Here is a 56,793-nt window from a genome sequence, read left to right as displayed (position 1 = left end):
CATATTCGTGTCGGGTTCCTCGGAAGCCGGGCTCGCGGCCGCCAAGACGCTGGGCGCGACGCCTGTAAAGTATCCCAAGCCGGCAGCAGAGTACGGGCAGGCGGACGCTGACTGCATCGGCTCGGGCGTGCGCGTCGGCATCATCGCCCGCGCGAGCGCCGAGGAGGCCTGGCGGGTCGCGCATGAACGCTTCCCGACCGACAAGAAGGGGCAACTGGCGCACAAGCTGGCCATGAAGGTCTCGGATTCGGCGTGGCACAAGCAGATGTCCGATCTCTCGGCCGAGACGGCCGCGACCCAGAACACGCCCTATTGGCTGGTGCCGTTCGAAAACTATAAAACTTTCTGCCCGTATCTGGTTGGCGACTACGGGGTCGTCTCCGACGAACTCGCGCGCTACGCCGCGGCCGGCTACGGGACGTTCATCCTGGACATTCCACCCAGCCGCGACGAACTGGCCCATACGGGCGAGGTCTTCGGACAGGCGCTGACGAAGGCCCGGCGACTGAAGTCATCAGCGCTTCGCGATCCCGGCGCGTAACGGCCCTCGCAGGCTAGATTGGGCAATTGTTCGATGGAGTTGCGCGCGGACGAATCACGGCGGGGATTGTGGACGGGCTTCCTGCGCTCGGCGAAGCTGTTTCCCGGCCGTCCTGCCGTCGTCACACAGGACACGTCGCTGTCGTATCGACAGCTGCGCGAGGTCGCCGTTCGCATCGCAGCCTGCATCCAGGCGCATCGCGAAGGGTTGTCGACGCGGCTGACCGCCGTATTCGCGCATCGCAGCGCGACGGCGTTCGCCGGCGTGCTCGGATCGCTTCTGGCCGGGAACGGCTACGTGCCGCTGAACCGCACCTTCCCGATCGCGCGCACCAGATCGATGCTTGTCCGTTCGGAATGCCGATCGATCATCGTCGATGCGGACTCCTTGCCGCAGATGGACGCGCTCATGGCGGGCGTGGACGAGCCGCTGCTCGTGATCGCGCCCGGTCTCGAGGACCCGCGCCCCTATCGCGAACGATGGCCGTTGCACATCATCGTCGGAGCTGCCGATCTCGAAGGATACGCCGGCTGGCGCGAGCCGGACGCGCGCGCGGACGCGATCGCCTATCTGCTGTTCACCTCCGGCAGCACCGGCGTGCCGAAGGGCGTGATGGTCGCGCACCGCAACGTCGCGGCCTATGTCGATCATGTCGCGGAGCGCTTCGCCATCACGGAGCTGGATGTCGTCTCGCAAACGTTCGACATGACGTTCGACCTGTCGGCTTCCGACATGTTCGTGGCGTGGGAAAGCGGCGCCTGCGTGTGCTGCCCCTCGCAGAAGACGCTGATCAATCCGGGGCGGTTCATCCGCGAGCAGGGATTGACCGTCTGGTTCTCGGTGCCCTCGATGGTCGCATTGATGAAGCAGTCCGGGCTGCTGAAGCCGGGAGGGTTTCCCTCGCTCAGATTGAGCCTGTTCTGCGGCGAGCCGCTGCCCGTCGCTAGCGTCGCGGCCTGGGCGATGGCGGCGCCGAACAGCGTCGTGGAGAACCTCTACGGACCGACCGAGTTGACCATCGCGTGCACCGGCTATCGCTGGGATCCGAAGCGCACGCCGGCCGAAGCGGAGATGGGCATCGTGCCGATCGGCGCGCCGTTCCCGGGAATGGAGGTGCTCATCGTCGACGAGCACTTGAACGAGGTCGCGCCGGGCGCGGACGGCGAACTGCTGATGAGCGGTCCGCAGATGTCGCTCGGCTACTGGAAAGATCCCGAGAAGACCGCCGCAGCCTTCGTCGTCCCGCCCAGACGGCGGGAAATGTTCTACCGCACCGGCGACCGCGTGCGCCGGCCCGCCGGCGACGGTCCCTTGACCCATCTCGGCCGCATGGACTCGCAGATAAAGATCCTCGGCCACAGGGTGGAGCTCGGCGAGGTCGAAGCCGTGGTGCGCGGGGCCTCGGGCGTCGACGGCGTCGTGGCGATCGGCTGGCCCATCACGTCGAGCGGCTACGGCGGCATCGAAGTGCTCATCGAAGGCGGGCCGGTTGATCTCGACGGGCTTCGCGCGGCGGTCGCCGCCCTGCTGCCGGACTACATGGTCCCGAGACGATGGCACGTCCGCAGCCGGCTGCCGCGCAACGCCAACGGCAAATACGACCGCAAGGCCATGCCGGCGGTTTTGGGAGACAGCCAATGAGCGGTCCGACCACGGATGACGTCCGCGCATTCTTCGGAGCCTTCCTCAACCAGAAGCTCCAGGACCGCGGACAGCGTCCGCTGCGCGATCTCCCCGATGATTACGACCTGCTGCTGTCGGGCGCGCTCGATTCGCTCGCCTTCGTCGAGATGATGATGGCGGCGGGTGAGCACTTCGACAGGGAGATCGATTTCGAGAACCTCGATCCAGAACAGATGACGCTGATCGGGCCGCTCTGCCGGTTCGTGTCGGAGCAATTGACGCAGCGTCGATTGCGAAACGGGCCGACCGGGTCGTCGCCGCCATTCGGCTAGGGAGGGATTGATGGCGGGGATCCGTGCGCCGGCGCAAATTCAGACACGCTCCAAGTATCACGCCGCCGATATGCTGCTCCGACTCCTGAAAAGCCGGCGGCGTCCTGCGTCCGCTCAAGCCGAAGCGGCAACGTGCTCCGGGAGCGCGTTGGCGCCGGCGAAGCAGCGGGAGGTCCGGTTCGCAGATTTCGAAAGCGTCGCGAGGCTGAAGGAACGCGGAGGCCTTGCGAAAGACAGCCTGGAGAACTGGGATCGGCTCTGGCGACAAAATCCGGCGATGGCCGCCGTCAAATCGCAGCCAAGCATGGGGTGGGTGCTGGAAACCGAGCAGGGGATTGTCGGGTACCAGGGAAACATTCCCGTGCTCTACCAGCTCGAAAGCCGAACGATATTCGCCGCGACCGCCGCTGGCTTGGTGATCGACCCGGCGTACCGCACCCGCTGCATCGGCCTGCTGGCTTCGTTCTTTCGGCAGCGAGACGTCGATCTCCTTGTCATCACGAATTCGACAGCATCGGTGGTCAATCAATCAAAAGCCCTTCATGCGAAGTCGTTGCCTGACCCCGACTACGACAAGATCCTGTTCTGGATCCTGGATGTCCATCGCTTCGCGCGGGTGCTCGCAGCGAAGTTCGACGTCGGGAGCGGAATGGAGTCTGTCGGAGCTTTCCTTGCCTCGTCGGCAATGCGTTTGGATTCGCTCCGCCGCGGACCACGGGGCCGTTCGACCAGCAAGGTGACGGAAATCGATGTGAGGGATATCGGGGACGAATTCGAAGCGCTGTGGCGACGCAAATTGGGCGAGGCCCCTCGGTTGCTGGCCGACCGAAGTCCCGCCTCTCTCAGGTGGCACTTCACGCTCCCTGGGAGCTCTTCGACGGTTGCCGTGCTTTGCTGCCATCGATTCCAGCGCTTGGCGGGGTATGCCGTCGTGCTGCATGCGGTCGACCGCGAGACAGGTTTGCGACGGTCGACGCTCGCCGACATCCTGGTGGAGCAGGATGACACAGACGTGACCGAGGCGCTGCTCGAGGCGGCCTATGCCAACGCGGTCGCGTCGGGCGGTCAACTCTTCGAGCTGGTCGGAGTGCCCGGACATATCCGGGAGATCCTGATGAGATGGAATCCCTACGTCAGGACTTACCCGACCGATCCGCTCGTCTACAGGACGACGGACGAGGGCCTGGCTCGCGCCCTCGAAGACGAGAACGCCTGGTACGCCGGCCCGTTCGACGGCGACGCAACGCTGCTGCCGTGACGGCTCCGCTGAGCCGGCGCGGCGTCGGCCCCCTCACCCTTGCGTTAAAGCGCCGCCAGCACGGCCTTCGCGACATCTGCGGTGCCGTTGCTGCCGCCGAACTCGAACGGCTTGATGCCGGCGGCATAGACCTTGTCGACGGCGCGCTCGATGCTCTCGGCGGCTTCAGCGGCGCTCTCCAGACCGTGCCTGTCGGCGAGCCAGTCCAGCATCATCGCAGCCGACAGGATCATCGCAGTCGGGTTGGCCTTGCCCTGCCCCATGATGTCGGGCGCCGTGCCATGACACGGCTGAAACACCGCGTAGCGGTCACCGATATCGGCCGACGGCGCCATGCCCATGCCGCCGATCAGGCCGGCGGTGAGGTCGGACAGGATGTCGCCGAACATGTTCTCGGTCACCATGACGTCGAAGTCCCAAGGGCGCTTCACCAGCGCGGCCGCAGCCGCGTCGATGTAGAGGTGATCGGCCCGGACTTCGGAATGACGCTTCGCGGTCTCGTCGAAGATGCTCCGGAAGAACGCGAACGCCTTGAACACGTTCGCCTTGTCGACGCAAGTCAGCCCGCCGCCGACGCGGCCGCGCGCCTTGCGGCGTTCGGCAAGCCGGAACGAGAACTCGAACAGCCGCTCCGAGGTTCGGCGCGTGATCACCATGGTCTCGCGCGCCTCGCTGTCGGTGACGACGCCCTTGCCCATCGAGGCGAACAGGCCCTCGGTGGATTCGCGGATCACGACGAGGTCGATGCCCTTCTGATCGGCGCCGACGATCGTGCTCGGCACGCCCGGGATCAATCGCGCGGGCCGCACGCCGGCATAGAGATCGAAGATCATGCGCAACTCGATCTGCGGCGCGATCTCGGTGTTGTCAGGGTAGCGCACCGACGGCAGCCCGCAGGCGCCGAGCAGGATCGCGTCGGCCTCCTCGCACAGCCGCACCGTGCTCTCCGGCATCGACTTGCCGGTTTGCTGGTAATGGCCAGCACCGGCCGGCGCCTCGGTGAAGCGGAATTTGAGACCGGACGACGCCTCGATCTTGCGCAGTACCTCGAGCGCCGGCGCCATCACCTCGGGACCGATGCCGTCGCCACCGAGAACTGCGATGTGAAGTGCTTCGTTGGCGGACATGGGAAGCTCCGAAAGATGACCGTCATTCCGGGGCGACGCGGAGCATCGAACCCGGAATCTCGAGATTCCGGGTTCACGCTTCGCGTGCCCCGGAATGACGGAAGTGAGATTACGGCGTCAGCACCGCACGCCCGACGAGCTGACCCTTGTGCAGATTCGTCAGCGCCTCGTTCGCCTTCGCCAGCGGCATCGGCGTGACCGGGATCGCCGGGATCTTCTTCGTCCGCACCAACTCGAGCAGCTCCTGTGTCTCGCGCAGATTGCCGACATAGCTGCCCTGGATGGTAACCGCCTTGATCGGGATCAGCGGCAGCGCCCAGGTCGCGCCGCCGCCGAACAGGCCGACGATCACGAGCTTGCCGCCCTTGGTCAGGCAGTCGAAGCCGAGTTGCGAGGTCTGGGCGTTGCCGACCAGGTCGATCGCGGCGCGGATCGGCTGCCCCGCTTTCTTGATGAGCTGCTCCAGCGCGTCGGGCGCCTTGCCGTCGACGGTCGCGAGCGCACCGGCAGCTTCCGCCGCCTCGCGCTTCCTGGCGTCGATATCGACCACGATCGCGCCCTTGCCGCCCATCGCCTTCAACAGCGAGAGCGCCATCAGGCCGAGACCGCCGGCGCCGAAGATTACGATCGGCGTGTCGAGATCCTTCTCGACCTTCTTCAGCGCGCTGTAGGTCGTGACGCCAGAGCAGGCGTAAGGCGCGGCCGTGACGGGATCGAGCCCCTTGAGGTCGAGCAGATATTTCGGATGCGGCACCGTCATGTGGTCGGCATAACCGCCGTCGCAATAGACGCCGAGCGCATTCGGCTTGATCGCGCACATGTTCTCGTCGCCGCCGAGGCAGGTCGGGCATTTGCCGCAGCCGAGCCACGGATAGGCCAGCGTGACATCGCCGACCTTGAGGCCGCCCTTGTCGGCGTCCTTCACATCCGGCCCGAAGGCGACGATTTCGCCGACCGTCTCATGGCCCATCGTGCGCGGCAGCGAGACGCCGCGGTCCTTCAGCGACAGCGGCTTGCGGCCATGGCCGAGATCATAACCGCCCTCCCAGATGTGCAGGTCGCTGTGGCAGACGCCGGCGGCCTTGACCTTGATTAGCACCTGCGTGCCCGACGGCTGCGGCGTCGGCTGATCGACCTCTTTCAAGGGGGCATTGAAATCGACGACCTGGAAACTCTTCATCGCTGTTCTCCCGAAGCTTGTTCTTGGCCCGGACCTTGCCACGCCTGCCCGCCCGGGACAAACGCTCAAGACCCCAATTTCGAGCAAGCCGCCATGCAGCTCGCTCGAAGGCCAACGCACCGCTATTCAGAGGCGTGACTAGTCAGATCAACGGATGATGGCAAGCCGCGAACTGGCCGGGCGCAACCACGCGCAGTTCCGGCACCTCGGCAGCACAGCGCGCATCGGCCCGCGGGCAGCGGGTGCGGAAGCGACAGCCCGACGGGGGCGCGATCGGCGACGGCGGCTCGCCGACCGGCACGCTCGTGGTCGGCCGGACGTCCGGATCGGGCACCGGGATCGCTTCGATGAGCAGCGCGGTATAAGGATGCGCCGGCCGCGCAAACAACTGCTCCGACGGACCGACCTCGCAGAGCCGGCCGAGATACATCACCGCGACGCGATCCGAGACCGCCTTTACCACGGCGAGGTCGTGGGCGATGAACAGCAGGGTCAGGCCGTAGCGCGCCTTCATCTCCTCCAGCAGATTGAGGATCTGCGCACGGATCGAGACGTCGAGCGCGGACACCGGCTCGTCGCAGATCACGAATTCCGGATTGAGCACCAGCGAGCGGGCGATGCAGATGCGCTGGCATTGTCCGCCGGAGAATTCGTGCGGCAGGCGTCCGCTCACCAGCGCGGGGTCGAGCCCGACCGCCGACAGCACCTCGCTGACGCGCCGCCGGCGTTCCTCGGGATCCTTGACGCCGGCGATCACCAGCGGCTCGGCGACGATATCGCCGATCCGCCGCCGCGGATTGAGCGAGGCAATCGGGTCCTGGAAGATCAACTGCACGCGGCGGCGCATCTTGCGCAGCGCCTCGCCCTTCAGCGTGGTGAGATCGTGCCCGTCGAACACCACCTTGCCGGAGACCGCCTGGCGCAATTGCAGCACGGCGCGGCCGAGCGTGGACTTGCCGCAGCCGGATTCGCCGACCAGCCCCAGCGTCTCGCCACGCGCGATCTCGAGGCTGACATCGGAGACGGCATGGATGGTCTTGCCCCCCACCGAATACTCGACGACGAGGTTTTCCACTTTCATCAGTGGATTGGAGGCAGCCTGCAACATCATGCGCGGCCTCCCGCCGCGATCGGATGGAAGCAGGCATAGAGATGCTCTAACGTCTCTGCCGGACTGAGCCGCGGCTTCTCCGTACTGCAGCGCCCGGCGGAATAGCGGCAACGCGGCGAGAACGAGCAGCCTTTCAGCGGCCGGGTCGGATCCGGCGGCCGTCCCGAAATCGCCGGCAGCGGCGTATGCGGCGGCACGTCGAGCTTCGGCAGCGCGGCGAGCAGCGCCTCGGTGTAGGGCATCCGCATCTGCTTGAACAACGCAGGCGTCGGCGCACGCTCGACCACGCGCCCCGCATACATCACCGCGACCTCGTCGGTGCGGCCGGCGACCACGCCGAGATCATGCGTGATGATGATCATCGCCATATGGCGGCGCTGCTGCTCGCGTGCCAAGAGATCCAGGATCTGCGCCTGGATCGTGACGTCGAGCGCGGTGGTCGGCTCGTCGGCGATCAGGAGTTTTGGTTCGCAGGACAACGCCACCGCGATCGCGACGCGCTGGCGCATGCCGCCGGACAGCTGATGCGGATATTGCGTCAGCCGCTGCTCGGGTGCGGGAATGCCGACCGCCGTCAGCAGCTCGATGCTGCGCTGCCTGGCCTGGGCCAGATCGAGCTCGAGATGTTCCTGGATGGTCTCGATCAGCTGGGTGCCGATGGTCAGCACCGGATTGAGCGAGGTCATGGGATCCTGGAACACGACCGCGAGCGAGCGGCCGCGCAGCTTGCGCAATTTCTCCGCCGGCAGCGTCGTAAGATCCTGCCCGTCGAACATCACGCGGCCGGACAGCTTGGCCTTCTTAGGCAGAAGCTGCAGGACGGCCCGCGACAGCATGGTCTTGCCGCAGCCGGATTCGCCGACAATGCCGAGCGTCTTGCCGGCGCCGACGGTGAGATCGACATGATCGACCGCCCGCAGGTTGCCGCGCGGTGTCGGCAGGTCGACCACCGCGTTCTCGACCGAAAGCAGCGCACCGCTCATAGCGCACCCTGCCTCGGGTCGGTCAGCGCACGCATCGTGTCGCCGATCAGGTTGAATGAAAGCACGGTCAGGAACATCGCAATCGCCGGAATGAAGGCCAGCCGCGGCGCCACGTCGAGGCTTTCACGCCCCTCCCCGATCATGCTGCCCCAGCTCGAGATCGGCGGCGGCACGCCGAGGCCGAGGAAGGAGAGCGAGCCCTCGACCACGATGGTGACGGCGACGCCGAGCAGGAAGAAGGCGAGCAGCGGCAGCAGCACGTTGGGCAGCAGCTCGCGCAGCAGAATGCGCGCATGGGTGGCGCCCAGCGCCTGTGCCGCGATGACGAATTCGCGCCGTGCCAGCGTCAGCGTCGCGGCCCGCGCCACCCGCATGAAGGCGGGAATGCCGAGCACACCGAGGATGCAGGTCAGGTTGAAGATCGACTGGCCGAGATAGGCGGTGACCGCAAGCGCGAGGATCAGCGGCGGGAATGCCAGCAGCACATCCATGCCGCCGACCACGAAGGATTCGAACCGGCCGCGGAAATAGCCGGCGAGCATGCCGAGCGCACAGCCGATGGTGACGCCGATCATGGGTGCGCAAAGGCCGACGATCAGCGAGATGCGTGCGCCATAGATCAGCCGCGACAGCTCATCCCGGCCGAGGCCGTCGGTGCCGAGCCAATGCTCGGCCGAGAACGGCGCCCGCCGCTCCAGCATGTCCATGTCGGTCGGGCTCGGCAGCGGCAGCAAATCGGCGAAGATCGCGACCGCGAACACCAGCACCATCCAGCCGATCGCGCACCAGAACAGCATGCCGAGCCGACGCCTGCGCCGCACCGGCGTCGCTTCGGTCTCGTCGAGGCTGAGCTCAAGCGTGGCCATGGCGGATCCTCGGGTCGAGCACGGCGTAAAGCAAGTCGACGATAAAGTTCATGATCACGAAGCCCGCCGCGACCAGCAGCACCACGCCCTGCAGGATGATGAGGTCGCGGGTGTAGATCGCCCCAACCAGCAGACGGCCGATCCCCGGCAATGCGAAGATCGATTCGACGATCACGGCGCCGCCGATCAGGCGGCCGATATTGATGCCGGTGATGGTGACGAGCGTCAGCGACGACGGCTTCAGCGCGTGCACGAACAGGATGCGCGACGGCTTCAGGCCCTTCGCCTTGGCGAGCGCGATGTAGTCCTCCTGAAGCGCTGCGATCATGTCGGAGCGCAGCACGCGCATGATACCCGGCCATTCCGCAAGCCCGAGCGTCAGCGCCGGCAGCACCATGAAGCGCAGGTTGGCGACCGGGTCCTCGGTGAACGGCACGTAGCCCGTCGCCGGCAACATGCGCAGCTCGACCGCAAACAGATAGATCAGGAGGATCGCGGACAGGAAGGTCGGCACCGACAGCATGCCGAAGGCCGAGCCGGTCATGAAGCGGTCGAACGCGGAGCCCGCCTTGGCGGCGCATGCGATCGCGAGCGGCACGCCGATCGCAAGCCCGATCAGCTCGGCGAGGATCATCAGCTCGAACGAGACCGGGACGCGCTCGCTGACCGCCTGCCACACGGTCTGCCCGGTGCGGAACGAGCGTCCGAAATCACCCTGCAGGATGTGCCACAGCCAGCTGAGATAGCGCAGCCAGATCGGCTGATCGAGCCCCAAGTCGTGACGCAGGGCCGCGACATTCTCAGGCGTCGCCTGGTCGCCGAGGATCACGTAGGCCAGATCGCCCGGCAACAGCGAGGCGATCACGAAGGTGAGAACCGAAACCGCGATCAGCACCGGTACCAGGTACAGGAGCCTGCGCGCGACGAAGAACAGCATGAAACGCTATTCCTTCCAGGCGTAGGAGACGTCGAGCACTCCGTTGAACATCTTCGGCACGCCCTTCACCTTCACGCTCGAGATAGCGTAGTAGGTGTTCTGGAAGGTCCAGAACCAGATCGCCTCCTTGTTGATCAGGCGGCTGATCGCGCAATAGTCCTCGGTACGCTGGGCGACGTCGGCGGTGGTTCGCGCATGCTCCAGCAGCCGGTCGAGCTCCGGATTGGAGTAGTTCGCCAGCGCGACCGGGCTGCCGGTGTGGAAATTGGCGTACATCTGCGGATCGGGATCGGCGAGATCGACGATGCGCCACGGCGTCAGCTGGAATTGGCGCATGAAGGCGCGCGGCGGAATGGTCGCCTGATCGACCTGCTCGATCTCCATGTTGGCGCCGATGCGCTTCCAGAATTGCTGCAACACCTGACCGCCGGTGCGGCCGCGCGGCGTCGCCGTGACCAGCATCTTGAACTCGACCGGCTTGCCGTAGTCCTTGAGCAGCGCCTTGGCCTTTTCGACATCGAAGGGCAACGCGCCGTCATCCTTGCACTTCACCCAGGACCCGTCGCCGTAGGGATTGCTGGCCGGCCGCGCCAGGCCATTGGTAATCGCTTGCGACATCTTGTTGCGGTCGAGCGCCATCACCAGCGCCTGGCGCACGCGCACGTCGTCGAACGGCGGGACCTTGGTGTTGAAGGCAGCGACTGCCGCCCCCGAGCCTTCATAGGTATGCACGGTTAGACTGGTGTCCTTGCGCGCCTTGATGATGTTGTCGGCGTCGGCCTCGTCGTCCCAGACGATGTCGGCCTCGCCCGATTGCAGCGAGGCAAAGCGCGACTGCGCGTCCGGCAGCGGCTTCAGGATGATGCGGTCGAGATAGGGCTTGCCCTTGTCCCAATAGTCCGGGTTCTTCTCCAGCACCATGCGGTCGCCGGCGGCCCAGGATTTCAGGATGTAGGGACCGGTGCCGACCGGGTTGCGATTGTAATCATCGCCCTTGGTCTTCCACGCGGTCGGCGACTGGATCACGTTGTTGGAGCTCTGGATCGACTGCGTCGCCGGAAAGTTCACCGCCGGGTCGCTGAAATTGTAGCGCACCGTGAGGTCATCAATGACATCCACGCTCTTGATGCTGGTGATGTAGAAGGCGCAGCGGCACTTGTTGGCCGGATCCTTCTGGCGGTCGAAATTCTCCTTCACCGCCTGCGCATTGAACGGCGTGCCGTCGTGGAATTTGACGCCGGGCCGCAGCTTGATGGTCCAGGTCTTGAAGTCCTCAGCATGCTCCCAGGACAGCGCGAGCTTCGGCTTCGGCTCGCCCTTCTCGTCGAGCGTCATCAGCGTGTCGAAGATCGCGGCTGCCGCGGTGTTGGCCGACGTATCGTAAACGCCGACCTTGAGCGGGTCGAAGCCCGCGATGTCCAACTCCTGGCCGACGGTGAGCGTACCGCCCTGCTTCTGCGCATAAGCCGGTGCAGCGAACGCCGCAGCACCTAATCCCGCCACAAGAAATATGCGCGCAACTGTGTGCGCGCGCCCGGCCAGCTTCATCGATGGTCCCTCCCAAGTGCGCGACGTCCGGTGTTCCGGATCGTCGTATGTCGGGCGGCAGCTTGTCCGGAATCGCTGCGCGCGACAAGACCGTAAAACGGATGAAAAGCCGCAGGCAGATCACGATGCGATCACGCGGACCGGCATCGTGATCTCGTCGACCGGTTTGAATCCGATCCTTCGGGCCGATATCCCCTTTGCGCCAATGCGGCCTTCCAGGCCCGGATCATGCTCTAGCTGCGCGCCGTCTTTGCCGGTTGCGCTGCGAAGCCTGCGATCTGATCGTCGGAGAGCCCGATCTCCTTCAGATAGGACAGTGTGTGCTCGCCGAGCGTCGACATCCGCTTGCGCGCGCCAACCGCCGCGCCGGACATCCGGAACGGCAGATTGAGCACCTTGAAGCTGCCGCCGTCGTCCTCGACCTCGGCCAGTGCACCGCGATGGGCGATTTGCGGATCGGCGAGCGCCTCGCGCACGGTGCGATAGGCCGACGACGGCACGCCATATTCATTGAGCGCGGCAAGACAGGCCTGCGTGCTGACCGCGCGCGACCACGCCTCGACACCCTCCATCAGGCTCGCCCAGTTGTCCCGCCGATCGGAATATTTGGCGAAGCGCGGATCGGACACCCATTCAGGCCGGCCGATCACCTGCATCAGGTTCTGGAACGTCTTCTCGCTGGCGATCGCCACCATGACGTAGCCGTCGCAGGTTTCGATCGGGCCGAACATCGGCCGCTGGGTTTGCTTCACCTCGAATTGCGACCACTGCAACTCGTTCAGGGTTAGGCTCAGCATCGATTCCAGCATCGACACGTCGATATGCTGGCCTTTGCCGCTGGCGCCGCGCTGATAGAGCGCGGCCGAGATTGCGCCGAAAGCGTAGACTCCGGTCAGCACATCGGCGTGATAGATGCCGCAATAATCCGGCCGGGTGCGGCCCGGCTGATAGGCGAGATGCGCCATTTCATAGCCGGAGGCGGCATGGATCACCGGGGCATAGGCCGGCAATTCCGCCGACGGGCCGGTCTGGCCGTAGCCGGAGATCGAGCAGAAGATCAGCTTCGGATTGATGTCGCGGATCGAGGCATAGTCGAGCTTGAGCCGCCGCATCACGCCGGGGCGGAAATTCTCCACCAGCACGTCGGCGGTCGCGATCAGCCGGCGCACGGCTTCGACGCCGGCCGGCGACTTCAGGTCGAGCACGAGGCTGTTCTTGCCGATATTGAGCTGGCCGAACGCCGTCGAGCAATGGTTGCGCACCGGCGGCCGCGTCCGCATCGTCTCGCCTTCGGCGGGCTCGATCTTGATCACCTCCGCGCCCATGTCGGCGAGCATCCGCGTGCAATGAGGTCCGGCGATCGTGGTCGAAAAATCGAGCACGCGAAGGCCGTCGAAGCTCCGTGTCAAATTCCCCTCATCGTCGGCGGCTATTGTCGTGCCCAAGGCTTCCTCCAGCTTCGTCGTTTCCATTGTTCGGCGTCGCGCGACCCTAAAGTGAGCCGCCCTGACAGGAAAGCGTCTCGTCCAGACCGGGACCGCGGGCCGTCTTGCATTTTACTCAAAGGCAGATTGGACCCGATCTTGCATAGCTCTGTCACGGGCTGGAACGAGGGCGCTTGTTGAAGGTCTTATTCGTCACGACGGAGATGGACGATTTCGTCCGCGTGGGCGGGCTCGGCGCCGTTTCCGCTGCGCTTCCCCGGGCGCTGCGCCCCTGGAGCGACGTCAGGATCATGCTTCCCGGCTACCGGGACGTCGTCGAACAGTTCACGCATATTGAAATCGTTGGACAATGCGAGGCGCTCGCCGAGATGCCGGCTTGCAGGCTCGGACGCGCATCGACCAAGGACGGGCTGCCGGTCTACGTGCTGTTGTGTCCGCAGCTCTACGATCGGCCTGGCAATCCCTATGGCGATGAGTCCGGCCGCGACTGGACCGACAACGACATCCGCTTCGGCCGCTTCGCCTCCGCCGCTGCCGAACTTGCAGCCGGAACGCTGGACAAGAATTGGGCAGCGGACCTCGTTCACGCCAACGACTGGCAGGCCGCGCTCACACCCGCCTACCTCGCTTGGCGCGAGGCACGGATTCCATCGATCCTGACCATCCACAATCTCGCCTATCAGGGCCTGTTTCCGAAGGCCTCGCTGCGGCGGATCGGCGCACCGGAAAGCTCATTCCACATCGACGGGCTGGAGTTCTACGACAAGCTGTCCTTCCTCAAGGGCGGCCTCGTCTACGCCTCGCACCTGACCACGGTCAGCGCGACCTATGCGAGGGAGATCACCACCGCTGAACTCGGCTGCGGGCTGGAGGGCCTGCTGCGCGTGCGCTCCGACGCCGACCAGCTGACCGGCATCCTGAACGGCATCGACGAGAGCTGGGACCCGCGCCACTGCGCACAGCTCGCCCAACCGTTCGGCGCCGGCGACTGGAAAGGCAAGCAGGCCAATGCCGATTATGTCCGCCGGCAGTTCGGCCTTGCGGTCTCGCGCGGGCCGATCTTCGGCCTGGTCGCGCGGCTCGTGCATCAGAAGGGCGTCGACCTCGTGCTGTCGGCCGCCGACGAGATCATCAGGGACGGCGGACAGATCGTCGTCACCGGCAGCGGCGAGCCCGCGATCGAGGATGCGCTGGTGGCTGCGCACCGGCGCCGGCCCGACGCGATCGGCGTCATCATCGGCTTCAACGACGCACAGGCGCGCCGGATCTTTGCCGGCAGCGATTTCACCCTGATGCCGTCGCGCTTCGAGCCCTGCGGCCTCAGCCAGATGTATGCGCAGCGCTTCGGCTCGCTGCCGATCGGCCACCAGACCGGCGGCCTTGCGGAGACCATCGCCGACGGCGAGACCGGCTTCCTGTTCGCGCAGCCGTCGGCGGAATCCTTCCTCGGCGGCGTCAGGCGCGCCTTCGACGCCTATCGCGCCAAGGATCGCCTCAACGCCATGCGCGCCAGCGCGATGGCCAAGTCCTACAGCTGGGACCTGTCGGCCGCCTGCTACGGCGCGCTGTACCGGAGGCTCATCATGCCGCGGGCAGCAGCGTAAGGCGTCCGCCTCGCAGGCTTGTGAAGTCGCCAAGCTGGCATCCCAGCCGCTTTGTGACATTCAGCCTGCGCCGCCGACCCCATTCGTGCGATCATGTCCGCGCCCAAGGCCTTCTGCCTGGACGATCACGCAAGCATGAAATTGGCAATGACGGACTTATTGCAAAAACCCAATTGCGATGGAGGAACATCATGGACGTCAACGAGGAGCGTCTTAATTCATTCATGGGAAAGATGATCGGCGATGTCGGCGCGGCGATGAACGCCTCGCTGATGCTGCTGGGCGACAAGCTCGGGCTCTACAAGGCTCTGGCGCAGCAAGGACCGATGAATGCGGCGGCCCTGGCCAAGGCGACCGGAACAGCCGGACGTTACGTTCAGGAATGGCTCTCGGCACAGGCCGCTTCCGGTTACGTCGAGTACGATAGCGCGACCGGAAAGTTCTCGATGCTGCCCGAGCAGGCGCTTGCGCTCGCCGACGAGGAGAGCCCGGTCTTCCTCGGCGCCGTGGGAAGCCTGGTCGGCGCGACGTTTCTCGACGAGCCGAAAATTACCGATGCGTTCAAGACCGGCAAGGGCGTCGGCTGGAACAAGCGCAGCGAATGCCTGTTCTGCGGCACCGCCCGGTTCTTCCGCACCAGCTACAAGCACTATCTGGTGCAGGAATGGCTGCCGGCGCTCGAGGGCGTGGTCGACAAGCTGAAGAAGGGCGCTGTCGTCGCTGACGTCGGCTGCGGCCACGGCGTCTCGACCCGGTTGATGGCGGAAGCGTTTCCGAAGTCAACCTTCTACGGCTTCGACTATCATGATGGCTCGATCCAGACGGCACGGATGTCCGCGAAGGAGGCGGGATTGTCGGACCGCGTCCATTTCCAGACGCACTCCGCCAAGGACTTCCCAGCCAACAATTATGACTTGGTGTGCTTCTTCGATTGCCTGCACGACATGGGCGACCCGGTCGGCGCGCTCAAGCACACCCGCTCCACCCTCGCCGACGACGGCACCTGCCTGCTGATCGAGCCGTTCGCCAATGATCGGCTGGAGGACAATCTCAATCCGATCGGGCGCGTCTACTACGCGGCGTCGACGATGATCTGCACGCCGGCGTCGCTGGACCAGGAGGTCGGACTCGCGCTCGGCGCGCAGGCCGGCGAGACCCGGCTGCGCGAGGTGGCGCGTCAGGGCGGCTTCTCGCGTTTCCGCCGCGCGGCGGAAACGCCGTTCAACCTGATCCTGGAAGCCCGGCCCTAAAAGCGATACGCGATTGGACGGCGGTGTCGCACCGCCGTCCAACGCTCAGAGTGCTGACTGATCCCGCGGCAGCGCCCCGCTACCAGTCCTGTTGCGATTGCCAGTAGTACTGGCCGCCGCGCCGGCGCGGATTGGCGGGTTGAGGATTGCCATAATACGGGGAGCCGTACTGGGTCGGCGCCTGAGGATTGCCGTATTGGGGATAGCCGTACTGGGTGCCGGACTGGGGATTCCAGGTGCGCTGAGAGAAGAAGCCGAAACCGTCCCCGTCCCCGCTCGCAACCATGTCGTCGGTTTCCATCGGCCTGGTCGGCTTGCGTGTGATGAAACCGCCCTGGGGCTGGTTGCTCAGCACGGCGACGAACTCGGTGCGGTAGTTGGTCTCGGCGCTCAGCGGCTCATCCGAGATGATGATCGACGAGCGCGGCACCGCGGTCGGCGCAATCCGATCCAGCACATCCTGCGGGATGGTGACGCGGTCGAGCGCGTCCTTGGCGTTGTCGCCGTCGTCGATCGTCACCTCGGTCCAGCGCAGGCTGCCGTCGTTATTGCGGGCCATCGCGGTGAAGATATGCGTGCCGATCGGCTGGTCCGGATCGCGGATCGTCACGGGAACCTCGATGCTCGAGTCGAACACCTCGCCCCCGTCAGCCCATGGCTTGTGGGTGTTGCGCCGGACATAGAGCTTCTGCGTCGAGCGGCTGATGTAGACAGAGACCGGCTCGAGCGCGAGCTTCGCCTCGGTCGCCGCCTTCTGGGTATCGGCCTTCTTGGTCTCGGCCGCCTTGGCGGCGTCCTTTGCGGCCGCTGCGGCGTCGAGCTTCGGCTTGGCGTCGCCCTGGGCGGCCTCGAACTGCGTCGTCGCTTCCGCGGCCTTGGCGGCGGCCTTCTGCTTCAAATCCTCGGCGCGCGCCTTGGCCTGGTCGGTCTTGGCATTGGCGAGCGTCTTGTCGGCGAACGCGAGCTCGGCGTCGGCACGGGTCTTTGCCTTTTCCAGCTTGCGCAGTGACGCCGGCGTGAACAGTGCAGCTTCCTTGGTCGCGGCCACGGAGGCCTTCTTTGCCTCGTCGGCCACCTTGGCGGCATCCGCGGCTTCGCGGGACAGCGTCTCGGCACGCGCCGGAGCAGCCGCGGTGGCCTGGGCGTTCGGCACGAACAGCGCGGGGTGGGTGAAATTCTCCGGGGCCGGATCGTTCGGCGCGATGATCACCCGCATCCCGATTCGCGTCCTGTCGAACAGCTTCTCGGCGAAGTCGTAGGGCATCCGCACGCAGCCGTGCGAGGCCGCATAACCGGGCAGCGGGCCGCCATGCAGCGCGATGCCGTTCCAGGTGATGCGCTGCATGTTCGGCATCCAGGCATCGTCATAAAGCGTCGAGTGGTGGTCCTTGTCCTTCTCGATCAGCGCAAAGACGCCGGCCGGCGTCTCGCGTCCCTTGACCCCGCTCGACACCGGCGCGCGGTAGATCCAGCCGTCGGCGTCGTAGAAGGTCACCTTCTGGGCCTTGATCGACACGATCGCCATGATCGGCTCGCCCGCGGCGCGCGGCGCGGTCGCCTCGACCGTTGCCGCAGGACGCTGCTGCTTTGCCGCGGCGCCGCCGATCAATGACGCAAGTGTGACCATCGCCGCGAAGGTCACAAAGGCGGGAGGCGCCCAACGCCGCATCGCTCCGGTGATTTGCGCCGTCGTCGTTCGAATTACCATGCGATTCCTCGGTCGAAATGCCTGCCCGCGCTGCGTCGATCCCTACCAGATCACGATTTTGGATTGATTAATCCCGGGAACCATCGGCTCGTTCCAGCAGCAAATCACTCATATATGACGGCGCATGCAGGAGGAAGGGTGCGGCGGGGCGAAACCTGCCTTCCTCATGCCGTCCGCCGCGTCTCCGGCATCACCAACCAGATCATGAACAGCCCCAGCGCGGCGACGCCGGCCAGGCCCATGAAGGCGGTGCTGCTGCCGAGCTTGTCGCTGACATAGCCGGCCAGCACCGTGCTGAGCGACGCACCGATGCCGACCGCGGTTCCGACAATGCCCTGCGCCAGGTTGAAATGGCCGCTGCCGAACGCCACGTCGGCCACGATCAGCGGCACCATGACGCTGAAGATCGCCGCGGTGATGCCGTCGAAGATCTGCACCATGACCAGCAGATAGGGATCCCGCACCGTTGCGAACAACAGGCCCCGGATCACCAGCGAGGCGAAGGCAATCAGCAGCAGCGGCCGCCGGCCCCAGGCCTGGGCCTTGCGGCCGACCGACGGCGAGCACAGCGCGACGATCGCTTGCGGCACGATGATGCAGGCGGCGATCAGGACCGGCGCCCATTGGCTCGACCGTGTCGTGACGACGCCCGCCATCAGCGGCAGCATCGCGGCATTGGCGAGTTGGAACAGCATCATCGCGCCGGCAAAGATCAGGAGCGACCGCTGCCGCACCAGACCGACGATACTGGTCGCCCGTTTGTCGGGAACCTCCCGCTTCACCTCGCCATGGGCCTGCGCGATGTCGATCTCGCGCTCGCGGATCCGCGCCAGCGACAGCAACGTCGGGATCGCCAGGATGAAGGTGACAAGGAACACCGATCGGCTCGACAGGAAATAGCCGCAGGCCCCCATCAGCGCCGCGGCCGAGCCGCTGCCGAGCGAAGCGAAGCGCGCATTGCGGCCGAGCCGCTCGCCGATCGCCAGCGGCCCGACCAGGCCGAGGCTGATCGCGGCGATCGCCGGACCCAGCACGCAGCTTGCGAGCGCGTGCAGCGTTGCGGCGAGCGTCACCACCGGGAAGATCGGCCAGAGCGCGTAGGCCAGCGCGGCGGCGCCGATCGCGGCCACCGCCCAGCCCGCAACGACCCGCTCCGAGCGCGCCGCATCGACGATCGCGCCGCCGGGCACCTGGCCCAAGAGGCCGATGATGCCGCCGATCGAGAGCACGAAGCCGATCTCGACCTGGGTCCATTTCTGCGTCGTCAGGTAGACCGCGATGAACGGGCCAAAGCCGGTTTGCACGTCGGCCAGGAAGAAGATGAACCAGTCGAGCCCGCGCTGGCTTTCGCGCGACGGCATGCGCGGTTCCTCAGGACCGGGTTGATCGGAGACAATCGGCACAATTTTGGTGCCGCCGGCTGATCGCTCGCCACGACCGTCGCCAACCGTCTCGACGGAAGAGTTCGGACGCGCGACCAGCTTTAGCCCCCTAATGTTCGTAATCCCATGGATGAAGATTGCCGGCCGCGCCAAGCACGATCAGCGGCGTATCTTCCTTATATTCAGGCGCAGCGCTCACCTGCTGCTTGTTCAGGTCCAGCGTGATGCTGTCGCTCTTGCTGGAAACGCCGGCGAAACGCAGTGCGTTCCAGTCGACCACGATCTTCCGGCTGCCGACGCCGAGGAAGCCGCCGAAATCGATCACCGCGGCGCGAACCTTGCCGTCGCGGTCGACGATGACGTCGACGATGCGGCCCATGTCCTCATTGGCGGAACTGCGCACGTCGCGCCCGAGAATGCCGTGCGCATCGCGCGCGCCGATCACGGTCACCGAGGGCGGCGGCGACTGTTCCTTTGACGGTTCCTTGGCCTGCTCCTTCGGTGCAGCGGCTGCTGGCGGCGCGGGCGTTGCTGACGGCGCCTGAGCCGCTGGCGACTTGCCTTCGTCGTCGGCCGCGCGGACACCCGCGCATGCCAGCAGCGCCGCTCCAACCAGCATCACCATGATCCTCGGACGCATACTACTCTCCCCACGATTTTCCGGTGCACGCGTGCCGTGCGACGACGCTCAATGCGTCAGCACGATCGACACCTGGATCTGGCCGCGCGTGCGCAACACTTCGAGTGACACCTCGCCGCCGTGGCGGCGCAGCCGCAAATCGACGCTCGACGCGCCGAGCCTGAGGTCGCGCAGCACCACGTCGTTGAGAAATTCCGGCAGCCGCGGGTCGCGTAAGCGGATCTCGCCGCGCGCGGTATCGAACTCCAGCCCGAGCGCGGCCTCCAGCAGCGTGAACGGCGTCGCGCTCGCCCAGGCCTGCGGCGCGCAGGCCACCGGATAGAGCACCGGGCCGCGCCGGCGCTCGCGGCGGAAGCCGCAGAACAACTCGGGCAACCGCCGCAGCTCCATATAGCTCGCGGCATCGAACAGCCCCTTGAACAGATGCGCGACCGAATGTTTCAGGCCGTAGCGGGCGAAGCCGAGCGCGATCAGCGCATTGTCGTGCGGCCAGATCGAACCGTCGTGATAGGACATCGGATTGTAGCGCGCCTCGCCCGCGGCGACAGTGCGGATGCCCCAGCCGGAGAAGAATTTCTGGCTCATCAGGTCGGCGGCAACCCGTCGCGCGCGGTCTTCGCGCACCATGCCGGAAAACAAGATCTGTCCGGCATTCGACGTGCGCACCTTGCACGGCCGCTTGGCGCCGTCGAGCGCGAGCGCATAGGTGCCGAGCTCCTCGCACCAGAACGCCGCCTCGAACCGCTCGCGCAGCCGCTCGGCCTCCGCATCGAGCCTCAAAGCCTTGTCGGCGAAGCCAAGCCGCCGCGCCGCTTGCGCGGCAAGCTGCTTGCCGGCGAACACATAGCCCTGGACTTCCGCCAGCGCGATATTGCCCTCGGCCAGCGTGCCGTCGGCGTGGAAGATGGCGTCGAAGGAATCCTTCCAGCCTTGATTGCGTAGCCCCTCCTCGGTGGCGCGCTGGTACTCGATAAAACCGTCGCGATCGGGATCACCCGGGCCGTCGATCCATTGCAACCCGGCCTCCACCGCCGGCCACAGCTCGCGCAACGTCTCCACGTCGCCGGTACGCTCCAGATAGAGCCCGGCGAGCAGCACGAACAGTGGGGTCGAATCGACGCTGCCGTAGTAATGCGCGAACGGCACCTCGCGCAGCGCCGCCATCTCGCCGCCGCGCATCTCGTGCAGGATCTTGCCCGGTGCCGCATCGGACAGCGGGTCGACCGCCTTGGCCTGGAACAGCGCGAGCCGCTTCAGCACGCCCTTGGCGATCCGCGGATCGACCCACAGCATTTGCAGCGCGGTGATCAGCCCGTCGCGGCCGAACGTCGTCGAATACCAGGGAATGCCGGCATAGGGATAACGGCCCTGCGGCGTCTCCGTCATCAGCATGTTGAGGTCGGCCATCGCCTGGCACAGCACCTCATTGAAGATGTTGTTCGATGTCTCGATGCTGGCCGCGCCGGCCGTCGAATTTCGCATCTCGCGGCGATGCGCCAAGAGCCCGCGGAAGAACGGCACCGGCTTCTGCATGATCGGCTTGTTGCAGGACACCGCGACGAACAGCGAGGTGACCTGCCCCGGCTCGAGGTCGAAATGGTAGGTCGCGGTGTTGACCGACAGCCGCGTCGGCCGCGGATCGAAATGCAGCGCGGTGATCCGGGTCTGCTCGTCGAGGCCGCAATATTCCAGCACGACGTCGGTCGGGCCGAGCAGCTTGCTCGAGCCGATGCCACGCCGCGGCCGCCGCTCGCCGCGCACCTCGAACAGGTCGGCGAAATCATTGTCGAACAGCAGCGTGAGATCGAAGCTCGCGGCAAGATCGCCGTGGTTCTGCAAGCCGATGCGCTGATAGGCGGTGCCGCGCCACAGGAAGATCGAGCGCACGATGTGCAGCGTGTCCTTCTGCAAGGTCAGCCGGCCGTCGCGATAGACGTCGGAATTGGTGAGATCGACCGTCAGTGCCGAATTGTCGTCGCGCATGTTGGAGCCGAGCAGCAGCGGCTGCACGTCCTCCAGCACCATTTCCAGCCGCGCGAGATAGCGCGTGTCGGCGTTGAACAGGCCGTCGGGGCCACCCGCCGAAGCGCCGATGTCGCCGTGGCTGTCGAGCACGATGAAGGTGTCGTCATGCTTGAGCGAGCGCCGCGGCCGTGCCGCGGGCCCGGTCATCGGAATGTAGAACGGCGATTCGGCGACGAGCTCAGTGATGCGAGCAGTGATGATCTGCGTAACGACGTCAGCTGCCATCTGAACCTCTGGCGACTTTGCTTGGCCCGACTCTCGGCCTGACTGTTGGCTCGAATCTCGGCTCGAACGAACGCACCGGAACGCAAGAACGCGCTTGATGACGCGGGTCAGGCCGCGCTGGTGGAGAGGCGGCCCATCTCGCGCGCGACCAGGTCGCGGTAGGGACCCCTTCCCTTCACGAGGATATCGGGCGGACCGTCCTCGACGATCCGGCCACCCTGCAGCACGAGCACGCGGTCGAAGCTGCGCAGCGTCGCGAGGCGGTGCGCGATCGCCACCACCGTACGCCCGCGCATCAGGCGCGACAACGCCTCGCGGATCGCCTCCTCGGAGTCGGCATCGAGCGCCGCAGTGGCCTCGTCGAGCAGCAGGATCGGCGCGTCCTTCAGGAAGGCGCGCGCGATCGCAATCCGCTGGCGCTGGCCGCCCGAGACCTTGACGCCGCGATCGCCGACGATGGTGTTCATGCCCTCGGGCAAGGTCTCGATGAAGTCGCAGCGCGCCGCGATCGCCGCCCGCCGCACCTCGTCGTCGGTGGCGTCCGGCCGGCCGTAGCGGATGTTCTCCAGGATCGAGCGGTGGAACAACGAGATGTCCTGCGGCACCACCGAGATCGCCGCGCGCAGGCTCTGCTGGGTGACGCGCGAGATGTCCTGGCCGTCGACCGTGATGGCGCCCTGCTCGACATCGTAGAAGCGCTGCAGAAGGGTAAACAGTGTTGACTTGCCGCCACCGGACTGCCCGACCAGGCCGACCCGCTGGCCGGGCTGGATCCGCAGGCTGAAGCGCTCGAACACCTGCAACCCGCCGGGATAGCGGAACGAGAGGTTGTTGAAGGCGATCGCCGCACCGCTCTTCACCAGCACCTCGGCTTCCGGATGGTCCTTCAGCTCATGCGGCTGCAACAGCGTCGCCAGGGCCTCGGTCAGACGGGCGACATGCTGGGTGACGTCGACCAGCGCAACGGCGAGATCGCGGGTGGCGCTGAGGATCGAGATGCCGAGGGTGCAGACCAGCACGACGTCGCCGGTGGTCGCCGCGCCCTGCTGCCAGAGATTGAGCGCCCAGGCCAGCATCGCGATCGTCAGAATGACGGTCACGCCGGCGTGAACGAGACGGAGCTTTTCGAGATAGCGCAGGGAGCGGCCGCGCGCCACGAGTTCCCGATTGACCGTCGCATCGAAGCGATCGTGCTCGTAGCCGAGGCCGCAGAATGCGCGCACCAGCGGCAGGTTGTTGATGACGTCGACCATTTCGCCGTCGACAGCAGCGGCCCTGTTGGCAAAGTCGTCATGCAGCGGCCGGCCGGCGGCGGCCATGCGGAACATCGCTACCACCATGGTTCCCGCGATCAGGATCAGCACTGCTGACATTGTCACGCTGACGGTTCCAACCAGGGTGATCGCCGCGAAGGTCGCGATGCAAGGCGGCAACACGTTCCATACGAACATGTTCTCGACGGTGTAGACCGCGTTCGACGTTGCCGTGATCCGGCTGGTCAGCATGCCCGGCAGCCGGTCAGTGAAATAGCTCGGCGCATGGCCGGTGAGATGCCGGAACATGTCGCGGCGAAGGTCGCCGCTGACGCTCACGAAAGTGTAGCTCGCGGTCCAGCTCGCGATCCGCCACAAGAAGTTGTCGGCTGCGATCAGCGACATGAGCAGAGCGAATGCCAGCCATACGCCATTCGCGGCCGACGGCCCTGCCGACAATGCGTCGACCAGATTCTTCACGCCGTATTGCGTGCCTACCGAACAGGCAACCGCCGCGACGACGGCCGACAAGATCACAACATGCGACGGAAGCCGCCGGCGCAGATAGCGCAGCACAAAGGGGAACGGGCGATGCGCGTATCCTGACAGATGGTCCATGACGTCCTGCAAAGCTGTTGAAGGTGAACGAGAAAATTTTAGTCGAAACTCTCGTGCACGATGACGTGAAGGGCGGCGGTGGGATTGCTCGATGCAGCCATCACTGCGCGACAATTTTGCAACGCTGGCGTCGGCAAAAACGTGTTGGAGCGAGATGGCATCAGCAAGACCACAGTGTGATGGAAGAAAGAAGCGGCAGATCTCCTACACCTAAGGAACCTCGCACGTGCGAGAACGTTCCCGTCTTTGGCATGTCGCTGCCATCAGAGGGCTGAGGGCTCATCCACATTACAAACATGGAGACGGAGAAATGCGCATCGCGCAGGTTGCCCCGCTGACGGAGGCTGTTCCCCCCAAGCTCTACGGCGGCACCGAACGGGTCGTGCACTGGCTGACCGAAGAACTTGTAACACTTGGACATGACGTGACGTTGTTCGCCAGCGGCGACTCCCAGACCTCCGCGAAGCTCGACGCGACCTGGCCGAAGGCACTGCGCCTCGACGGCTCCGTCCGCGACCCCAATGCGCTGCACATGGTGATGCTGGAGCGCGTGCGGCAGAAAGCCGACGACGACGAATTCGACTTCCTGCATTTCCATCTCGACTATTACCCGTGGTCGCTGTTCGCGCGGCAGCCGACGCCGTTCGTGACCACACTGCACGGACGGCTCGACCTGCCGGAGCACCAACCCGTCTTCAACACCTTCTCCAAGATCCCGGTGATCTCGATCTCCAATGCCCAGCGGCGGCCGGTGCCGCAGGCGCACTGGGTGCGCACCATCCATCACGGCCTGCCGGAGAATTTGCTGACGCCGCAACCGGCCAAGCAATCCTATCTCGCCGTGCTCGGGCGCATCGCGCCGGAGAAAGGCGTCGATCGCGCGATCAAGATCGCGATCCGCTGCGGCATTCCGCTGAAGATCGCAGCCAAGGTCGATCGCGCCGACCAGGAATATTACGACGAGTTGATCAAGCCGCTGATCACCAGCAACCCGCTGGTCGAGTTCATCGGCGAGATCAGCGACCGCGAGAAGCCGGATTTTCTCAGCGGCGCGATCGGGCTGCTGGTTCCCATCGACTGGCCGGAGCCGTTCGGCCTCGTGATGATCGAAGCGATGGCCTGCGGCACGCCCGTGATTGCGTATAACCGCGGTTCGGTGCCGGAGATCATCGAGGACGGCTTGACCGGCTTCATCGTCGAGGACGAGATCAGCGCGGTCGCTTCCGTGGGCCGGCTCTCAACGCTCAACCGCGATGCGATCCGCAAACAGTTCGAGACCCGCTTCACCGCGCGCCGCATGGCGCTCGACTATCTCGCCGCCTATCGCAGCCTGATGGAAGCCAAGCCGCGCTTCAAGCTGGTGGCGAGCGCGGAATAGCCGTTGCAGCGGCCGATCGAATGATCCGGCGGGCCGGCCGGCACCCTCTGTGCCGGTCCGTCGGTCATTCGATTGTCAATAATACCGCCGCATCCGCCGGCAACTCCCACGCAGCGAAGCGGTTCACATGCGCGCGTCGCGCGATTGCTGCGACGCACCAGTCGCAATGCGTTTCCCGTGAGCTCGGCTGATATCGCCTTTGCGATTGCCGAATTACGTGCTCTTATGCTCCCCGCGCAAGCAAAAAATAATAAGCGAGCGGACGGAGCAACCGAGCCGCAGTCGCACAGGGGGAACGCCATGACAGGGGACCGCAAGCCGTCGGCCATTAATAATGCCGCGCCGACCAAAGCCTCACGGACAAAGCTGAACCGCCGCAAATTCCTGGTCAAAACCGGCGGGGTGCTCGCGGCCGGCGCATTCGGCGCCGTCCCGCTGCGCGGCTGGGCCGCGGACCCGATCAATATCGGCGCACTCTATCCGAGCACCGGCAGCATGGCGCAGATCGGCGTCGGCTGCGTTGCAGCAGCGAAGCTCGCCGTCGACATGGTCAACGAGGCCGGCGGCATCAAGTCGCTCGGCGGCGCCAAGCTCAACCTCATCGTCTCCGACGTACAGAGCGACACCACGGTGACGCGCACCGAGACCGACCGGCTCATCACCGGCAACAAGCTGTCGGCGATCCATGGCTGCTATGCCAGCGCGCTGACCCTGATCGCGAGCGAAGTCTGCGAGCGCGCCAAGGTTCCGATCATCACAGGATCGAGCTCCGACCAGCTCAACAAGGGACGCACCTACACGTTCACGCCGTTCGCGCGCGCCTCGCAATTCGCCAAGGCGCAGTTGCAGATGGCCAAGCTGGTCAGCGACCAGGCCAAGGTCGCCGTCATCTTCGAGAACACCGCATTCGGCACCTCGACCTCGAACGGGCTGAAGGAGCTGGCGCCGGGCGAAGGCGTCGAGATCGTGATGTTCGAGCCTTACTCGGCCGGCTTCACCGATGCGAGCCCGCTGATCAACAAGGTCAAGGCCTCCGGCGCCAATGCACTATTCTCGCTGTCCTATCTCAACGACCTCATCCTGATCGTGCGCACCGTGAAGCAGGTCGGGCTCAACATCGCGATCAATGGCGGCTCGGGCGGCTTCGTGATGCCGGACTTCTACAAGAATGTCGGCAAGGCCGCCGAAGGCCTGCAGGGCGTCGCGCACTGGAACCACGACGTCAACGACGATGCACAAAAGGTCAACGCCGAGTTCAAGAAGCGCACCGGCGAGTTCGCGTTCGAATATGCCGGCGGCCTGGTCGCGCAGACCTTCATGCTGGTCGATGCGCTGGAGCGTGCCGCCTCCGCCGATCCCAAGAAGGTGCGCGAGGCGCTCTCGACGCTCGACGTTTCCTCGGGCTTTGCGGCGATGGCGCCCGGCGGCAAGGTGAAGTTCGGCCCCGACGGCAAGAACGTCTATGGCCGTCCGGTCGGCGTGCAGTGGCAGAATGCCGATCTTGCCAGCATCTTCCCCAAGGAAGACGCCCGCGCCCCGCTGATGAAGACCTGAACCGCGGTCGCATCGCATGTGGGAGACACTGGCCCAGGCTGTCATCAACGGCCTGCTCATCGGCGGCATCTACGCGCTGGTCAGCATCGGCGTCACGCTGATCTTCGGCGTGGTCAAGATCGTCAATTTCGCTCAGGGCGAGTTCGTGATGATCGGGATGTATATCTCGTTCTTCCTCGCCACCCAGTTCGGCATCGATCCGCTGGTCTCGCTGGTCGTCTCGATGCCGGTGCTGTTCCTCGCCGGCGTCCTGATCCAGCACTTCCTGATCCGCAGGGTGCTTGGGCCGAACGACATGCCGCAGATCTTCCTGACCTTCGCGCTGTCGCTATTGCTGCTCAATCTCTCGCTGATGCTGTTCAGCGCCAATTACCGCACCGTCCACACCTCCTATTCGGATGAAGCGTGGCACCTCGGCGGGCTGTACATCCCGGTGGCGAAGCTGATCGCCTTCGCGGTCGCGATGGCGCTCAGCGGGCTGCTCTGGGTGTTCCTGCACACCACCGATCTCGGTCGTGCTATGCGCGCGGCATCGCAGAACCGCGACGTCGCGATGCTGATGGGGATCAATCCCAACCGCGTGTTCGCGGTCGCGTTCGGCACCGCGCTGGCGCTCGCGGGTGCTGCCGGCTCGCTCTTGATGCCGTTCTATTCCGCCTATCCGTTCGTCGGCCAGGTGTTCGTGCTGATGGCATTCGTCGCGGTCGTGATGGGCACGCTCGGCAATGTGATGGGCGCGCTGGTCGCGAGCCTGATGATGGGCGTGGCGGAATCACTCGGCATCCAGTTCGTCGGCGCCGATTCCGGCCTGATCGTGGTGTTTGCGCTGCTGCTGCTGACGCTCGCCTTCAGGCCGAGCGGGCTCGGCGCCAGGAGGGGCCGCTGATGCAGACCTCCGGCAACATGAAATGGCTGTGGCTGGCGATCGGGGCCGTGGTCATGCTGGCCCTGCCCCAGCTCGTCACCTCGTCGTTTGCGATCGACATTCTCATCCGCATTCTGCTGTTCTCCTTCATCGGGGTCGCCTGGAACCTGATGGGCGGCTACGCCAAGCAGCTCTCGCTCGGGCACGCCGCCTATTTCGGGCTCGGCGCCTACACCTCGACCATCATGCAGGTGAATTACGGCATCTCGCCCTGGATCGGGATGATCGCGGGCGGCGTGGTCGCGATGCTGGCGAGCCTGCCGATCGGCTGGCTGTGCTTCCGCCTGCGCGGCCCCTATTTCACCATCGCCACCATCGCGACCGCGCAGGTGCTGATGCTGATCTTCCTGAAATTCCGCGACTTCGCCTGGGGCGCCGAAGGCACCACGATCCCGAACCTCGGCAGCGCGCCGCTGATGATGCAGTTCGAGGAGAAGTCGTCGTACTACTACGTCGTGCTCGGCCTGCTCGTGGTCGGCCTCTGGATCACCCACCGAATCGAGAAATCCTGGATCGGCTACTACCTCGTCGCGATCGGCGAGGATGAGGATGCGGCTGAGGCGATCGGGGTCAACGCGCCGAAGGTCAAGCGCGACATCTACATGATCAGCGCGTTCCTCACCGCGCTCGCCGGCACCTTCTACACCCAGTACATCTACTTCATCGATCCCGCGACCGCGTTCAGCTTCAGTGTCTCGATCGAGGCGGCGCTGGTCTCGATAGTCGGCGGCATCGGCACGCTGTGGGGCCCGGTGATCGGCACCGTGCTGCTGGAGACAACTTCCGCGCTGCTGCAAAGCTGGCTCGGTAGTTCGGTCGGCGGCATCCAGCTCACGGTCTACAGTCTGATCCTGATGGCTGTGATCCTGTGGCGGCCGACCGGGCTGATCGGGTTCGCGACCGACGTCTATCACCGCATCATCCGGCGCAAGCCGGCGCGCGCCTGAGGTTGCGATGGCAGGAGCACTGGTCATCAAGGGTCTCAGCAAGCGTTTCGGCGGCCTACGCGCGGTGCAGGACGTCAGCTTCACGGTGCAGGAGAACGAGACGGTCGCGCTGATCGGGCCGAACGGCGCCGGCAAGACCACGAGCTTTCATCTGATCACGGGATTTCATCGCCCGGACTGCGGATCGGTGCTCGCCTTCGGTCACGAGGTCGTGGGCCTCAGGCCGCACGATGTCTGCGCGCTCGGCATGGCGCGCACCTTCCAGGTGGCAAAGCCGTTCGGCGCGATGACGGTGCTCGCCAATGTGATGACCGGCGCCTTCCTGCGCGACCGTCATGTCGCTGCCGCCCGCGACAAGGCGCTTGAAGCAATCGAATTCGTCGGCCTCGGCGCCAGGGAGCAGACGCCGGCCAAGGACCTCACCACCATCGACCAGCGCCGGCTCGAGATGGCCCGCGCGCTGGCGACGCAACCGAGAATCCTGCTGCTCGACGAGGTGATGGCTGGCCTCAACCCGGCCGAGATCGACCAGGCGGTGGCGCTGGTGAAAAAGCTCTCCGCCCGCGGCCTGACCATCGTGATCGTCGAGCATGTGATGCGCGCGATCATGGCGGTAGCCCGTCACATCGTGGTGCTCGACCACGGCCAGAAGATCGCCGAAGGTGCGCCAAAGGAGATCGTGGAGAACCCGGAAGTGATCCGCGCCTATCTCGGCTCCTACGTGCATCCGCCGGCGCCGGGAGACGCCCATGCTTGAGCTCTCCCGCGTCAGCGCCAGCTACGGCTCGGTCCCCGCCATCACCGACGTCAGCATCTCGATTGGCGAGGGCGAGGCTGTCGGCCTGTTAGGGGCCAACGGAGCCGGCAAGAGCACGACGCTGCGTGCGGTCTCCGGGCTCGTCAAGCTGTTCGCCGGCAAGGTCAGCTTCGACGGCGTCGACCTCGCGACGCTGCCGCCCTACCGCATCCCCGAGCTCGGCATCGCGCACGTCCCGGAAGGCCGTCAGGTGTTTCCGGAAATGACCGTGCAGGAGAATCTCGAGATCGGCGCCTATACGCCGAAGGCCAAGGCGGACCGCGCGCGCACGATGGAGTTGGTCTACAGCATCTTCCCGCGGCTCGCCGACCGCAGGAAGCAACTCGCCGGCACCATGAGCGGCGGCGAGCAGCAGATGGTCGCAGTCGGTCGCGGCCTGATGCTGAAGCCCCGCCTGCTGATGCTGGACGAGCCCTCGCTGGGCCTCGCCCCCGTGATGACCGACGTCACCTTCGAGAAGATCGGCGAGATCCACAAGATGGGCACCGCGATCCTCCTGGTGGAGCAGAATGTCAGCCGCGCGCTGTCGCTGGTGCAGCGCGCCTATGTGCTGGAAAGCGGCAATGTGATCATGCAGGGGTCAAGCGCAGAACTTGCCGACAACAAGCAGGTGCAGGCGGCGTATCTCGGGATTTGAGTGCGCCCCATCAACCCGTCATCCTGAGGTGCGAGCGGAGCGAGCCTCGAAGGATGAATCGGCCACCAGCGGGGCCGTCGACCCTTCGAGACGCCACTACGCGGCTCCTCAGGGTGACGGTCGACGTTTTAAGTACGCGGCTCTAGCTCACCACCGTCCGCTTCGGCTCGACGATCTCGAACATCCGCGGGAATTCGTCCATCAGCATCATCAATTCACCGAGCCGCAGCGGCTCGCCTGATACCTTGACCTTGCCGGCGCCGACGGCCTCCGGGAAGGTGGTCAGCTTGGCGATCACCTCGTCGAGCACGCTGCGCGCCAGCGTGAAGCTGGCGTGCGCGTCGCTCGCCTGCGCCCCCTTGACGTAAGTCAGGGCCGAATTCTCGAGGTTGAGGACGAAGCTCTCGCCCGTATCGGTAAAATTCCAGTTCAGCACGATGCGCTTGCCCTCGGCCTTGGGGCCGTTGAGGCGGACGCCGAGCACGTCCCAGAGCTGCTCGGTGCGGAGCGCAGCCAGCGTCTCGCGCGGCATCGGCGAGCGCGGCGGCGTCTTCGGCATGCCCTGCCGCAACTCCTGGGCACCGAACAGATAGGCGTTGCGCCAGGTCGAGCTCTCGGCGGCGTAGCCGAGTTGCTCGAACGTGTCGGCCAGCAACGCACGCGCCGCCTGGTTGTCGGGCTCGGCGAACACGAGATGGCTGACGGCCTGCGCGACGAAGCGGAATTCACCCTTGGCGAAATCCGCGGCAGCGCGTTTCAGGATGGCATCAGCGCCGCCCATATATTCGACATACTTCTTGCCGGCCTCGACCGGCGGCAAGGCATCGAGATTGACCGGATTGGCGTCGTACCAGCCGAGATACTTCTGGTAGATCGCCTTCACATTGTGCCTGATGTGGCCGTAATAGCCGCGGCCGTGCCAGGCGCCCTCTAAGCTCTGCGGCAGCCTGATGGTCTCGGCGATCTCGGCCGCATTGAGCCCGTGGTTCATCAGCCGGATGGTCTGGTCATGCGCGTATTTGTAGAGGTCGCGCTGCTGGCGGATCATGGTGTCGATCCGCTCCCGCCCCCACACCGGCCAATGATGCTGGCCGCACATCGCCTCGGCCTTGCCGCCCCACATCTGAAGCGCCTCGCCGAGATATTTCGACCAGGCCAGCGCATCGCGTACATCGGCGCCTCGGAACGGCAGCAAATTGTGGAAATTGTGCGTGCAGTTCTCCGCGAGGTTCAGCAGCTTGTAGCGCGGAATGAAGAAATGCATCTCCGCCGGCGCTTCGCTGTTCGGCGCCATCTGGAATTCGAACTCGACGCCGTCGATGATGCGCTTGTCGCCGGTCGCGATGATCAGATCGGTCGGCCGCAGCAGCGCCACGCCGCCCGCCGCCATGGTCTTGCCGAGGCCGCAATCGACCTGGCCGCGCACGCCCTTGGCGAGGAACGGTCCGAACTGGTATTGCGCGCGGCGCAGCATCGCCGGCCCCGCGATGATGTTTTCGGAGACCGCGTGCTCCATGAAGAAGTTCGGCGCGATGATTGGCACGCCCGCCGCCAGCATGGCGTCGTCGAGCACGCCGCGCGCGCCGCCCCAATGATCGGTGTGGGTATGGGTGAAGATCACTGCGGCGACCGGCCGCTTGCCGCGATGCTGGAAGTACAATTCCATCGCGGCGCGCGCGCCCTCGATCGAGGTCAGGGTGTCGACCACGATGACACCCTTATCGCCCTCGATCAGCGTCATGTTGGCGATGTCGAGCCCGCGCACCTGGTAGACGCCCGGCACCACCTCGAACAGGCCGTGATGCATGTTGAGCCGCGACTGTCGCCACAGGCTCGGATCGACGGTCGCGGGCGCTTTCTCCTCGGACAGGAAGCCGTATGGCTCGAGGCTCCAGACCACCCTGCCCTGGGCCGAGGTGACGCGCGCGTTCTCGATGGTGCCGAGAAAGCCGCGCGCGGCGTCGTCGAAATCCCTGGTGTCGGCGAACGGCAGCGCCTTCAGCGTTGCCTCGTGCTGCGCGATGACCGGCGCGGATGCCGCCTTCGGAAGTTCGTGCGACGTCTCACCTGCGGTTGTCTGGGTCATTACTCAAGCACTCCCTCGTTTGGCGAAGATCAGTCCCGATCGCGCATCCCTCAGCGGAATTGCACGCCTTCGAACTGGCCGCTGCGGCGCCAGCCGTCGATGTATTTGAAGTAGGCCAACGCGCCCGCCGGATAGCCGACATTGAGCTTGGCGGCAGGCCCGGGCTCGCGGCCCTCATTGTTGTAATAACCTGGCGTGCAATCGGGCCCGCCGATCATTCGGCCGACCGCGGTCAGCAGCAGCTCGACCCAGCGATCCTCGGCGTCCTTGCTGACTTCGATCTCCTTGAAGCCGTTGTCCTGCGCGTGAGCGACTATCAAGGCGATGGTCCGCGCCGCTTCCGTCAAATTGTGCGGCACGTTGGAAATGAGGTTGGCGCCCTGCGTCGGCTGCACGAAGAACACGTTGGGGAAGCCGTGCACGTGGATACCGTGCTTGGTGCGCATACCCTTGGCCCAATGCGCCGACAGCTTGATGCCGTCGCGGCCGGTCAGATCGAAGCCCGCACGCCTGCGATATTCGGTCCCGACCTCGAAGCCCGATGCGTAGATGATGCAGTCGAGCTCGTATTCCTTGCCCGCGACGACGATCCCGTTCTCGGTGATCTCTTCGACGCCCTTGCCATCGGTATCGACCAGATGCGTGCCGGGCGTGTTGAACGCCTGAAGATAGGCGTCGTGGAAGCACGGCCGCTTGCAGAGCTGGCCGTACCAGGCTTTCAGATTCCTGGCCGTCTCGGCATCACCGACGATGCTGTCGACCCGGTTGCGGATCTCCTCCATCTTCTCGAAGTCGGAATCCTCGAACACCGCCCGCATGTTTTCCACGGTCCGCTGCTCACGCGGCAGCAGCATCACCTTGGCGCGAATCCGCTTCGACAGATCGGTCCAGCCGTCCTGAACCAGGTCTTCCTCGGCCGATCCGCCGGCCTGGTTGGCGGTGAAATTCTCCAGCCAGCGCTGTTGCCAGCCCGGCGTTGCGATATCGGCGAACCAGTCGGGATCGATCGGTCCATTGCCGCGCACGTCGACCGACGACGGCGTACGCTGGAACACGTAGAGCTCCTTGCAGGCGCGCGCGAGGTGCGGAATGCATTGCACCGACGTTGCACCGGTGCCGATGATGCCGACGCGCTTGTCGGCAAGCTTGCCCATCGGCGCGCCCCGGGGATCGCCGCCGGTATAGTCGTAATCCCAGCGGCTGGTATGGAACGAGTGGCCCTTGAAGCGTTCGATGCCGGGAATGCCGGGCAGCTTCGGCACATGCAGCGGGCCCGTGCCGATGCCGATATATTGCGCGGTGAAGGCGTCGCCCCTGGTGGTGCGGACGATCCAGCGCGATTGCGCCGCGTCCCAATCGAGGCTCGTCACCTCGGTGTGAAACAGCGCGTTGTCGTAGAGATTGAACTGCCGGCCGATGCGCTGGCAGTGCGCCAGGATTTCGGGCGCATGCGCGTATTTCTCCGTCGGCATGTGGCTGGTCTCTTCGAGCAGCGGCATATAGACCATCGACGCCGTGTCGCACTGCGCGCCGGGATACCGGTTCCAGTACCAGGTGCCGCCGAAATCGCCGCCCTTCTCGACAATGCGGACATCCTTGACCCCGGCCTCGGTCAGCCGGGTCGCGGTGGCGAGCCCGGCAAAGCCACCGCCGATGAAGGCGAAGGTGACGTGATCGGTCTTCGGCGCGCGCTCCACCACCGGCGTGTAGGGATCCTCGAGATAATGCGCGAGCTGGTCCTTGATCTGGAGATACTGGTCGTTGCCGTCAGGACGCAGCCGCTTGTTGCGCTCCTCTTGATATTTCAGGCGCAGCCGCTCCTTGTCGATCGCGGCGGGCTTTGCGTCTCGGGCTTGCTCGGTCATCGTCATCGGAAGGGCGCCTCGTTTCAGGAAAGTCTAGTGGACACTGTAGCGCCGCTCAGGCGGGATGTGCAGCAAGATAGGGCGAATTGGCGATCGACCATTCCGGCATCGGCTCCATCCGGAAGATCTGCCGCAGATGCACCTCGTCGGGTCCGTCGCCGATCCGGAGCAGCCGTCCCCACGCCAGCGCCTGATGGATCGGCGTATCGTCCGAGCCGCCCATCGCGCCGAACACCTGCATCGCGCGGTCGGCGATCTTCTGCAGCATTGCGGGCACCGCAACTTTGATCAGCGAGACGTCGCGCCAGGCGCCGTGATGGCCGGCCTGATCGAGCCGCCAGGCGCAGCGATACGCGAGCAGCCGTGCCTGCTCCAGCTCGACGCGGGCTTCGGCGATCCAGCGCTGCACGGTATCGTACTGGATCACGGTGCGCCCGAATGCGCCGCGCTCCGCGGCGCGCGCCATCATCAGCTCGATCAGGAGCTCGCAGAGCCCGACCGAGCGCATGCAATGATGGATGCGCGCCGGTCCGAGCCGGATCTGCGCAACCTTGAAACCCTCGCCCTCGGCACCGAGCAGATTCTCCACCGGCACCCGCACATTGTCGAACACCAGTTCACCAATCGGCGCGACATGGTCCTCGCAGCCCATCCAGCGCAGTCGTCGCACCAGCCGCACGCCGGGCGCATCCATCGGCACGATGATGCAGGAATGCCGGCTGGTGCGCTCGGCGCCGGCATCGGTGACGCCCATCACGATCAGGAAGCTGCAGCGCGGATGCGCCGCGCCGGTGATGAACCATTTGCGGCCGCTGATGATGTAATGGTCGCCGTCGCGCACCATCCGCGTTGCGATGTTGGTGGCGTCGGACGAGGCCACATCGGGCTCGGTCATGCCGAAGGCGGAGCGCGTCTCGGCGTTGAGCAGCGGCGCCAGCCAGCGCTTCTTCTGCGCTGGCGTTGCGCAGGCCTGCAACGCGATCATGTTCGGCACGTCGGGCGCCTGGCAGTTGAACACCTCCGGCGCCCAGAACAACCGCCCCATGATCTCCGCCAACGGCGCGTAGTCGAGATTGGAGAGGCGCGTGCCCGGTTCATCGTCTGCCAGTTCGGGCAGACCGAGATTCCACAGGCCCGCCGCGCGCGCCTGTTGTTGCAGCTCGGCCATGAAGGGCGGCGTGTCGCTGTGCGCGCGGACGTGGTCGAGCCAGGTGCGATGGCGCGGCAGCACCGCTCGCTCGAAGAAGGCCAACAGATCTTTCCGCCACCGCTCCGACCGTTCGGACAGATCGAAATCCATGCCGCCTCCCGTATTTTGGGCGCGAGATAACCCTATATCGAAACGATTTGCAAATTCATTTCGATATATTGACATTTATGGCCATTTGAGACCATTATTTCGTATGGCGGCATTGTCCACTCTCGAATCTCAGGCGGATCCCTCCTTTGCGACCACCCTGGCGCACGGGCTCGATCTGTTGGCGGCCTTCCGCAACCACGCCGGCCCGCTCTCGAATGCGGAGCTTGCCGAACACACCGGCCTGTCGCGGCCGACCGTTTCGCGCCTGAGCTACACGCTGGAGCAGCTCGGCTATCTCAGGCGCGACGCCAAGGGCCGCTTCGTGCTCGGGCTCGGCGTGCTTGCCGCCGCCTATCCGGTGCTATCGTCGCTCAAGGTCCGCCAGCTCGCGCGTCCGCTGATGCGTGACTTCGCCGCCTATACCGGTGGCACGGTATCGATCGCGATGCCGTTCGGGCTCGACTTCATCTATGTCGAAACACTGCGCACCACGGACGCCGTGCCGCACGTGCCTGACGTTGGCTTTGTCTCTTCGCTGGCGCCGACCGCGGTCGGGCGCGCGCTGCTGTCGCTGTTCACCAAGGACGAACGCGACGCCTATGTCGCGCGCGTGAAGGCCGAGCGCCCCGAGGAGCTCGACTACGTCGAACGGCGCACGCTGCCGGACATCGAGCTCTGCAACGAGCGCGGCTTCGCAGTCTCGCTCGGCGAATGGCGTCGCGAGATTTTTGGCGTCGCCGCCCCGCTGTACCGCACGCCCGCCGGCGAGTGCCTGTCGGTCAATTGCGGCATCCCCTCGTTCCGCTTCAGCGCCGAGCAGATCGAGCGCGAATGCGGGCCGCGTATCCTCGGGCTCGCCCGCAGCATCCGTTCGCTGGTGGCCGACAACTAGACCACGCATCGCACGAACGATGCGGGAGACATCGGGAGGGAGAGATGCGCGGCATTGCAACCGCCACGGCCTTGCTTGCGGCCGCAATCACGGCGCTGTCCGGCGGCGTTGCTGTTCGGGCGCAGGACAATTATCCGAGCCGGCCGATCCACATCATCGTGCCCTACCCTGCCGGCGGCATCGTCGACATCGTCGCGCGCGCCGTGACCGAGCAGGTCGGCCGCGACTGGAAGCAGACCGTCGTGGTGGAGGCACGGCCCGGCGGCAACAGCAATATCGGCACATCAGCCGTCGCACGCAGCGAGCCGGATGGTTACACCTGGGTCGTCACCGGCCCCGCGCTGCTCGTCAACCCGGATCTCTACAAGGACGCCGGCTGGAACGCGGCAAGGGATTTCAAGTGCGTCGGCCTTGCGGTGTGGAATCAGAGCGTCGCGCTGGTGCATCCGTCGATGCCGGTGAACAGCATCGGGGAATTCGTCGAGTTGGCCCGCAAGCGGCCCGGAGAGTTCAATTTCGGCAATCCCGGCACCGGCTCGTCGATCGACCTCAGTGCGCAAAAGCTGTTTCAGGTCGCCGGCATCAAGCTGACCAATGTCGGCTACAAGGGTCAGCCGCAGGCCCTGATCGACCTGATGACCAACTTGATGCATTTCGAGATCGTCTCGCTCGAGCTTGCGCTGCCGCACATCAAGGCCGGCAGCGTCAAGCCGCTCGCGGTGTTCACCGACAAGCGCGTGCCCGACCTGCCCGACGTCCCGACCATCGCGGAGGCGGGCTTTGCCGAGGCCGCCTACGTTCCCTGGTATGGCATCTACGTGCCGGCAGCGACACCGGCGCCGCTGCTGGAGAAGATCAATGCGGCGATCAACAAGGCGTTGCAGAACCCCGCCGTGCAGCGCCAGCTGTCGCTCGCCAATATTCCGGGCAAGCCGATGTCGCTCGACGAGCTCTCCGCGCTGATGAAGGCAGATCAGCAGAAGCTGACGACCGTGATCAAGACTTCGGGAATGGCGCTGCAGTAGCTTCTGCTCAGTAGATTCTGTTTAGTCTTGGGACACCGACCCATTGTCACGGTAGGCCCACAGGCATTCGCGCGGCAGCGCGACCTGCGCCTCGACGCCGACCTGATGGCGCGCGGCGGTGCCGAGCTCGATCGCCTCCAGCCGCTTGCCGAACAGCTCGATGCCGTAGGCGGTCTGCGTGCCCTGGTAGCGCCGGTCGAGCACCTTCGCCGCAAATGTATTGGCGCCATCGGGCCGGCCGATCGCGATGTTCTCGGGCCGCAGCGCCACGCGCACCTTCTCGTCGGGATTAAGCCGCTGGAACAGCGCGACCTCACCGCGCCGGCCGTCGCCGAAATCGACCAATCCATAGCCGCCGTCGCACGCGACCAGCGTGCCGGCGAGCTCGTTGGTCGCGCCGGTGAAATTGGCGACGAACAGATCGGCCGGACGGTTGTAGATCACGTCCGGCGTGTCCATCTGCAGCAGCTTGCCGTCGCGCATCACGCCGATCCGGTCGCCGAGCACGACCGCCTCGGCCTGGTCGTGGGTGACGTAGAGCGCGGTCATCCCGGTCTGCTTGAGAATGACGCGCAGATCGTCACGCAGCCGCAGGCGCAGTTTGGCATCGAGGTTCGACAGCGGCTCGTCGAGCAGCAGGAGTTGCGGCCGGTACACCATGCTGCGCGCCAGCGCGACGCGCTGCATCTGCCCGCCTGAGAGCGCCACCACCGGCCGGTCGGCATAGTCGGACAATCCGACCAGCGCCAGTGCGTCGTCGACCATGCGGGCGGCATCGGTGCGGCCGACGGTGCGGTGCTTCAACGGATAGATCACGTTCTGCCGCACCGTCATATGCGGCCACACCGCATAGGACTGGAACACCATGCCGAGGTTGCGCAGGCGCGGCGGCACGAGGATGCCGCGCGCCGGCGACGACACCACCCGCCCGGAAATGCTGATCTCGCCATCGGTCGGATGCTCGAGCCCGGCGACACAGCGCAGCGTCGTGGTCTTGCCGCAGCCGGACGGCCCGAGCAGCACCACGATCTCGCCGGCCGGCACGCCAAAGCTGACGCCGTCGATCGCCGGGCGGCCGATCGCGAACTGTTTCCTGAGATCGCTGACCTCGAGCGTTGCCGTCATCGCTACACCATCAGCCTATTGCCGATACCCGTAGATTTTGTCCCAGTCCGCGACCCAAGCCGCGTGAAGCTTCACGTACTCATCGAACTTTGGATACCAGAGCTTGACCACCTTGGGATCGAAGCCCTCCGGAAATGCCGGCGGCTCCTTCAACGAGGTGAGATTGCCGAGCTCCTTGATCATGAAGGTCTGTCCTTCCTTCGACAGGCACCAGTTCAGGAACAGCTTTGCCGCATTGGGATGGGCGGCCGTCTTCGGAATGCCGCTCGCATAGGGATTGACCGGCGCCCCCTCGGGCGGAAAGAAGATCTCGATCGGCGCGCCGTCCTTCTTCTTCTGGTAGATCACGTTGTAGAGCAGCGGCGCGATCGCGATCTCGCCGCGCACCAGCGCGTCGGCCGTCGGCGCGCCGGAGGGATAGAGCACGGGATGGGTCGCGGCCTGCCTGGCCCAGTAGTCCTCGCCGAGCACCTGGCGCTCGAACATGATCCGGGTCCAGGTGGTGCCGCCGGACTGCGCGAACACCTGCCCGATCAGCTTGTCGTATTGCGGCTTGGTCAGATCCATCCAGGATTTCGGCGGATCCTTCACCAGTTCGGTGTTGTAGCCAATCGACCAGGCGATGGTGGCGCGCGGCCACAGCTTCGGCGAAATCAGCGCGTCCTTGCTGTAATCGGCCGCGTTCGGCGGCGCATAGTCCTGGAACAGATCCTCCAGCGGCTGCATCAGCGCGCGATCAGAGTGGTCGACGACGTCGGCGATCAGCTTGCCGGCCGCGGCTTCGGTCTTCACGCGGGTGATGAGCTGCCCGCCGGGCGCGCGGACCATCTCGACCTTGACCTCGGGAAAGCGCTTGTTGAACGCCTTGATCACCTGCTGTTCGATCTCGGCAAAGTTCGCGGTGTAATAGACGAGCTTGCCCTCGGCTTTTGCAGCGGCGATCAATTCCGCCGAGCCGAACTCCTGTGCCCGCGCCGCCGGCGCCAGCGCGAGCGTTGCGACGCTCGCCAAGGCCAGTGTGGTGAAGGTTCGTCTATCCATCGCCAATCCTCCCCTTATTCGTTATCCGGTCCGCGCCACGTTGCCCTGCGCCGCCCCGCGCGACAGCCAGTTGGCGCCGCCGATCAGGACACCGAGCAGCACGGTCTGCACCAGGCTGAAGGCCGCGGTCTTGCCGATGTTGCCGCCTTCGTAATAGTCGAGCAGCAGCACCGACATCACCATGGTGTTGCTGGTGTAGAGGAACAGCGACGAGCCGAGTTCGCGGATCGCCAACACGAACAGGAGCGTCATCGACGCCAGCACGCCCGGCCGCGCCAGCGGCAGCACGATCGTCCTGATGGTGCCGAGCATGCCCCGGCCGCAAACCCAGGCAGCCTCTTCGAGCTCGCGATGGATCTGCAGGAACGAGGTCGACAGCGCCTTCACGGTGTCGGGCATGAAACGCGCGATGAAGGCAAGCGCGAGAATCCAGATCGTGCCGTAGAGCCCGCCGGGCACGCCGATCCAGGCCCAGAGATAGGCGACGCCGACCACGAGCCCGGGGATTGCGACCGGCAGCGTCGAGATCAGGTCGATGGCGCCGCGCCCGGCGACGCGGGTACGATGGATGGTGTAGCCGATCGCAAAGGCGAGCGCGCCGCCGACGACGGCGGTGATGATTCCGACCTCGATCGCGTTGTAGATCGACCTCATGGTCAGCGGATTGTCGAAGATACTCTCGAAATGCATCAGCGAGTACTGCCGCATGTCGAACAGGCTGGCGGCGTCGCGAATGAACATGAATTTGCGGAAAGCCGCGACGATCAGCGCCAGCGACGGCAGCACCACGACGATGAGGAGATAGACGATCCCGAGCGCGAAGGTGACCCAGCGCCACGGCCCGAGATCGAGGCTGCGCGGCCGGAACGCCTTGCCCGCAACGGTCGTATAGCTGCGCCCGCTGAGCAATTTCTGCTGCAGATAGACCAGGAGCCCCGTGACCATCATCAGGATGATCGCGACGGCCGCTGCGGTGTTGTAGAGCGGCGGCGACCAGTTGGTGAGCTTGAAGATATAGGTCGTCAGCACGTTCAGATTGGTCGGCGCGCCGAGCACGGCCGGGATGCCGTAGATGCCGAGCATCACGATGAACGACAGCAGCATGCCCGAGACGATCGCCGGCATGATCAGCGGAAACGTCACTGTGAACAGGGTGGTGAATGCGCTGGCGCCGGAGATTTCCGCGGCCTCCTCCAGGCTCGGGTCCATGTTGCGCAGCGCCGACGAGGTGAACATGTAGACATAAGGCGCGTAGTAGATGCCGAACACGAACACCAGGCCCCACATCGAATAGAGATCGATGCGCAGGTCGGAGCCCATCCACTTGAACATCGTGTTGATCAGCCCGGTCTTCGGCGAGCCGAGGATCGCCCAGGCCACGCCCGCCACCAGCGGCGGCGCGAACAGCGGCAGGATGCTGGCCGCAGCGATGAAGCCCTTGAACGGCGTGTTGGTGCGAACCACGATCCACGAGAAGAACAGCCCGATCGCAACCGCGATGACCGTGCCGCCGCCGCAGGCGATCAACGTGTTGAGCAGCGCTTCACCGACATTCGGATTGGCAAGCACGGCGAGGAAATTGGCGATCGACAGATGGCTCAGGCTGAGACGGATGCCGTCGACCACCGGATTGGTGTCGGTGAGCGCGCCGAGCAGCAGCATCAAAACGGGATAGATGACCAGGAAGCTGAGGATCGCCAGCAGCGCCGTGATCCAGAGGCCCGTGAATGCGCGGCGCCGGGTTCCCTCCCTGGCGCTTCGCATGGCTTCGCTGCGCCGGTCGGCCTGTCCGTGCAAAGCGCGCGTCCCCTCTTGCGGCGCGATCTGACGTCGCGCCTGCTTGTATGCCAACCGTAGTCGATCGCGACCGTGACGCAAGCTATCCGAAAGTCGCCTGCGTGCGGTTGTCTGACACACCGCGGGAACACGAATTCGATCGATCGCGCTCACGCGCCACGATCTCGGTGTCGTCCCTACGAAGGCAGCGACCCCATCACCACAGGGCTGTGTTGTTGAAGAGGGCTGCGGCCCCAGCGTCGCGCAACAATTGCCATTTGTGGTTATGGGTCCCGGCCTACGCCGGGACGACACTGAATTTGTTGCGCGGCCGCCGAGTCATATTTCGGCGTTCTCGCGACACAATTTGCCCGAGCTGTGCTCTTCGTTCCGCCCCTCGCCAGGAGACCGCCCCCTCGACCGCAGCCTGCCCCGCGTCCGGCAACGTCACTTCGCATACGCATCATGCAATGGCGCGGCTGGGGAACGGGATGGTGACGTAGTACATGGCGATCCCGGAGACATTTTCAGGCATGCTCGAGAAGACCCCGACCACCGCAGCTGCGGCGCCGATCACCGATGGATTGCCCTGGGAACAGCGACGCTGGGCGGTGGCCGCGATCTTCACCGCGCTGGCGATGGCCTCGCTCGATACCGCGATCGCCAACATCGCGCTGCCCGCGATCGCCAGCGATCTGCATGTCAGCCCTGCCGAGGTGGTCTGGGTCGTCAACGTCTACCAGATCGCCCTGGTCGCCACGCTGCTGCCGCTCGGTGCGCTCGGCGAAATCGTCGGCCACCAGCGGATCTTCATCGGCGGCCTCCTGCTGTTCACATTGGCGTCACTCGGCTGTGCGCTGGCGTGGTCGCTGCCGAGCCTCCTGGTCGCGCGCACCTTGCAGGGGCTCGGCGCCAGCGGCCTCATGAGCGTCAACACCGCGCTGGTCCGCTTCGTTTATCCGAGCCGGATGCTCGGCCGCGGCTTCGGCCACAATGCGCTCGTGGTCGCGAGCGCCATGTCGCTCGGGCCGACCATCGCCTCCGGCATCCTCGCGCTCGGCCCGTGGCCCTGGTTGTTCGCCGTCAACATTCCGTTCGGCATCGTCGCATTGCTGATCGGCATGAAGACGCTGCCGAAGACGCCGCGCGCTACCCACGCCTTCGACTTCGCCGGTGCGGCGCTGGCCTGCGCCTGCCTCGGGCTCTTCATCATCAGCATCGGCAGCGCCGCCCATAAGACCGCGCCCGCGCTCGTCATCTCGGAGTTTGCCGGCGCCCTGCTGTTCGGCTGGATCCTGACCCGGCGGCATGCCGACCATCCGGCGCCGATGCTGCCGATCGACCTGTTCCGCCGTCCGATCTTCGCGCTGTCGGCCGCAACCGCCGTCTGCTCATTTGCTGTGCAGGGCCTCGCCTTCGTATCGTTACCGTTCTACTTCGAGGACATACTGCACCGCTCGCAGGTCGAGACCGGCTTCTTCATGACGCCCTGGCCACTGGTGGTCGCCTTCATGGCGCCGATCGGCGGCCGGCTGTCGGATCGCTATCCGGCCGGCATCCTCGGCGGCATCGGCATGCTGCTGCTGGGCCTCGGCATGGTGCTGCTCGCGACCCTGCCGGCCCAGCCCGGTATTGCCAACATCGTCTGGCGCACCATGATCTGCGGCATCGGTTTCGGCTTCTTCCAGACCCCCAACATGAAGGCGATCATGTCGAGCGCGCCGCCGCATCGCAGCGGCAGCGCCAGCAGCATCGTCGCGACCGCACGGCTGACCGGACAGACCACCGGCGCTGCACTCGCCGCGCTCTGCTTCGCACTCGCCGATCGTGAGGGCGCAACCGTCGCGCTGGCGCTGGGTGCCGGATTTGCCGCGCTCGGCAGCGTCATGAGCTTCCTGCGGCTGGCCGTCGCCTCACCGCAAAAGGCATGACAGGCATGTTGCATGCGCGGAGCGCGACCATACACCGCGCCATCAACTTTCTTCCGCACTGCAAGCGCATATTCTTGATTTGAACCGTTCCAGTTTCAAGGCCAACATCGCCCCGAAGTCCAATCGGAGGATTGGACCATTCAGGGGAAAGCGATGGCAAACCTCAAAATCAACGGCAAGACGATCAATGTGGACGTCGAGGACGATACGCCCCTGCTGTGGGCGATTCGCGAGAATGTCGGACTGACGGGGACCAAATACGGCTGCGGCATCGCACAATGCGGCGCCTGCACCGTGCATATCGACGGCGTCGCGATGCGCTCCTGCGGCGTGACGGTAAGCGAAGTGGCCGGCAAGGACATCACCACCATCGAGGGCCTCGCGGCGGGCGGCGTGATGCACAAGGTACAGCTCGCCTGGATCGCCAGCGACGTGCCGCAATGCGGCTATTGCCAGAGCGGCATGATCATGGCCGTCGCGGCGCTACTGAAAGAGAATCCGAAGCCGACCGACGACGACATCAACGACGCTATCACCAATATCTGCCGCTGTGGCACCTTCCAACAGGTGCGCGAGGCGATCCATGCTGCCGCGAACGCATGAGGAGGCAGCCATGAATCTGCAAGTCAACCAACACATCATGCCGACACTCAATCGCCGCACCTTCGTGATCGGCACGGCAACCGCCGGCGTCGGACTCGCGCTCGGCCTCGATCTGCCGTTCGGCGGCCCCTCCGTGGTGCGCGCAGCCGATGGCGCGCCTGAAGTCAACGCCTGGGTTGTGATCCGGCCCGACGACACCGTGGTGATCCGCATCGCCCGCTCCGAGATGGGCCAAGGCACGCTCACCGGCCTGGCCCAGCTCGTCGCCGAGGAACTGGAGTGCGACTGGTCGAAGGTCACCACCGAATATCCGACGCCCGGCCAGAGCGTCGCGCGCAAGCGCGCCTGGGGTGATTTCTCGACCGGCGGCAGCCGCGGCATCCGCACCTCGCAGGACTATGTCCGTAAGGGCGGCGCCACCGCGCGCGTGATGCTGATCCAGGCCGCAGCGAACGAGTGGAAGGTGCCGGCCACGGAATGCAAGGCCGCGAACAGCGTCATCACCCACACGCCGTCGGGCAAGACCACGACCTACGGCAAGGTCGCCGAAGCCGCCGCCAAGCTCGAGCCGCCGGCCGACGTCAAGCTGAAGGACCCGAAGGACTGGACCATCGCCGGCAAAGGCCTGAAGCGGCTCGACACTGTCGACAAGACCACCGGCAAGATGACCTATGGCATCGACGTCAAACTGCCGGGCATGCTGAACGCCGCGATCAAGGATTGCCCGGTGTTCGGCGGCAAGATCAAGAGCTTCGACGAAGCCAAGATTGCCGGCATGAAGGGCTTCAAGAAGGTGGTGCCGGTGGGCGACAGCGCCGTTGCCGTCGTCGCCGATACCTGGTGGCACGCCAAATCTGCGCTCGACAAGTTGCCGATCGTCTGGGACGAAGGCGACAACGCGAAGGTCTCCAGCGAGACGATTGCGAAGTGGCTTGCCGAAGGTCTCGACAATGCGCAGCCGGCCTATGTCGGCAACCAGAACGGCGATGCCAAAGCAGCGATCGCAAGCGCGGCCAAGAAGGTCGAGGCTGTCTACAGCTATCCCTACCAGAACCACGCCACGATGGAGCCGATGAACGCCACCGTGCTCTACACGCCCGACAAATGCGAGGTGTGGTGCGGCACGCAGAATGGCGAGGCGGCGTTCGCGGCGGCGCTTGAGGCCTCCGGCCTGCCGGCAGAGAAGGTCGACGTGCACAAGCTGATGCTCGGCGGCGGCTTCGGCCGGCGCGGCATGACCGACTATGTGCGGCAAGCGGTGGCGATCGCCAAGCAGATGCCGGGCACGCCGATCAAGCTGTTGTGGTCGCGCGAAGAGGACATGCAGCACGGCAAGTATCACCCGATCACGCAGTGCAAGCTGACCGGCGCGTTCGATGCCGACAACAATCTGGTGGCGCTGCATTACCGGCTGTCGGGTCAATCCATCCTGTTCTCGGTGCGCCCGGAAGCGCTGCAGAACGGCATGGACCCCGCCGCGTTCCAGGGTGTCGCGCAGTCCGGCGAGGCCGCGATCGGCTATGCGGTGCCGAACTTGCTGGTCGAGCATGCGATGCGCAATCCGCACGTCCCGCCGGGCTTCTGGCGCGGCGTCAACGTCAATCACAACGCGATCTACCTGGAATGCTTCATGGACGAGCTAGCCCAGGCCGCCGGTCAGGACCCGCTCGAATTACGCCGCAAGCTGATGGGCAAGCACCCCAAGCATCTCGCCGTGCTCAACGCCGTGGCCGAGAAGATCGGCTGGGGCACGCCGGCGCCGCAGGGTGTCTATCGAGGCATCGCGCAGGTGATGGGCTATGGCAGCTATGTTGCCGGCGCCGCCGAGATCTCGGTGACCGACGGCAGCAAGATCAAGGTGCACCGCATCGTCGCCTCCACCGACCCCGGCTATGTCGTCAATCCGGCGCAGGTGGAGCGGCAGATCGCGGGCTCATTCGTCTACGGTCTCAGCGCATTGTTCTACGGCGGCTGCACCGTGAAGGACGGCCGCATTGAGCAGACCAATTTCGACACCTACAACTCGATGCGCATCAACGAAATGCCCAAGGTGGAGTCAGTGATGGTGCCGAGTGGCGGGTTCTGGGGCGGCGTCGGCGAGCCGACCATCGGCGTTGCGGCGCCGGCGGTGCTCAACGCCTATTTCGCGGCGACGGGAAAACGCATCCGCTCTTTCCCGCTGCGCAACCAGAACATCTCTTTCGCCTGATCAAACCAGAAGCGGCGGTCCGACCGGCCGCCGCTTCCTTTTTCCGGATTCTTGTGCATGGCCGTCACGCGTCATCCGACGCGCAGGGATGTGGTCCGTGGCGCCGCTGCCGTCGCAGCGGCGGCGCTGGCGCGTCCATCGCTGGCGCTAGGCGCACCGCGGATCGCGGTGATCGGCGGCGGTTTTGGCGGCGCGGCCTGCGCGCGGGCGCTGCGGCGGCTTGATGCGAAACTCCAGGTCACGCTGATCGAGCCGAACAAGACCTTCACCGCCTGCCCGTTCAGCAACGAGGTGATCGCAGGCTTGCGCGAACTCTCCGCACAGCAATTCACCTACGACAAGATTGCGGCCGACGGCATCACCGTCGTCGCGCAAGCGGCCGCCAAGATCGATGCGCAGGCGCGCACCATCACGCTCTCTGATGGCACAACGCTCTCCTATGACCGCCTTGTGCTCGCTCCCGGCATCGACATGCGCTTCGACGCCCTGCCCGGCTATGACGAGGCCGCCGCCGAGAGGATGCCGCATGCCTGGAAGGCCGGCGCGCAGACCATGCTGCTGCGTAGGCAGCTCGAAGCGATGGATGACGGTGGCCTCGTCGTGATCGCGGTACCGGCCGCGCCGTTGCGCTGTCCGCCAGCGCCTTACGAGCGCACCAGCCTGATCGCGCATTACCTCGAGGCCACGAAGCCGAAGTCGAAGATCTTGGTGCTCGACGCCAAGGACAATTACTCGCAACAGAAGTTGTTCGAGAAGGCGTGGGCGGAGCTCTACCCCGGCATGATCGAGCGGATCGCACTGTCGCAAGGCGGGCGCGTGACGTCGGTCGATCCGGCCACCAACGAGATCATCACCGACTTCGGCAACTACACCGCCGCGGTCGCCAATGTGATCCCGCCGCAGCGGGCCGGCCGGATCGCGGAGATCGCCGGCGCCGCCGACCACACCGGCTGGTGCCCGATCGATCCGATCAGCTTTGCCTCCAAGCTGGTGCCCAATATCCACGTCATCGGCGATGCCGCAATCGCCGGCGGGATTCCGAAATCCGCTTCCGCGGCGGCGGCGCAAGGCCGGGCCTGCGCGGCCGCGATCGTCAACGCGCTGGCAGGCAAGGCGCCGGAGACGCCGCGGCTCGATGGCGCCTGCTATAACACCGTGGCGCCGGGCTACGCCTTCTCGCTGAAGGGCATCTATCAGCCCAAGGAAGACCAGTACGCCGAAGCCGAGGTGACCACGAGCCCGGTCGACGCGCCGCGCGAGGTGCAGCAGCGCGAGGCCAACCAGGCGCTCGACTGGTTCAAGACCATCACGGGAGACGCCTTTGGCTAGGCTCGCTCTCGCAACGCTGCTCGCTGCGGCACTACTCGCAGCCTGCGCGCCCGCCGGCGCCGAGCAACTGCGGCCCTACACGGTGGTCGGCGATGCGATTCCTGCCTCGCTGACGGGAACCAAAGGCGACGTCACGCGCGGCCGTGCACTGATCGTGGAGCGTTCCTCCACTTGCATCCTCTGCCACAGCGGCCCATTTCCCGAGCAGGCGTTCCAGGGCGACCTCGCGCCGAACCTCACCGGCAGCGGCAGCCGCTGGTCCGAGGGACAGTTGCGGCTCCGGCTGGCCGACGCTTCGCACCTCAATACGGCGACGATCATGCCGTCCTACTATCGCGTCGACGGCCTCACGCGGGTCGGCGCGTCATGGCGCGGCAAGCCGATCCTGTCGGCGGAGCAGATCGAGGACATCGTGGCTTATCTTCTAACGTTGCGGAACTAGGACCAATCAATCGATGGCGAATTCAAACCACACCACACGCCGCACGGTTCTCGGCCTCGCCGGAGGCGCCGCAGTGATGGTGATCGTGCATCCCGCGGAAGCAACGCCGGCGATGCTGTCGGCTGCGATCCGCAATGTCGTCGGTGAAGCCAATGTACGTACCGGCAGGGTCAAGCTCGACATTCCGCCGCTGGTCGAGAACGGCAACACGGTGCCGATGACGGTCAGCGTCACGAGCCCTATGACGGCGGACGAGTATGTGAAGAGCATCCATGTTTTCAACGAGAAGAATCCACAGCCGAATATCGGCAATTTCCATCTCGGGCCGCGCGCCGGACGCGCGCAAATATCGACCCGCATTCGTCTCGCCGACAGCCAGAAGGTCACCGCCATCGCACGGCTGTCCGACGATACGTTCTGGTCGACAACCGCTGATGTCGTGGTGACGCTCGCCGCCTGCACCGAGGAGGCGATCTGATGCCGTCGGCCCTGATCAACGTGCCGGCCAAGGCCAAGCGCGGCAGCGTCATCGAGATCAAGACGCTGATGTCGCACATCATGGAGACCGGCTATCGCCACACCGCCTCGGGCGACGTGGTGCCCCGCGACATCATCACGAGCTTCACTTGCCGCTTCAACGGCACGGAGATCTTTCGCGCCGATCTTTATCCGGCGATCGCCGCCAACCCATTCATCACCTTCTTCACCACGGTGACCGAGAGCGGCAAGTTCGAGTTCGAGTGGATCGGCGACAAGGGGTTTTCGGAGACCGCGCAGGCTTCGATCACGGTCGAATGAGGATTGCGGTCTGCATCGCGCTGCTGACGGCGGTGGCGGGCGCGGCGCTCGCCGCGGAGATTCCGCTATCTGAACGCCGCTCCGGCTACAGCTTCATGAGCGCGGACACCAGGGCGATGCAGGACGAGGACACCGCCAATCCCGGCATGCTGTTCGTGCTCGACGGCGAGGCCCTGTGGAAGCGCAAGGCTGGCAGCGCGGACAAGGCCTGCGCCGACTGCCACAATGATGCGCGCGTCAGCATGAAGGGCGTCGCGGCGCACTACCCGGCCTTCGAGAAGGCGCTGGGGAGACCGGTCGACCTCGAAGCGCGGATCAATCTCTGCCGCACCAACCATCAGCAGGCATCGCCATTCGCCTATGAAAGCCGCGAGCTGCTGGCGCTGACAGCCTATGTCGCGCAGCAGTCACGTGGCATGCCGATCGCAGCGGACGACGATCCCGAGCTGGCGCCCTTCATCGAAAAGGGCCACGCGCTGTTCATGCAGCGGCAAGGCCAGCTCAATCTCGGCTGCACCAATTGCCACGACGATGTCTGGGACAAGAAGCTCGCGGGCAGCGCGATCACGCAGGGACAACCGACCGGCTATCCGCTGTACCGGCTGGAATGGCAATCGCTTGGATCGTTGCAGCGGCGGCTGCGCGCCTGCATCACCGGCATTCGGGCGCAGGCCTATGATTACGGCTCGCCCGAACTGGTCGAGCTCGAGCTCTATCTGATGACGCGGGCGCGTGGCATGCCGATCGAGACGCCCGCGGTCAGGCCGTAACGCATCATCCGCAAGCGACGCGAAGCAATCCATTGCTCCCGGCTGTACCGGAAGATGGATTGCTTCATCGCTTCAGCGCAAAATTGCCTTGCAATCTTGCCCCAAACTCCTCGCAATGACGGGGCTGGAGATCACTACGAAGATCAGCGCTCGGCGAACGCTTTCTCCACCACGAACTGCGCCGGCTCGCCGTGATTACCTTCGACGAAGCCGCGGCCGCCCAGCAGCGTGCGGGTGTCGGCGACCAGCGCCGGCGAACCGCAGATCATGACGCGGTCATGCGCGGCATCGAGCGCCGGCAGGCCGATGTCGGCGAACAGCTTGCCCGAGGTGATGAGGTCGGTGATGCGGCCGCGGTTGTGGAACGGATCGCGCGTCACGGTCGGATAGTAGATCAGCTGATCGCGCACGAGATCGCCGATCAGCTCGTCCTGCGGCAGCTTCTCGGTGATCATCTCGCCATAAGCGAGCTCCTTGACGCGGCGGCAGCCATGCAGCAGCACGACCTTCTCGAAGCGGTCATAGGTCTCGGGATCCTTGATCACGCTGAGGAACGGCGCAAGCCCCGTGCCGGTGCCGATCAGATAGAGGTTGCGGCCGTCCTCGAGGTTGTCGATGACCAGCGTGCCGGTGGCCTTGCGGCTGACGATGATCTCGTCGCCTTCCTTCAGGTGTTGCAAGCGTGAGGTCAGCGGGCCGTCCGGAACCTTGATCGAGAAGAACTCGAGCGTGTCCTCGTAATTCGCGCTGGCGACGCTGTAGGCGCGCAGCAGCGGCTTCTCGCCAACCTTGAGCCCGATCATGGTGAACTCGCCGTTGCGGAAGCGGAACGACGGATTGCGCGTGGTTTTGAAGGAGAACAGCGTGTCGGTCCAGTGATGAACGCTGAGGACGCTTTCCTGGTTGAAATTGCTCATCGCACCAATCCCTGATTTGTGCTGCGGCGGAAAGGGACTTGAACCCCGTTGACCGGCCGGATCGTTTGTATACGATCATTCGTATACAAACGAATAATCCAGCTTGATCGAAAAGTCAAGCCGGGCTCAAATTCCCGGGCAATTTCGGAAAGAAACGAAGGAAAGCACCCATGGCTCACGACGCGCCCCAGGCCACCGGCCCCAGCAAGCTGGTGATCCGCAATATCGGGCTATTGCTGTCGGGAGCGCTGGAGAAGCCGATCCTGGACGCCGATACCATCGTCGCCGAGAACGGCAAGATCACCGCGATCGGCCGCCTCAAGGACGTCGACACCGAGGGCGCCACCACGATCGTCGATGCCATGGGAACGACGGTCGCGCCCGGCCTGATCGACAGCCACGTCCATCCCGTCGCCGGCGACTGGACGCCGCGGCAGAACCAGACCAGCTGGATCGACAGCTATCTGCATGGCGGCGTCACCACCATGATCTCCGCGGGCGAGGTGCATATGCCCGGCCGGCCGCGCGACGTGGTCGGCGTGAAGGCGATGGCGATCTTCGCGCAGCGCGCATTCTGGACGCTGCGGCCGGGCGGCGTGAAGGTGCATGCCGGCGCGCCCGTGATCGAATGCGAGATGGTCGAGGACGATTTCAAGGAAATGGCCGCCGCCGGAGTCAAGCTGCTCGGCGAGGTCGGGCTAGGTGGCGTGAAGGACGGGCCGACGGCGCGGAAAATGGTCGGCTGGGCGCGCAAATACGGCATTCAAAGTACGATCCACACCGGCGGCCCTTCGATTCCCGGCTCCGGCCTGATCGACAAGGACGTCGTTCTGGAAGCCGACACCGACGTGGTCGGCCATATCAACGGCGGCCACACCGCGCTGCCCGACGATCAGATCCGCTGCATCTGCGAGGGCTGCAAACGTGGCCTCGAGCTCGTGCACAACGGCAATGAGCGTTCGGCGCTGTTCACCTTGCGCACCGCGCGCGAGATGGGCGATTTGCATCGCGTGATCCTCGGCACCGACGCGCCGGCCGGCTCCGGCGTGCAGCCGCTCGGCATCCTGCGGATGGTCTCGCTATTGTCCTCGCTCGGCGAGCTGCCGGCCGAGCTGGCATTCTGCCTTGCGACCGGCAACACCGCGCGAATGCGCGAGCTCGATTGCGGCCTGATCGAGGTCGGCCGCTCCGCCGATTTTGTCATCATGGACATGGCGCAGCACTCGCCGGGCAAGAACCTTCTGCACAGCGTGCAGCTCGGCGATCTCCCGGGAATCGGCATGACCATCATCGACGGCATCGTCCGCACCCAGCGCAGCCGCAACACGCCGCCCGCCGGCAAGGTGCCGGAGATCGTGGCGAAGTAGACGCGATGTGTGACCCGTCACCCCTCGCAACGGCTTTGCCGCTGCGCGGAGGTGACGGTGAGAAATTGGTCCGTAGGGAACAGTAAAGCGCCGCGCGCCTTTGCCGCGCCGCCCTGTAACCGAACCTTGTTTCCACCTGTCATCATTGAGGTGTATCGTGCCGCCACGCGAACCTAGCCGGCGGCGCTCGCAAGAGCCACGCGACGATTAAGTTCCTGCCGCATGCCGCCGCGCCGTGTTGGTCCACACCAGGCAAACAGGAGGCAGCACGATGACGATGAGGCCAGATCCCACGTTTCACGCGTCGCCGAAGCTTGCGATGGAAGCTCCGGCGGAGAACTTCGCCTACACCGTGCTGCTCAGCCCCGACTTTTCCAAGCCCGACGCGCTCGCCGTGATCGACGTCAAGCCGGGCTCGCCGACCTACAGCAAGATCGTCCACACCGTGACGATGCCCAACAAGGGCGACGAGTTTCACCACTTCGGTTGGAACGCATGTTCCTCGGCATTATCTCCGCTTGCGGGACATGCCTTCATCGAGCGCCGCTATCTGATTGTTCCCGGCATGCGGTCATCGCGGATCTACATCATCGACACCAAGCCGGATCCGACGCAGGCCAGGATCCACAAGATCATCGAGCCCGAGGAGGTGTTCAGAAAGACCGGCTATTCGCGGCCGCATACCATCCACTGCGGACCGGACGGCATTTATGTCTCCACGCTCGGCGGCGGAGGCAAGGACGGCACCGATGGACCGCCCGGCGTCTTCATCATGGATTGCGAGACCTTCGAGGTGCTCGGACGCTGGGAAATCGATCGCGGTCCCCAGACCAAGCACTATGACTTCTGGTGGAACCTGCCGCGCGACTACATGGTGAGCAGCGAATGGGCGCTGCCGCCGCAGTTCGAGAACGGCATCGTGCCGGAGGACCTGCTCTCGAACAAATACGGCCATCGCATCCACTTCTGGGATCTGCGGGCGCGCCGCAATGTGCAGACCATCGATCTCGGCGCCAACCATCAGATGGCGCTGGAGGTGCGGCCCGCTCACGATCCGGTTCGTGAATACGGCTTCGTCGGCGTCGTGGTCGATACCACCAACCTCGAAGGATCGATCTGGACCTGGTGGCGCGAGGGCGGCAAGTTTCACATCGAGAAGACGGCGACGATCCCGCCCGAGCCCGCGCCGAAGGAGCAATTGCCGCCGCTGCTGCAGGGTTTCGGCGCCGTGCCGCCGCTGGTGACCGACATCGACCTGTCGATGGACGACAAATTCCTTTACGTCTCCTGCTGGGCCACCGGCGAGATGCGCCAATACGATGTCAGCGATCCGCGCAAGCCAAAACTCGCCGGATCGGTCCGCATCGGCGGCATCGTCAGCCGCACCCCGCATCCCAACGGACAGGCATTTGCCGGCGGTCCGCAGATGGTCGAGATCAGCCGCGACGGCAAGCGGGTCTACTGGACCAATTCGCTGTACTCGACCTGGGACGACCAGTTCTATCCGCAGGGCATTCCCGGCGCCGAGGTGATGGCGAATGCCGGCCCGGGCGGCGGGCTTGAACTGGCAAAGGACTACTGGGTCAGCCTCCCCGACGGGTACCGCGCGCACCAGATCCGGCTGGACGGCGGCGACTGCTCGACGGATTCGTTCTGCTATCCGTCGGCCTGAATGTGAGTGCAGCCGACTGGACACCGGCCTGGCTGTGGCTGGCGGTCATCGCGAGCGGCCTCTACCACGGGATCAACCCGGGCATGGGCTGGCCGCTCGCGGTTTCGGCTGGATTGATGCAGAGGAGTTCGCGCGCGCTGCTGGCCGCGCTCGGCCCGCTCGCAATAGGTCACCTGCTGGCGATGCTGCTCGTGATCCTTCCCTTCGCGCTGCTGATCACCCTCGTCGAATGGCAGCGTACGATCCGGATCGGCGCCAGCCTGCTTGTGATCGCCTTCGGCATCTATCGGCTGATCGACCGCCGCCATCCGCGGGCCCTGGCGCGGATCCCGCCGACGCAACTCGCTTTGTGGTCCTTCGCGGTGGCGATCGCCCACGGCGCAGCGCTGATGCTGGTGCCGATCTATCTCGGACTATGTCGCGAGGCCGAACCGGACCAAGGCCACGCCGCCGCCAACTCCCTGATCGAGACCAGCCTCACCATGGCCGTGCTGGTCTCCATCGTCCATGCCGGCGCGATGATCGCCGCCGGCGGATCTCTGGCGTGGCTGGTCTACCGCTATCTCGGCCTCAAATTCGTGGCCCGGAGCTGGTTTAACCTGGACACGGTTTGGGCCGTCAGCCTGGTGCTGGTCGGCGCCGTCGCGCTGGTGCTGGGTATTGCGACATAGTCCGGATGCGACGTCGGCTGCCCGTGGAAGGCGAAGATAGTGGCGAAGTGCGCTCGAAAGATGACCCGTCACCCTGAGGTGCACGCGCAGCGTGCCTCGAAGGGTCGATGGCCCGGCTAGATCTGCGCGGCGAGAGCCGGGCCGTCGCCCTTCGAGGCTCGCCGAAGAGGCGAGCACCTCAGGGTGACGGTGATAGATGGTGTCAGCGAAGCCTGCCGAGCAGCGCCATCAGGGTCTCGCGCTCCTTGGCGTCGAGCGGGGCCAGCGTCTCCCTAGAGATCACCAGCGCATTCGGCGCGGCCTTGTCGGCCATCTGCTGACCAGCGCGCGTCAGGCTCACCATCAGCCGGCGGCCGTCGTCGGGATCGGGCGAGGTCTCGGTCAGGCCGCGTGCGGTGAGGCGATCGATCACGCCCTTGATGGTCGCGACATCCATCGAGGTCAGCCGCCCGAGCTGGTTCTGCGAGCATGCCCCGACCTCGGACAGCTTCGACAGCGCCGCCCATTGCGTCGGCGTCAGGTTGATGCCGATCTCGCGGGAAAAGATCACGGCGTGACGCTGCGATACCTGGCGCAGGATGAAGCCGATCTGGTCATCGAGCACGTAACCGGGCTTGGCCGCCTTGACGCTTCGCTTCTGTGCAGCGCTCCTCGCCATTGTCCACCCCGTCCTTTACAGCGACAGATGAGCGTCGCGGATATCCGGACGCGCATCGAGTTCCGCCATGGTGCCGCCAAAACAGATCCGGCCGCGCTCGATGATGTAGGCGCGATCCGAGATCAGCCGGGCGAAATGCAGATTCTGCTCGGAGACGACGATGCTGACGCCCTCTTTCTTCATCGCCAGGATCGCATCGACCATCTGTTCGACGATCTTGGGCGACAGCCCCTCCGACGGCTCGTCGAGCAGCACCAGCGACGGATTGCCCATCAGCGTGCGCGCGATCGTCAGCATCTGCTGCTCGCCGCCGCTCATGCGCCCGCCGGGCCGGCCGCGCATCTCGCCGAGATTGGGGAACAGCTTGAACAGCTTTTCGCGATCCCATTGCGGCGCATTGGGCCGCCTGGGCTGGCGGCCGACCTCGAGATTTTCTTCGACCGTCAGATCCGTGAAGATGCGCCGTTCCTCCGGCACATAGCCGAGCCCGCCGCGCACGATCGCATGCGTCGGCAGCTCCGAGACGTCCCTGCCCTCGAACATGACGCGGCCGGAGCGGTTCTCGACCAGGCCGACGATGGAGCGGAACGTGGTCGACTTGCCGGCGCCGTTGCGGCCGAGCAATGCGACCACTTCGCCCTCGCCGACCTCGAGCGCGATGTCGAACAGGATATGCGCCGGGCCGTAGAAGCTGTTGAGATCCTTCACCGTGAGCTTCATGCGGATGCTCCCTCGCGGTGCCGGGCGTCATAGAGCAGGCCTTCGCCGAGATAGATCGCGCGCACCTGCGCGTTGCCGCGCACCTCTTCCGGCGAGCCTTCGGCGATCAGGCTGCCGCGGTTGAGCACCAGGATGCGGTCGGCATGCTCGAACACCACGTCCATGTCGTGCTCGGTGAACAGAACGCCGATCGACTGTTCGCGCGCGATCCGCGCCGTCAAGCGCATCAGCTCGACGCGCTCGCGCGGCGCCATGCCGGCGGTCGGCTCGTCCATCAGGAGCAATTTTGGCTGGTTGGCGAGCGCGATCGCAAGCTCCAGCCGTTTGACGTCGCCGTAGGCGAGCTCGCCGCAGGGCCGCTCCGCATAGGCGCCCATGCCGACCAGGTCGAGCAGCCGCCCGGCCTCGTCGCGCGCCTGCCGCGCGGTCGAGGCCCACAGGTTGAACAATTGCCCGCCGTGCGAGACCAGCGCGACCTGGACATTTTCGCGCACCGTCATGGTCGGGAACGTCGCCGCGATCTGGAAGGTGCGGCCGACGCCCATGCGCCAGATCACGCGCGGCTTCTTGCCGGTGGTCTCCGCGCCCAGCACGCGGATGCGGCCGCTATCGGGAATGTTCTGGCCGTTGAGCATGTCGAAGCAGGTGCTCTTGCCCGCGCCGTTCGGCCCGATCAGCGCAAGGATCTCGCCGGCGCGCAGCTCGAACGAGACGCCGCGCACAGCGTGCACGCCGCCATAGGATTTGGTCAGCCCCTCGACCGACAGCAATGTGGGAACCATGCTCATTCGGCAGTCTCGATGCGGGAGGTGAGCAAAGGCGACGCTGTCGACGACGATTTGCGCCGGCGATGCATGAGCGATTCCAGCGTGCCGACGATGCCCTTCGGGAAGGCGACCACGATCAGCACGACGAAGCCGCCGAGCACGAGTTTTGAGAGGTCGGTCTGGCTGACCAGCCAGATGTTGAGCGCCTTGTAGACGATGGCGCCGACCACCGCGCCCGACACCGTCTCGACGCCGCCGAGCAGCACCATGACCAACGCATCGACCGACAGCGAGATGCCCATATTGTCCGGGAAGACGCTGCCCTTGAGGTAGGCGAACAGTGCGCCGGCAAGGCCGGCGACCGTGCCCGCGATCACGAAGGCGGTCCACTGGATGCGCTTGCCGTTGATGCCGACGGCTTCGCTGCGCAGCGGCGAGTCGCGCGTGGCGCGCAGCGCAAAGCCGAACGGCGAGAACACGATGATGCGGAGGATCACGACCGCGAGCGCGGCGATGCCGAGCGACAGCCAGTAGAAATGCGACGGGCTCGCCGCCCATTTTTCCGGCCAGACGCCGAGAATGCCGTTGTCGCCGCCGGTGACCGACACCCACTGGAATGCAATCGACCACACAATCTGGGCAAAGGCCAGCGTCAGCATCGCGAAATAGACGCCCGAGAGCTGCACCGCAAAGAAGCCGAACACGGCGGCGCCCATGAGCCCGAGCAGCGGGCCGAGCAGCAGGCACGCGATCATCGGCAAGCCCGCCATTTTGGCGAGCAGCGCGACGCCATAGGCGCCGAGGCCGAAATAGGCGGCATGGCCGAACGAGGCGAGCCCGCCGACCGACATCAGGAAGTGCAGGCTGACCGCGAAGATCACGAAGATCGCGATCTCCGAGCCGACGGTGAGCACG

General features: G+C 65.3%; 49 protein-coding genes (2 of these 49 running past the window's edge). 25 read left to right on the top strand and 24 right to left on the bottom strand.

Annotated elements, in window-relative coordinates; genetic code table 11:
- The 4 genes in view from ACE103_RS12825 to ACE103_RS12810 are tightly spaced (at most 33 nt apart) and all read left to right on the top strand, a layout consistent with a single transcriptional unit that may run on beyond the window.
- Positions 1 to 541 carry the 3' portion of an LLM class flavin-dependent oxidoreductase gene (locus tag ACE103_RS12825; protein WP_375779718.1) on the top strand. 515 nt of this gene lie to the left of the window's left edge, so the window shows 541 of its 1,056 coding nt (coding positions 516-1,056); the start codon falls outside the window, past its left edge; it ends in the stop codon at positions 539 to 541.
- A gap of 33 nt (positions 542 to 574) precedes the next feature.
- On the top strand, positions 575 to 2,182 hold the full coding sequence (locus tag ACE103_RS12820; RefSeq protein WP_375779717.1) for an amino acid adenylation domain-containing protein: 1,608 nt from the start codon (positions 575 to 577) through the stop codon (positions 2,180 to 2,182).
- Complete coding sequence (locus ACE103_RS12815; protein WP_375779716.1) at positions 2,179 to 2,496, top strand: hypothetical protein; 318 nt, start codon at positions 2,179 to 2,181, stop codon at positions 2,494 to 2,496. Before ACE103_RS12820 ends, ACE103_RS12815 begins: the two co-directional genes overlap by 4 nt.
- Positions 2,497 to 2,506: 10 nt before the next feature.
- Positions 2,507 to 3,754 (top strand): hypothetical protein, encoded by a 1,248-nt coding sequence (locus tag ACE103_RS12810; RefSeq protein WP_375779715.1) that lies wholly within the window; start codon positions 2,507 to 2,509, stop codon positions 3,752 to 3,754.
- A gap of 44 nt (positions 3,755 to 3,798) precedes the next feature.
- Here the strand turns inward: ACE103_RS12810 and ACE103_RS12805 are convergent, their stop codons facing one another.
- The 8 genes from ACE103_RS12805 to ACE103_RS12770 form a co-directional block, all read right to left on the bottom strand.
- Positions 3,799 to 4,881, bottom strand: a complete 1,083-nt coding sequence (locus tag ACE103_RS12805) for an isocitrate/isopropylmalate dehydrogenase family protein (protein ID WP_375779714.1) — start codon at positions 4,879 to 4,881, stop codon at positions 3,799 to 3,801.
- Between the two features lie 109 nt (positions 4,882 to 4,990).
- The gene (locus tag ACE103_RS12800) at positions 4,991 to 6,061 is read right to left on the bottom strand and encodes an alcohol dehydrogenase (protein ID WP_375779713.1); all 1,071 of its coding nucleotides are present in this window, start codon (positions 6,059 to 6,061) and stop codon (positions 4,991 to 4,993) included.
- 142 nt (positions 6,062 to 6,203) lie between these two features.
- Positions 6,204 to 7,172 carry an ABC transporter ATP-binding protein gene (locus tag ACE103_RS12795; protein ID WP_375779712.1) on the bottom strand — a complete coding sequence of 323 codons (969 nt, stop codon included), beginning with the start codon at positions 7,170 to 7,172 and terminating at the stop codon, positions 6,204 to 6,206.
- Complete coding sequence (locus tag ACE103_RS12790; protein ID WP_223968123.1) at positions 7,169 to 8,155, bottom strand: ABC transporter ATP-binding protein; 987 nt, start codon at positions 8,153 to 8,155, stop codon at positions 7,169 to 7,171. The genes ACE103_RS12795 and ACE103_RS12790 overlap by 4 nt, the downstream gene beginning before the upstream one ends.
- The gene (locus ACE103_RS12785; protein WP_375779711.1) at positions 8,152 to 9,021 is read right to left on the bottom strand and encodes an ABC transporter permease; all 870 of its coding nucleotides are present in this window, start codon (positions 9,019 to 9,021) and stop codon (positions 8,152 to 8,154) included. Before ACE103_RS12785 ends, ACE103_RS12790 begins: the two co-directional genes overlap by 4 nt.
- Positions 9,008 to 9,958, bottom strand: coding sequence for an ABC transporter permease (locus ACE103_RS12780; protein ID WP_223968125.1), 951 nt, complete (start codon positions 9,956 to 9,958; stop codon positions 9,008 to 9,010). Before ACE103_RS12780 ends, ACE103_RS12785 begins: the two co-directional genes overlap by 14 nt.
- A 6-nt stretch (positions 9,959 to 9,964) precedes the next feature.
- Positions 9,965 to 11,506, bottom strand: a complete 1,542-nt coding sequence (locus ACE103_RS12775) for an ABC transporter substrate-binding protein (protein WP_375779710.1) — start codon at positions 11,504 to 11,506, stop codon at positions 9,965 to 9,967.
- Between the two features lie 233 nt (positions 11,507 to 11,739).
- Positions 11,740 to 12,978 carry a CaiB/BaiF CoA transferase family protein gene (locus ACE103_RS12770; protein WP_375779709.1) on the bottom strand — a complete coding sequence of 413 codons (1,239 nt, stop codon included), beginning with the start codon at positions 12,976 to 12,978 and terminating at the stop codon, positions 11,740 to 11,742.
- Between the two features lie 149 nt (positions 12,979 to 13,127).
- Between ACE103_RS12770 and glgA the strand changes: the two genes are divergently transcribed.
- Both glgA and ACE103_RS12760 read left to right on the top strand, forming a co-directional pair.
- Positions 13,128 to 14,555, top strand: coding sequence for a glycogen synthase GlgA (gene glgA / locus ACE103_RS12765; RefSeq protein WP_375779708.1), 1,428 nt, complete (start codon positions 13,128 to 13,130; stop codon positions 14,553 to 14,555).
- Positions 14,556 to 14,746: 191 nt separating this feature from the next.
- Entirely contained in the window at positions 14,747 to 15,805 is a 1,059-nt protein-coding gene (locus tag ACE103_RS12760) for a class I SAM-dependent methyltransferase (RefSeq protein WP_375779707.1), read from the top strand.
- A 79-nt stretch (positions 15,806 to 15,884) separates the two neighbouring features.
- On the opposite strand, the gene ACE103_RS12755 is transcribed toward ACE103_RS12760, so the two are convergent.
- From ACE103_RS12755 to ACE103_RS12735, 5 genes are all read right to left on the bottom strand, one after another.
- Complete coding sequence (locus ACE103_RS12755; RefSeq protein WP_375781098.1) at positions 15,885 to 17,432, bottom strand: L,D-transpeptidase; 1,548 nt, start codon at positions 17,430 to 17,432, stop codon at positions 15,885 to 15,887.
- A gap of 245 nt (positions 17,433 to 17,677) precedes the next feature.
- Entirely contained in the window at positions 17,678 to 18,874 is a 1,197-nt protein-coding gene (locus ACE103_RS12750) for an MFS transporter (protein ID WP_223968130.1), read from the bottom strand.
- Between the two features lie 130 nt (positions 18,875 to 19,004).
- A complete protein-coding gene (locus ACE103_RS12745; protein WP_375779706.1) occupies positions 19,005 to 19,535 on the bottom strand; it encodes a PRC-barrel domain-containing protein in 531 nt (176 codons plus the stop codon).
- Positions 19,536 to 19,583: 48 nt separating this feature from the next.
- Positions 19,584 to 21,785: a glycogen debranching N-terminal domain-containing protein gene (locus ACE103_RS12740; protein ID WP_375779705.1), complete on the bottom strand. Its 2,202-nt coding sequence runs from the start codon at positions 21,783 to 21,785 to the stop codon at positions 19,584 to 19,586.
- A gap of 107 nt (positions 21,786 to 21,892) precedes the next feature.
- A complete protein-coding gene (locus ACE103_RS12735) occupies positions 21,893 to 23,656 on the bottom strand; it encodes an ABC transporter ATP-binding protein (RefSeq protein ID WP_375779704.1) in 1,764 nt (587 codons plus the stop codon).
- Positions 23,657 to 23,966: 310 nt separating this feature from the next.
- On the opposite strand from ACE103_RS12735, the gene ACE103_RS12730 reads away from it, so the two are divergent.
- From ACE103_RS12730 to ACE103_RS12705, 6 genes are all read left to right on the top strand, one after another.
- On the top strand, positions 23,967 to 25,034 hold the full coding sequence (locus ACE103_RS12730; protein WP_223968134.1) for a glycosyltransferase family 4 protein: 1,068 nt from the start codon (positions 23,967 to 23,969) through the stop codon (positions 25,032 to 25,034).
- 300 nt (positions 25,035 to 25,334) lie between these two features.
- Positions 25,335 to 26,588, top strand: coding sequence for an ABC transporter substrate-binding protein (locus ACE103_RS12725; protein WP_375779703.1), 1,254 nt, complete (start codon positions 25,335 to 25,337; stop codon positions 26,586 to 26,588).
- A 16-nt stretch (positions 26,589 to 26,604) separates the two neighbouring features.
- Positions 26,605 to 27,474 carry a branched-chain amino acid ABC transporter permease gene (locus ACE103_RS12720; RefSeq protein ID WP_375779702.1) on the top strand — a complete coding sequence of 290 codons (870 nt, stop codon included), beginning with the start codon at positions 26,605 to 26,607 and terminating at the stop codon, positions 27,472 to 27,474.
- A complete protein-coding gene (locus ACE103_RS12715; protein WP_375779701.1) occupies positions 27,474 to 28,460 on the top strand; it encodes a branched-chain amino acid ABC transporter permease in 987 nt (328 codons plus the stop codon). Before ACE103_RS12720 ends, ACE103_RS12715 begins: the two co-directional genes overlap by 1 nt.
- Positions 28,461 to 28,467: 7 nt before the next feature.
- Positions 28,468 to 29,217: an ABC transporter ATP-binding protein gene (locus ACE103_RS12710; protein WP_375779700.1), complete on the top strand. Its 750-nt coding sequence runs from the start codon at positions 28,468 to 28,470 to the stop codon at positions 29,215 to 29,217.
- Positions 29,210 to 29,914 (top strand): ABC transporter ATP-binding protein, encoded by a 705-nt coding sequence (locus ACE103_RS12705; protein ID WP_375779699.1) that lies wholly within the window; start codon positions 29,210 to 29,212, stop codon positions 29,912 to 29,914. The genes ACE103_RS12710 and ACE103_RS12705 overlap by 8 nt, the downstream gene beginning before the upstream one ends.
- Before the next feature lie 142 nt (positions 29,915 to 30,056).
- Here the strand turns inward: ACE103_RS12705 and ACE103_RS12700 are convergent, their stop codons facing one another.
- Genes ACE103_RS12700 through ACE103_RS12690 form a run of 3 tightly spaced genes read right to left on the bottom strand, consistent with a single transcriptional unit; the run spans position 30,057 to position 35,165 of the window.
- Complete coding sequence (locus tag ACE103_RS12700; RefSeq protein WP_375779698.1) at positions 30,057 to 32,000, bottom strand: alkyl/aryl-sulfatase; 1,944 nt, start codon at positions 31,998 to 32,000, stop codon at positions 30,057 to 30,059.
- A gap of 50 nt (positions 32,001 to 32,050) precedes the next feature.
- Entirely contained in the window at positions 32,051 to 33,871 is a 1,821-nt protein-coding gene (locus tag ACE103_RS12695) for a flavin-containing monooxygenase (RefSeq protein ID WP_375779697.1), read from the bottom strand.
- A 49-nt stretch (positions 33,872 to 33,920) separates the two neighbouring features.
- Complete coding sequence (locus ACE103_RS12690) at positions 33,921 to 35,165, bottom strand: acyl-CoA dehydrogenase family protein (RefSeq protein WP_375779696.1); 1,245 nt, start codon at positions 35,163 to 35,165, stop codon at positions 33,921 to 33,923.
- A 103-nt stretch (positions 35,166 to 35,268) separates the two neighbouring features.
- Between ACE103_RS12690 and ACE103_RS12685 the strand changes: the two genes are divergently transcribed.
- Together ACE103_RS12685 and ACE103_RS12680 are read left to right on the top strand one after the other, a co-directional pair.
- A complete protein-coding gene (locus ACE103_RS12685) occupies positions 35,269 to 36,057 on the top strand; it encodes an IclR family transcriptional regulator (protein WP_375779695.1) in 789 nt (262 codons plus the stop codon).
- A gap of 44 nt (positions 36,058 to 36,101) precedes the next feature.
- Entirely contained in the window at positions 36,102 to 37,082 is a 981-nt protein-coding gene (locus ACE103_RS12680; RefSeq protein ID WP_375779694.1) for a Bug family tripartite tricarboxylate transporter substrate binding protein, read from the top strand.
- A 21-nt stretch (positions 37,083 to 37,103) separates the two neighbouring features.
- Here the strand turns inward: ACE103_RS12680 and ACE103_RS12675 are convergent, their stop codons facing one another.
- From ACE103_RS12675 to ACE103_RS12665, 3 genes are read right to left on the bottom strand one after another with little or no spacing between them, the layout of a single operon-like run.
- On the bottom strand, positions 37,104 to 38,207 hold the full coding sequence (locus ACE103_RS12675) for an ABC transporter ATP-binding protein (protein ID WP_375779693.1): 1,104 nt from the start codon (positions 38,205 to 38,207) through the stop codon (positions 37,104 to 37,106).
- A gap of 15 nt (positions 38,208 to 38,222) precedes the next feature.
- Positions 38,223 to 39,248, bottom strand: coding sequence for an ABC transporter substrate-binding protein (locus ACE103_RS12670; protein WP_375779692.1), 1,026 nt, complete (start codon positions 39,246 to 39,248; stop codon positions 38,223 to 38,225).
- 21 nt (positions 39,249 to 39,269) lie between these two features.
- The gene (locus ACE103_RS12665) at positions 39,270 to 41,012 is read right to left on the bottom strand and encodes an ABC transporter permease (RefSeq protein ID WP_375779691.1); all 1,743 of its coding nucleotides are present in this window, start codon (positions 41,010 to 41,012) and stop codon (positions 39,270 to 39,272) included.
- Between the two features lie 545 nt (positions 41,013 to 41,557).
- On the opposite strand from ACE103_RS12665, the gene ACE103_RS12660 reads away from it, so the two are divergent.
- The 8 genes from ACE103_RS12660 to soxA all read left to right on the top strand — a co-directional run bounded on the left by ACE103_RS12660 (position 41,558) and on the right by soxA (position 49,106).
- Positions 41,558 to 42,955, top strand: a complete 1,398-nt coding sequence (locus tag ACE103_RS12660) for an MFS transporter (protein WP_375779690.1) — start codon at positions 41,558 to 41,560, stop codon at positions 42,953 to 42,955.
- Positions 42,956 to 43,108: 153 nt separating this feature from the next.
- Complete coding sequence (locus ACE103_RS12655; RefSeq protein WP_375779689.1) at positions 43,109 to 43,558, top strand: (2Fe-2S)-binding protein; 450 nt, start codon at positions 43,109 to 43,111, stop codon at positions 43,556 to 43,558.
- A gap of 10 nt (positions 43,559 to 43,568) precedes the next feature.
- Positions 43,569 to 45,767 (top strand): molybdopterin cofactor-binding domain-containing protein, encoded by a 2,199-nt coding sequence (locus ACE103_RS12650; RefSeq protein ID WP_375779688.1) that lies wholly within the window; start codon positions 43,569 to 43,571, stop codon positions 45,765 to 45,767.
- 57 nt (positions 45,768 to 45,824) lie between these two features.
- A complete protein-coding gene (locus ACE103_RS12645) occupies positions 45,825 to 47,096 on the top strand; it encodes an FAD-dependent oxidoreductase (RefSeq protein WP_375779687.1) in 1,272 nt (423 codons plus the stop codon).
- Complete coding sequence (gene soxX, locus ACE103_RS12640) at positions 47,089 to 47,538, top strand: sulfur oxidation c-type cytochrome SoxX (protein WP_375779686.1); 450 nt, start codon at positions 47,089 to 47,091, stop codon at positions 47,536 to 47,538. Before ACE103_RS12645 ends, soxX begins: the two co-directional genes overlap by 8 nt.
- A 13-nt stretch (positions 47,539 to 47,551) precedes the next feature.
- Positions 47,552 to 48,016, top strand: a complete 465-nt coding sequence (locus tag ACE103_RS12635; RefSeq protein WP_375779685.1) for a SoxY-related AACIE arm protein — start codon at positions 47,552 to 47,554, stop codon at positions 48,014 to 48,016.
- Positions 48,016 to 48,336 carry a thiosulfate oxidation carrier complex protein SoxZ gene (gene soxZ / locus ACE103_RS12630; RefSeq protein ID WP_223968153.1) on the top strand — a complete coding sequence of 107 codons (321 nt, stop codon included), beginning with the start codon at positions 48,016 to 48,018 and terminating at the stop codon, positions 48,334 to 48,336. Before ACE103_RS12635 ends, soxZ begins: the two co-directional genes overlap by 1 nt.
- A complete protein-coding gene (soxA, locus tag ACE103_RS12625; RefSeq protein ID WP_375779684.1) occupies positions 48,333 to 49,106 on the top strand; it encodes a sulfur oxidation c-type cytochrome SoxA in 774 nt (257 codons plus the stop codon). The genes soxZ and soxA overlap by 4 nt, the downstream gene beginning before the upstream one ends.
- A gap of 143 nt (positions 49,107 to 49,249) precedes the next feature.
- On the opposite strand, the gene ACE103_RS12620 is transcribed toward soxA, so the two are convergent.
- The gene (locus ACE103_RS12620; RefSeq protein WP_212311330.1) at positions 49,250 to 50,023 is read right to left on the bottom strand and encodes a ferredoxin--NADP reductase; all 774 of its coding nucleotides are present in this window, start codon (positions 50,021 to 50,023) and stop codon (positions 49,250 to 49,252) included.
- A 170-nt stretch (positions 50,024 to 50,193) separates the two neighbouring features.
- On the opposite strand from ACE103_RS12620, the gene ACE103_RS12615 reads away from it, so the two are divergent.
- From ACE103_RS12615 to ACE103_RS12605, 3 genes are all read left to right on the top strand, one after another.
- Positions 50,194 to 51,390 carry an amidohydrolase family protein gene (locus ACE103_RS12615; RefSeq protein ID WP_375779683.1) on the top strand — a complete coding sequence of 399 codons (1,197 nt, stop codon included), beginning with the start codon at positions 50,194 to 50,196 and terminating at the stop codon, positions 51,388 to 51,390.
- Between the two features lie 271 nt (positions 51,391 to 51,661).
- Entirely contained in the window at positions 51,662 to 53,062 is a 1,401-nt protein-coding gene (locus ACE103_RS12610) for a selenium-binding protein SBP56-related protein (protein ID WP_375779682.1), read from the top strand.
- 2 nt (positions 53,063 to 53,064) lie between these two features.
- The gene (locus tag ACE103_RS12605) at positions 53,065 to 53,733 is read left to right on the top strand and encodes a hypothetical protein (RefSeq protein WP_375779681.1); all 669 of its coding nucleotides are present in this window, start codon (positions 53,065 to 53,067) and stop codon (positions 53,731 to 53,733) included.
- A gap of 202 nt (positions 53,734 to 53,935) precedes the next feature.
- Here the strand turns inward: ACE103_RS12605 and ACE103_RS12600 are convergent, their stop codons facing one another.
- The 4 genes in view from ACE103_RS12600 to ACE103_RS12585 are tightly spaced (at most 15 nt apart) and all read right to left on the bottom strand, a layout consistent with a single transcriptional unit that may run on beyond the window.
- Complete coding sequence (locus tag ACE103_RS12600; protein WP_223968158.1) at positions 53,936 to 54,391, bottom strand: MarR family winged helix-turn-helix transcriptional regulator; 456 nt, start codon at positions 54,389 to 54,391, stop codon at positions 53,936 to 53,938.
- Positions 54,392 to 54,406: 15 nt separating this feature from the next.
- Positions 54,407 to 55,111: an ABC transporter ATP-binding protein gene (locus ACE103_RS12595; protein ID WP_375779680.1), complete on the bottom strand. Its 705-nt coding sequence runs from the start codon at positions 55,109 to 55,111 to the stop codon at positions 54,407 to 54,409.
- The gene (locus tag ACE103_RS12590; RefSeq protein WP_092124897.1) at positions 55,108 to 55,899 is read right to left on the bottom strand and encodes an ABC transporter ATP-binding protein; all 792 of its coding nucleotides are present in this window, start codon (positions 55,897 to 55,899) and stop codon (positions 55,108 to 55,110) included. Before ACE103_RS12590 ends, ACE103_RS12595 begins: the two co-directional genes overlap by 4 nt.
- A protein-coding gene (locus ACE103_RS12585; RefSeq protein ID WP_375779679.1) for an ABC transporter permease crosses the window boundary here: on the bottom strand, positions 55,896 to 56,793 show its 3' end. 992 nt of this gene lie beyond the right edge of the window; the window shows 898 of its 1,890 coding nt (coding positions 993-1,890); the start codon falls outside the window, past its right edge; it ends in the stop codon at positions 55,896 to 55,898. Before ACE103_RS12585 ends, ACE103_RS12590 begins: the two co-directional genes overlap by 4 nt.

Source organism: Bradyrhizobium sp. ma5, assembly GCF_042258955.1.
Taxonomy (GTDB): Bacteria; Pseudomonadota; Alphaproteobacteria; order Rhizobiales; family Xanthobacteraceae; genus Bradyrhizobium.
This window is presented reverse-complemented; position numbering and strand designations above follow the sequence as displayed.

What these genes read in the sequence shown, in the direction of transcription:
- ACE103_RS12820 (WP_375779717.1), top strand. Translation starts at nt 575, where the DNA reads ATGGAGTTGCGCGCGGACGAATCACGGCGGGGATTGTGGACGGGCTTC.
- ACE103_RS12815 (WP_375779716.1), top strand. Translation starts at nt 2,179, where the DNA reads ATGAGCGGTCCGACCACGGATGACGTCCGCGCATTCTTCGGAGCCTTC.
- ACE103_RS12810 (WP_375779715.1), top strand. Translation starts at nt 2,507, where the DNA reads ATGGCGGGGATCCGTGCGCCGGCGCAAATTCAGACACGCTCCAAGTAT.
- ACE103_RS12805 (WP_375779714.1), bottom strand. Translation starts at nt 4,881, where the DNA reads ATGTCCGCCAACGAAGCACTTCACATCGCAGTTCTCGGTGGCGACGGC.
- ACE103_RS12800 (WP_375779713.1), bottom strand. Translation starts at nt 6,061, where the DNA reads ATGAAGAGTTTCCAGGTCGTCGATTTCAATGCCCCCTTGAAAGAGGTC.
- ACE103_RS12795 (WP_375779712.1), bottom strand. Translation starts at nt 7,172, where the DNA reads ATGATGTTGCAGGCTGCCTCCAATCCACTGATGAAAGTGGAAAACCTC.
- ACE103_RS12790 (WP_223968123.1), bottom strand. Translation starts at nt 8,155, where the DNA reads ATGAGCGGTGCGCTGCTTTCGGTCGAGAACGCGGTGGTCGACCTGCCG.
- ACE103_RS12785 (WP_375779711.1), bottom strand. Translation starts at nt 9,021, where the DNA reads ATGGCCACGCTTGAGCTCAGCCTCGACGAGACCGAAGCGACGCCGGTG.
- ACE103_RS12780 (WP_223968125.1), bottom strand. Translation starts at nt 9,958, where the DNA reads ATGCTGTTCTTCGTCGCGCGCAGGCTCCTGTACCTGGTACCGGTGCTG.
- ACE103_RS12775 (WP_375779710.1), bottom strand. Translation starts at nt 11,506, where the DNA reads ATGAAGCTGGCCGGGCGCGCGCACACAGTTGCGCGCATATTTCTTGTG.
- ACE103_RS12770 (WP_375779709.1), bottom strand. Translation starts at nt 12,978, where the DNA reads ATGGAAACGACGAAGCTGGAGGAAGCCTTGGGCACGACAATAGCCGCC.
- ACE103_RS12760 (WP_375779707.1), top strand. Translation starts at nt 14,747, where the DNA reads ATGGACGTCAACGAGGAGCGTCTTAATTCATTCATGGGAAAGATGATC.
- ACE103_RS12755 (WP_375781098.1), bottom strand. Translation starts at nt 17,432, where the DNA reads ATGGTCACACTTGCGTCATTGATCGGCGGCGCCGCGGCAAAGCAGCAG.
- ACE103_RS12750 (WP_223968130.1), bottom strand. Translation starts at nt 18,874, where the DNA reads ATGCCGTCGCGCGAAAGCCAGCGCGGGCTCGACTGGTTCATCTTCTTC.
- ACE103_RS12745 (WP_375779706.1), bottom strand. Translation starts at nt 19,535, where the DNA reads ATGCGTCCGAGGATCATGGTGATGCTGGTTGGAGCGGCGCTGCTGGCA.
- ACE103_RS12740 (WP_375779705.1), bottom strand. Translation starts at nt 21,785, where the DNA reads ATGGCAGCTGACGTCGTTACGCAGATCATCACTGCTCGCATCACTGAG.
- ACE103_RS12735 (WP_375779704.1), bottom strand. Translation starts at nt 23,656, where the DNA reads ATGGACCATCTGTCAGGATACGCGCATCGCCCGTTCCCCTTTGTGCTG.
- ACE103_RS12730 (WP_223968134.1), top strand. Translation starts at nt 23,967, where the DNA reads ATGCGCATCGCGCAGGTTGCCCCGCTGACGGAGGCTGTTCCCCCCAAG.
- ACE103_RS12725 (WP_375779703.1), top strand. Translation starts at nt 25,335, where the DNA reads ATGACAGGGGACCGCAAGCCGTCGGCCATTAATAATGCCGCGCCGACC.
- ACE103_RS12720 (WP_375779702.1), top strand. Translation starts at nt 26,605, where the DNA reads ATGTGGGAGACACTGGCCCAGGCTGTCATCAACGGCCTGCTCATCGGC.
- ACE103_RS12715 (WP_375779701.1), top strand. Translation starts at nt 27,474, where the DNA reads ATGCAGACCTCCGGCAACATGAAATGGCTGTGGCTGGCGATCGGGGCC.
- ACE103_RS12710 (WP_375779700.1), top strand. Translation starts at nt 28,468, where the DNA reads ATGGCAGGAGCACTGGTCATCAAGGGTCTCAGCAAGCGTTTCGGCGGC.
- ACE103_RS12705 (WP_375779699.1), top strand. Translation starts at nt 29,210, where the DNA reads ATGCTTGAGCTCTCCCGCGTCAGCGCCAGCTACGGCTCGGTCCCCGCC.
- ACE103_RS12700 (WP_375779698.1), bottom strand. Translation starts at nt 32,000, where the DNA reads ATGACCCAGACAACCGCAGGTGAGACGTCGCACGAACTTCCGAAGGCG.
- ACE103_RS12695 (WP_375779697.1), bottom strand. Translation starts at nt 33,871, where the DNA reads ATGACGATGACCGAGCAAGCCCGAGACGCAAAGCCCGCCGCGATCGAC.
- ACE103_RS12690 (WP_375779696.1), bottom strand. Translation starts at nt 35,165, where the DNA reads ATGGATTTCGATCTGTCCGAACGGTCGGAGCGGTGGCGGAAAGATCTG.
- ACE103_RS12685 (WP_375779695.1), top strand. Translation starts at nt 35,269, where the DNA reads ATGGCGGCATTGTCCACTCTCGAATCTCAGGCGGATCCCTCCTTTGCG.
- ACE103_RS12680 (WP_375779694.1), top strand. Translation starts at nt 36,102, where the DNA reads ATGCGCGGCATTGCAACCGCCACGGCCTTGCTTGCGGCCGCAATCACG.
- ACE103_RS12675 (WP_375779693.1), bottom strand. Translation starts at nt 38,207, where the DNA reads ATGACGGCAACGCTCGAGGTCAGCGATCTCAGGAAACAGTTCGCGATC.
- ACE103_RS12670 (WP_375779692.1), bottom strand. Translation starts at nt 39,248, where the DNA reads ATGGATAGACGAACCTTCACCACACTGGCCTTGGCGAGCGTCGCAACG.
- ACE103_RS12665 (WP_375779691.1), bottom strand. Translation starts at nt 41,012, where the DNA reads ATGCGAAGCGCCAGGGAGGGAACCCGGCGCCGCGCATTCACGGGCCTC.
- ACE103_RS12660 (WP_375779690.1), top strand. Translation starts at nt 41,558, where the DNA reads ATGCTCGAGAAGACCCCGACCACCGCAGCTGCGGCGCCGATCACCGAT.
- ACE103_RS12655 (WP_375779689.1), top strand. Translation starts at nt 43,109, where the DNA reads ATGGCAAACCTCAAAATCAACGGCAAGACGATCAATGTGGACGTCGAG.
- ACE103_RS12650 (WP_375779688.1), top strand. Translation starts at nt 43,569, where the DNA reads ATGAATCTGCAAGTCAACCAACACATCATGCCGACACTCAATCGCCGC.
- ACE103_RS12645 (WP_375779687.1), top strand. Translation starts at nt 45,825, where the DNA reads ATGGCCGTCACGCGTCATCCGACGCGCAGGGATGTGGTCCGTGGCGCC.
- ACE103_RS12635 (WP_375779685.1), top strand. Translation starts at nt 47,552, where the DNA reads ATGGCGAATTCAAACCACACCACACGCCGCACGGTTCTCGGCCTCGCC.
- soxZ (WP_223968153.1), top strand. Translation starts at nt 48,016, where the DNA reads ATGCCGTCGGCCCTGATCAACGTGCCGGCCAAGGCCAAGCGCGGCAGC.
- soxA (WP_375779684.1), top strand. Translation starts at nt 48,333, where the DNA reads ATGAGGATTGCGGTCTGCATCGCGCTGCTGACGGCGGTGGCGGGCGCG.
- ACE103_RS12620 (WP_212311330.1), bottom strand. Translation starts at nt 50,023, where the DNA reads ATGAGCAATTTCAACCAGGAAAGCGTCCTCAGCGTTCATCACTGGACC.
- ACE103_RS12615 (WP_375779683.1), top strand. Translation starts at nt 50,194, where the DNA reads ATGGCTCACGACGCGCCCCAGGCCACCGGCCCCAGCAAGCTGGTGATC.
- ACE103_RS12610 (WP_375779682.1), top strand. Translation starts at nt 51,662, where the DNA reads ATGACGATGAGGCCAGATCCCACGTTTCACGCGTCGCCGAAGCTTGCG.
- ACE103_RS12600 (WP_223968158.1), bottom strand. Translation starts at nt 54,391, where the DNA reads ATGGCGAGGAGCGCTGCACAGAAGCGAAGCGTCAAGGCGGCCAAGCCC.
- ACE103_RS12595 (WP_375779680.1), bottom strand. Translation starts at nt 55,111, where the DNA reads ATGAAGCTCACGGTGAAGGATCTCAACAGCTTCTACGGCCCGGCGCAT.
- ACE103_RS12590 (WP_092124897.1), bottom strand. Translation starts at nt 55,899, where the DNA reads ATGAGCATGGTTCCCACATTGCTGTCGGTCGAGGGGCTGACCAAATCC.